The organism is Lactobacillus sp. CA30L (genome assembly GCF_059900845.1).
In genome coordinates, this window is the sequence record NZ_JBWXGB010000005.1 from 1 (window position 1) to 57,671 (window position 57,671).

49 protein-coding genes and 1 pseudogene (1 of these 50 running past the window's edge) are annotated in these 57,671 nt (G+C 49.9%); 8 read left to right on the forward strand and 42 right to left on the reverse strand.

What is annotated here, in order from left to right; translation table 11 throughout:
* Window positions 1-189 precede the first annotated feature (189 nt).
* The gene (locus AC2JF8_RS06600; protein WP_500728907.1) at window positions 190-708 is read right to left on the reverse strand and encodes a GNAT family N-acetyltransferase; all 519 of its coding nucleotides are present in this window, start codon (window positions 706-708) and stop codon (window positions 190-192) included.
* A gap of 431 nt (window positions 709-1,139) precedes the next feature.
* On the opposite strand from AC2JF8_RS06600, the gene AC2JF8_RS06605 reads away from it, so the two are divergent.
* Window positions 1,140-3,443 carry an SLAP domain-containing protein gene (locus AC2JF8_RS06605; protein ID WP_500762246.1) on the forward strand — a complete coding sequence of 768 codons (2,304 nt, stop codon included), beginning with the start codon at window positions 1,140-1,142 and terminating at the stop codon, window positions 3,441-3,443.
* Between the two features lie 163 nt (window positions 3,444-3,606).
* Here AC2JF8_RS06605 and AC2JF8_RS06610 read toward each other — a convergent pair whose 3' ends face one another.
* The 23 genes from AC2JF8_RS06610 to vprA all read right to left on the reverse strand — a co-directional run bounded on the left by AC2JF8_RS06610 (window position 3,607) and on the right by vprA (window position 32,882).
* A complete protein-coding gene (locus AC2JF8_RS06610) occupies window positions 3,607-4,134 on the reverse strand; it encodes an adenine phosphoribosyltransferase (protein ID WP_500728910.1) in 528 nt (175 codons plus the stop codon).
* 99 nt (window positions 4,135-4,233) lie between these two features.
* Window positions 4,234-6,510 (reverse strand): single-stranded-DNA-specific exonuclease RecJ, encoded by a 2,277-nt coding sequence (gene recJ / locus AC2JF8_RS06615; protein WP_500762441.1) that lies wholly within the window; start codon window positions 6,508-6,510, stop codon window positions 4,234-4,236.
* Between the two features lie 53 nt (window positions 6,511-6,563).
* Window positions 6,564-8,402, reverse strand: a complete 1,839-nt coding sequence (gene lepA, locus AC2JF8_RS06620) for a translation elongation factor 4 (RefSeq protein ID WP_500728911.1) — start codon at window positions 8,400-8,402, stop codon at window positions 6,564-6,566.
* 155 nt (window positions 8,403-8,557) lie between these two features.
* A complete protein-coding gene (dnaJ, locus tag AC2JF8_RS06625) occupies window positions 8,558-9,697 on the reverse strand; it encodes a molecular chaperone DnaJ (RefSeq protein WP_500762248.1) in 1,140 nt (379 codons plus the stop codon).
* A 74-nt stretch (window positions 9,698-9,771) separates the two neighbouring features.
* Window positions 9,772-11,637: a molecular chaperone DnaK gene (gene dnaK / locus AC2JF8_RS06630; protein WP_500728913.1), complete on the reverse strand. Its 1,866-nt coding sequence runs from the start codon at window positions 11,635-11,637 to the stop codon at window positions 9,772-9,774.
* A gap of 18 nt (window positions 11,638-11,655) precedes the next feature.
* Window positions 11,656-12,267 (reverse strand): nucleotide exchange factor GrpE, encoded by a 612-nt coding sequence (grpE, locus tag AC2JF8_RS06635; RefSeq protein ID WP_500762250.1) that lies wholly within the window; start codon window positions 12,265-12,267, stop codon window positions 11,656-11,658.
* 12 nt (window positions 12,268-12,279) lie between these two features.
* Complete coding sequence (gene hrcA, locus AC2JF8_RS06640; RefSeq protein ID WP_500728917.1) at window positions 12,280-13,329, reverse strand: heat-inducible transcriptional repressor HrcA; 1,050 nt, start codon at window positions 13,327-13,329, stop codon at window positions 12,280-12,282.
* A gap of 132 nt (window positions 13,330-13,461) precedes the next feature.
* Window positions 13,462-14,394, reverse strand: a complete 933-nt coding sequence (ribF, locus tag AC2JF8_RS06645; RefSeq protein ID WP_500728919.1) for a riboflavin biosynthesis protein RibF — start codon at window positions 14,392-14,394, stop codon at window positions 13,462-13,464.
* A 19-nt stretch (window positions 14,395-14,413) separates the two neighbouring features.
* Window positions 14,414-15,307 carry a tRNA pseudouridine(55) synthase TruB gene (truB, locus tag AC2JF8_RS06650; RefSeq protein ID WP_500762443.1) on the reverse strand — a complete coding sequence of 298 codons (894 nt, stop codon included), beginning with the start codon at window positions 15,305-15,307 and terminating at the stop codon, window positions 14,414-14,416.
* A 42-nt stretch (window positions 15,308-15,349) separates the two neighbouring features.
* Window positions 15,350-15,712, reverse strand: coding sequence for a ribosome-binding factor A (locus AC2JF8_RS06655; RefSeq protein WP_500728921.1), 363 nt, complete (start codon window positions 15,710-15,712; stop codon window positions 15,350-15,352).
* Window positions 15,713-15,730: 18 nt separating this feature from the next.
* A complete protein-coding gene (gene infB / locus AC2JF8_RS06660; protein ID WP_500762251.1) occupies window positions 15,731-18,376 on the reverse strand; it encodes a translation initiation factor IF-2 in 2,646 nt (881 codons plus the stop codon).
* A 4-nt stretch (window positions 18,377-18,380) separates the two neighbouring features.
* The gene (locus AC2JF8_RS06665) at window positions 18,381-18,692 is read right to left on the reverse strand and encodes a L7Ae/L30e/S12e/Gadd45 family ribosomal protein (protein ID WP_500728923.1); all 312 of its coding nucleotides are present in this window, start codon (window positions 18,690-18,692) and stop codon (window positions 18,381-18,383) included.
* Window positions 18,693-18,694: 2 nt separating this feature from the next.
* On the reverse strand, window positions 18,695-18,991 hold the full coding sequence (gene rnpM / locus AC2JF8_RS06670) for an RNase P modulator RnpM (RefSeq protein WP_500728924.1): 297 nt from the start codon (window positions 18,989-18,991) through the stop codon (window positions 18,695-18,697).
* A gap of 40 nt (window positions 18,992-19,031) precedes the next feature.
* Window positions 19,032-20,291: a transcription termination factor NusA gene (gene nusA / locus AC2JF8_RS06675; RefSeq protein WP_500762253.1), complete on the reverse strand. Its 1,260-nt coding sequence runs from the start codon at window positions 20,289-20,291 to the stop codon at window positions 19,032-19,034.
* Window positions 20,292-20,309: 18 nt separating this feature from the next.
* Window positions 20,310-20,783, reverse strand: coding sequence for a ribosome maturation factor RimP (gene rimP / locus AC2JF8_RS06680; protein WP_500728926.1), 474 nt, complete (start codon window positions 20,781-20,783; stop codon window positions 20,310-20,312).
* Window positions 20,784-20,888: 105 nt separating this feature from the next.
* Window positions 20,889-25,196, reverse strand: a complete 4,308-nt coding sequence (locus AC2JF8_RS06685) for a PolC-type DNA polymerase III (RefSeq protein ID WP_500762255.1) — start codon at window positions 25,194-25,196, stop codon at window positions 20,889-20,891.
* 5 nt (window positions 25,197-25,201) lie between these two features.
* Window positions 25,202-26,902, reverse strand: coding sequence for a proline--tRNA ligase (locus tag AC2JF8_RS06690; RefSeq protein ID WP_500728928.1), 1,701 nt, complete (start codon window positions 26,900-26,902; stop codon window positions 25,202-25,204).
* A 34-nt stretch (window positions 26,903-26,936) separates the two neighbouring features.
* Window positions 26,937-28,193 carry an RIP metalloprotease RseP gene (gene rseP, locus AC2JF8_RS06695; protein ID WP_500762256.1) on the reverse strand — a complete coding sequence of 419 codons (1,257 nt, stop codon included), beginning with the start codon at window positions 28,191-28,193 and terminating at the stop codon, window positions 26,937-26,939.
* Window positions 28,194-28,204: 11 nt separating this feature from the next.
* The gene (locus AC2JF8_RS06700) at window positions 28,205-29,002 is read right to left on the reverse strand and encodes a phosphatidate cytidylyltransferase (RefSeq protein ID WP_500728930.1); all 798 of its coding nucleotides are present in this window, start codon (window positions 29,000-29,002) and stop codon (window positions 28,205-28,207) included.
* Between the two features lie 8 nt (window positions 29,003-29,010).
* Window positions 29,011-29,745, reverse strand: a complete 735-nt coding sequence (gene uppS, locus AC2JF8_RS06705; protein ID WP_500728931.1) for an undecaprenyl pyrophosphate synthase — start codon at window positions 29,743-29,745, stop codon at window positions 29,011-29,013.
* A gap of 3 nt (window positions 29,746-29,748) precedes the next feature.
* Window positions 29,749-30,306 (reverse strand): ribosome recycling factor, encoded by a 558-nt coding sequence (frr, locus tag AC2JF8_RS06710; RefSeq protein WP_500728932.1) that lies wholly within the window; start codon window positions 30,304-30,306, stop codon window positions 29,749-29,751.
* Window positions 30,306-31,031, reverse strand: coding sequence for a UMP kinase (pyrH, locus tag AC2JF8_RS06715; protein WP_500728933.1), 726 nt, complete (start codon window positions 31,029-31,031; stop codon window positions 30,306-30,308). Before pyrH ends, frr begins: the two co-directional genes overlap by 1 nt.
* A 405-nt stretch (window positions 31,032-31,436) precedes the next feature.
* Window positions 31,437-32,882 (reverse strand): vinyl phenol reductase, encoded by a 1,446-nt coding sequence (gene vprA / locus AC2JF8_RS06720; protein ID WP_500762258.1) that lies wholly within the window; start codon window positions 32,880-32,882, stop codon window positions 31,437-31,439.
* A gap of 151 nt (window positions 32,883-33,033) precedes the next feature.
* On the opposite strand from vprA, the gene AC2JF8_RS06725 reads away from it, so the two are divergent.
* Window positions 33,034-33,957, forward strand: coding sequence for a LysR family transcriptional regulator (locus AC2JF8_RS06725; RefSeq protein ID WP_500762260.1), 924 nt, complete (start codon window positions 33,034-33,036; stop codon window positions 33,955-33,957).
* Window positions 33,958-33,996: 39 nt separating this feature from the next.
* Here the strand turns inward: AC2JF8_RS06725 and AC2JF8_RS06730 are convergent, their stop codons facing one another.
* The 3 genes from AC2JF8_RS06730 to AC2JF8_RS06740 form a co-directional block, all read right to left on the reverse strand.
* Window positions 33,997-34,839: a MerR family transcriptional regulator gene (locus AC2JF8_RS06730; RefSeq protein ID WP_500762262.1), complete on the reverse strand. Its 843-nt coding sequence runs from the start codon at window positions 34,837-34,839 to the stop codon at window positions 33,997-33,999.
* Window positions 34,840-34,929: 90 nt separating this feature from the next.
* Window positions 34,930-36,954 (reverse strand): FAD-dependent oxidoreductase, encoded by a 2,025-nt coding sequence (locus AC2JF8_RS06735; protein WP_500762264.1) that lies wholly within the window; start codon window positions 36,952-36,954, stop codon window positions 34,930-34,932.
* Window positions 36,955-37,236: 282 nt separating this feature from the next.
* Window positions 37,237-38,772 carry an FAD-dependent oxidoreductase gene (locus AC2JF8_RS06740; RefSeq protein ID WP_500728940.1) on the reverse strand — a complete coding sequence of 512 codons (1,536 nt, stop codon included), beginning with the start codon at window positions 38,770-38,772 and terminating at the stop codon, window positions 37,237-37,239.
* A 120-nt stretch (window positions 38,773-38,892) separates the two neighbouring features.
* On the opposite strand from AC2JF8_RS06740, the gene AC2JF8_RS06745 reads away from it, so the two are divergent.
* Entirely contained in the window at window positions 38,893-39,795 is a 903-nt protein-coding gene (locus AC2JF8_RS06745; protein WP_500762266.1) for a LysR family transcriptional regulator, read from the forward strand.
* A gap of 87 nt (window positions 39,796-39,882) precedes the next feature.
* Window positions 39,883-40,485 (forward strand): annotated as a pseudogene (locus AC2JF8_RS06750) (acyltransferase family protein); the annotation flags it as partial.
* Between the two features lie 239 nt (window positions 40,486-40,724).
* On the opposite strand, the gene AC2JF8_RS06755 reads toward AC2JF8_RS06750, so the two are convergent.
* The 6 genes from AC2JF8_RS06755 to AC2JF8_RS06780 all read right to left on the reverse strand — a co-directional run bounded on the left by AC2JF8_RS06755 (window position 40,725) and on the right by AC2JF8_RS06780 (window position 46,072).
* Window positions 40,725-41,465 (reverse strand): ABC transporter permease, encoded by a 741-nt coding sequence (locus tag AC2JF8_RS06755; protein ID WP_500728942.1) that lies wholly within the window; start codon window positions 41,463-41,465, stop codon window positions 40,725-40,727.
* On the reverse strand, window positions 41,458-42,189 hold the full coding sequence (locus tag AC2JF8_RS06760; protein WP_500762268.1) for a lantibiotic immunity ABC transporter MutE/EpiE family permease subunit: 732 nt from the start codon (window positions 42,187-42,189) through the stop codon (window positions 41,458-41,460). Before AC2JF8_RS06760 ends, AC2JF8_RS06755 begins: the two co-directional genes overlap by 8 nt.
* A complete protein-coding gene (locus tag AC2JF8_RS06765) occupies window positions 42,182-42,886 on the reverse strand; it encodes a lantibiotic protection ABC transporter ATP-binding subunit (protein WP_500728945.1) in 705 nt (234 codons plus the stop codon). The genes AC2JF8_RS06760 and AC2JF8_RS06765 overlap by 8 nt, the downstream gene beginning before the upstream one ends.
* Window positions 42,887-43,165: 279 nt before the next feature.
* Window positions 43,166-44,041: a translation elongation factor Ts gene (gene tsf / locus AC2JF8_RS06770; RefSeq protein WP_500762270.1), complete on the reverse strand. Its 876-nt coding sequence runs from the start codon at window positions 44,039-44,041 to the stop codon at window positions 43,166-43,168.
* Window positions 44,042-44,078: 37 nt separating this feature from the next.
* Window positions 44,079-44,885: a 30S ribosomal protein S2 gene (gene rpsB / locus AC2JF8_RS06775; protein WP_500762272.1), complete on the reverse strand. Its 807-nt coding sequence runs from the start codon at window positions 44,883-44,885 to the stop codon at window positions 44,079-44,081.
* A gap of 155 nt (window positions 44,886-45,040) precedes the next feature.
* Window positions 45,041-46,072 (reverse strand): GIY-YIG nuclease family protein, encoded by a 1,032-nt coding sequence (locus AC2JF8_RS06780; RefSeq protein ID WP_500728948.1) that lies wholly within the window; start codon window positions 46,070-46,072, stop codon window positions 45,041-45,043.
* 59 nt (window positions 46,073-46,131) lie between these two features.
* Between AC2JF8_RS06780 and AC2JF8_RS06785 the strand changes: the two genes are divergently transcribed.
* Together AC2JF8_RS06785 and AC2JF8_RS06790 are read left to right on the forward strand one after the other, a co-directional pair.
* Entirely contained in the window at window positions 46,132-46,746 is a 615-nt protein-coding gene (locus tag AC2JF8_RS06785; protein WP_500762275.1) for a lysophospholipid acyltransferase family protein, read from the forward strand.
* A 95-nt stretch (window positions 46,747-46,841) separates the two neighbouring features.
* Window positions 46,842-48,020 carry a class I SAM-dependent methyltransferase gene (locus AC2JF8_RS06790; protein WP_500728951.1) on the forward strand — a complete coding sequence of 393 codons (1,179 nt, stop codon included), beginning with the start codon at window positions 46,842-46,844 and terminating at the stop codon, window positions 48,018-48,020.
* 61 nt (window positions 48,021-48,081) lie between these two features.
* On the opposite strand, the gene AC2JF8_RS06795 is transcribed toward AC2JF8_RS06790, so the two are convergent.
* From AC2JF8_RS06795 to AC2JF8_RS06815, 5 genes are all read right to left on the reverse strand, one after another.
* On the reverse strand, window positions 48,082-49,482 hold the full coding sequence (locus tag AC2JF8_RS06795; protein WP_500728953.1) for an FAD-binding oxidoreductase: 1,401 nt from the start codon (window positions 49,480-49,482) through the stop codon (window positions 48,082-48,084).
* 123 nt (window positions 49,483-49,605) lie between these two features.
* Entirely contained in the window at window positions 49,606-51,396 is a 1,791-nt protein-coding gene (locus AC2JF8_RS06800; protein ID WP_500762277.1) for an ABC transporter ATP-binding protein, read from the reverse strand.
* 1 nt (window position 51,397) lies between these two features.
* Window positions 51,398-53,152: an ABC transporter ATP-binding protein gene (locus tag AC2JF8_RS06805; RefSeq protein WP_500762279.1), complete on the reverse strand. Its 1,755-nt coding sequence runs from the start codon at window positions 53,150-53,152 to the stop codon at window positions 51,398-51,400.
* Window positions 53,153-53,223: 71 nt separating this feature from the next.
* Window positions 53,224-53,439, reverse strand: coding sequence for a YneF family protein (locus tag AC2JF8_RS06810; RefSeq protein ID WP_500728957.1), 216 nt, complete (start codon window positions 53,437-53,439; stop codon window positions 53,224-53,226).
* Window positions 53,440-53,508: 69 nt separating this feature from the next.
* Window positions 53,509-53,757, reverse strand: a complete 249-nt coding sequence (locus AC2JF8_RS06815; RefSeq protein WP_500762281.1) for a DUF896 domain-containing protein — start codon at window positions 53,755-53,757, stop codon at window positions 53,509-53,511.
* Window positions 53,758-53,901: 144 nt separating this feature from the next.
* Between AC2JF8_RS06815 and lexA the strand changes: the two genes are divergently transcribed.
* On the forward strand, window positions 53,902-54,525 hold the full coding sequence (gene lexA, locus AC2JF8_RS06820; RefSeq protein ID WP_500728959.1) for a transcriptional repressor LexA: 624 nt from the start codon (window positions 53,902-53,904) through the stop codon (window positions 54,523-54,525).
* Window positions 54,526-54,753: 228 nt separating this feature from the next.
* A complete protein-coding gene (locus AC2JF8_RS06825; protein WP_500728960.1) occupies window positions 54,754-55,050 on the forward strand; it encodes a hypothetical protein in 297 nt (98 codons plus the stop codon).
* Window positions 55,051-55,288: 238 nt separating this feature from the next.
* Here the strand turns inward: AC2JF8_RS06825 and AC2JF8_RS06830 are convergent, their stop codons facing one another.
* The 4 genes from AC2JF8_RS06830 to rimM all read right to left on the reverse strand — a co-directional run.
* Window positions 55,289-56,053: a nucleoside phosphorylase gene (locus tag AC2JF8_RS06830; protein WP_500762284.1), complete on the reverse strand. Its 765-nt coding sequence runs from the start codon at window positions 56,051-56,053 to the stop codon at window positions 55,289-55,291.
* 97 nt (window positions 56,054-56,150) lie between these two features.
* Window positions 56,151-56,498 (reverse strand): 50S ribosomal protein L19, encoded by a 348-nt coding sequence (rplS, locus tag AC2JF8_RS06835; RefSeq protein ID WP_500762287.1) that lies wholly within the window; start codon window positions 56,496-56,498, stop codon window positions 56,151-56,153.
* 114 nt (window positions 56,499-56,612) lie between these two features.
* A complete protein-coding gene (gene trmD / locus AC2JF8_RS06840; RefSeq protein ID WP_500762289.1) occupies window positions 56,613-57,338 on the reverse strand; it encodes a tRNA (guanosine(37)-N1)-methyltransferase TrmD in 726 nt (241 codons plus the stop codon).
* Window positions 57,328-57,671 carry the 3' portion of a ribosome maturation factor RimM gene (gene rimM / locus AC2JF8_RS06845; protein WP_500762291.1) on the reverse strand. The gene runs 172 nt beyond the window's last position, so only the last 344 of its 516 coding nucleotides appear in the window; its start codon lies off the right edge, out of view; the stop codon is at window positions 57,328-57,330. The genes trmD and rimM overlap by 11 nt, the downstream gene beginning before the upstream one ends.

Below are 57,671 nucleotides of genomic sequence, written 5' to 3' on the forward strand. Positions count from 1 at the left end.
CAAATAAATTTGTCCCTTTTGTGTCCCTTTTAATTTTTTGATAGTTAATTTATCGTATAAAATCCCTGTATACCTAAGATTCTATAAATTCTACTTTCTACCAACCGATTATGAAAAATAGATAATTTATCAGACAAAAAAGAGCTGAACCCACCATTGAGTTCAGCCCTTTTTTTGTATCCGATATTGTTATTTTACCAGTTCATAGACGTAGGAAATTTCACTAGGCCGGTACACGCCGTGCAGCGTCCCCACTTTCGTGAAGCCCATCTTGGTAATCAAATGCTGCATTGCCTTGTTGTCTTCGTGCGTATCAATCCGGATTGAGTCCACGTCCGAGCGCTTGGCCTTGATGTCACTAATGACGGAATTCAGCAGCTGGGTGGCATAGCCCTTGCCCGCGTGCTGCGAATGGATGGCCACGCGGTGGATAACAACGTACTTATCCGTATCCATAAGCCACTGGCCGTTCAGGCTATCGTATGAATGGTCGGGCGCATCGACAATTGCAATTGCACCCACGGTTTCGTGGTCATCGGATTCGGCCAAAAAGGCCCAGCCCCGTGCGATATCTTCTTCGATTTGGCCCGTTGAGGGGTAGTCGCCTTGCCACTGGTTAACGCCGCTTTCCGCTAATTGGTTAGCGCCATCCTTTAAAATAGTGATGATCCGGTCAAAATCGGCCGTTGTTGCTTTTCTTAATTGCAAGTTACCTAACTCCTTTTTTGAAATACCGTATTATTATAAATATTTCCGCCGGGATTGTAAAAATATTTGGTTGCATCCCAAAAACTTTAAATTTATTAAAAACAAAAGCAAAGCATGCGTAGATGATAGGCTGCTTTGCCACTCCTTTACTGCACCATTGCGGCCGGAAATTTGCGGTAGGTAATCCTCACCACATTACGTTTCATGACCGCGTGTATGGTCAGCTTTTCCTTTAAAAAAACTGGTATTCAAAAAAATATTTATTTTTTTGGTCAAATTGCTAGCGCTTTCAAGCTTAAATTGGTATAATCCAATTTGAGAAAAAGTATACAAAAAGTCTATACAAATAGCTATAATTGTATAACTATTTTCTACTGTATGCTTTATTATCACTGCCACTACTCAATATTATAATGAAAGGATGAAGAATTATGAGTATCCGAAGCAATTTTGTAACCAGAAAGACCCAATTTTTAATTGGTAGCATTACCGCAGCCACCCTTGGACTGTTTGCCCTTGCCAGTCCAGAAAGTGTCGCCGCAAAAACAGCACTAAACCCCTCAGCTGTAAACAACAACAAGTCTTCCCCCACTTCCAGCCTATTAACTACGACTAAAGCACGACAAAACAAATGGGCTAAGAGCAATTTATCTGCTGCAGCCGTGACCAAGCACGTAATTTGGGGCGGCCTAACCGTAACGTTTAACAAACAAACGAGCACACTAACAATCCCTGGCACGTCAGCTGCCATCTATAATCCGCAGCCAATTAAAGAAGCCTTAAATAGTTTTTATTCGGAAATCGTTAACATCGAACTGACAGGCAAATTAACGGTTAGTGGGTCTGCGGCAAGCATGTTCAATGATCTCACAAAGCTTGAGGCGATTTCCGGCTTAAATCTGCTTGATACTTCAGCAGTCAGCGACATGAGCCAAATGTTTGCCAATACAGGCTTAAAAAGTTTAGATTTGAGTCAACTAAATACGAATAATGTTACCAATATGTGGGAAATGTTTGCTAACAGTGCCAAGCTCACACAGTTAGACCTGAGCAATTTTGATACCAGAAAAGTGACCAACATGCGGGAAATATTCGCCACCTGCGTTGGTCTTGAGGAATTAAATATTAGCAGCTTTCACATGGAGCAGCTTAATGCCCCGGACCAAAAAGCCTCTATGTTTTATAACAACCTTAAGCTGGGCAAGCTGATTCTCGGCAAGCACAATGACCTAGCCAATACTGGGATAACCATTCAAGCTAACTGGTACAATCAGGATCACCCAGCAGTTACTGGTGATAGTGGCTGGTCATCAACGGAATTAATGCAAAAGTACAACGGCTTAACTGATGCCGGCACTTATACGCTAGAAAGGCCAAAAGGCAGTGACGATAAGCCGACTGATGCAGGAGACAGCGAGGTTGGCGATTCAGACGACAGTAGCGGCAGTGATTCAAATGGTTCTGAAAGTGGCAGCGATCCCGATCATTCGAATACCGGCAGCGATTCAAATGGTTACGAAAGCGACAACGATTCTGATCACTCGAATACCGGCAGCGATTCAAATAGTTCAGAAAGCGGCAACGATCCCGATCACTCGAATGCCGACAGCAATTCAAATAGTTCAGAAAGCGGCAATGATCCCGATCATTCGAATACCGGCAGCGATTCAAATAGTTCAGAAGACGGCAACGATTCCGAGCACTCGAATGCCGGCAGCGATTCAAATAGTTCTGGAAGCGGTAGCGGTGTGAGCGACTCTGGCACCATCATTGGACCTGACGGTGAGGGTAATAACACGGGCCAAAGTTCTGGCTCAGACGGAAATACCAGCAGCTCAGGCAACAATAACTGGCAAGGAGCGGACAATTCTAGTATTACAGGCACAACATATCCCGCTAGTTCGCCTTCCACCACAAGCAATGCTGCACCAGATGCCGCAGATAAGATTAACCAGATAGTTTTATTGCACAACGCCTACCTTTATAATACCCAAGGCAACCGGGCAAATGAAGTCACGCTTAAAGCGGGGTCGGTCCTGGCAAGTTACGGCAAACAGACAATTAACGGCCGTGCCTTTTACGTTTTGGCCGGTCCCGGCAATGAGAAGAAATACTACGTAGCAGCCGGTAATGTGGATCCAACCAAAAGAAGGCTGAAGCATAACGCCAACATCTATAACCAGTACGGCAACCGGACCAAGCAAATTTGGGCCATGAGGAAAGGCAGACAGATCAATACCTATGGCGACCCGGTAACAATTCGGGGACGTAAGTACTTCATTATTGGCTTTAACCGCTTTATCAAGGCTGCTAATTTTGTCCTGCTTGCACAAACTGGCAACGGCGCCAAAGCAGGAGCGGCAGGTCCTAATGGCACGTCTCAAAAGAGACTCATGCACAGTGCTTACCTGTACAACGATCAAGGCCAGCGGGCCAACCGAGCCATTGTTGCAGCCGGCTCCTTTGTGGCAACGAACACTAAAAAGGCGATTAACGACCGGACGTATTATGTGCTGCCTGACGGATTGCATATCGCCGCGGGCAACATCGAGGGCAAGAACAGAGAATTGAAGCACAATGCTTACATCTACAACCGCTACGACAAGCGGCGCGGCCGGAAAATACTGCAAAGCGACCACCAGGTAAGAACGTATGGTGATGCGGTTTTAATCAAGAAACAGCGCTACTACATTGTCGCTAATAACTGTTTTGTGAAGGCCACTAACTTTATCTAGCCGGGCTACAAGGAGATGTTTATTGCTACTGGGGCATTTTTCATACTGATACCCGGCAGCAATACCAATATGACAAGATTTTTAATATGCAAAAAAGGGACCTAGGTCCCTTTTTGCAATTATCACTCATCTTTTGCCAACCGGGCAAGATGATGTGCTTTAGCTATGCTCCGTGGAATTGGGTTAGTGAAAACACGTCAAGTCCAGGCAGCTTTTCTTTACCCTTTAGATCAGGGAGCTCAATGTAGAAGGCAGCGCCAACCAGCTTGCCGCCTAAGTTCTCGACCAGCTGCTTGCATGCGCGCAGGGTACCGGCCGTGGCTAGCAGATCATCACAGATGACTACCCGTTGGCCCGGCTTGATTGCATCCTTGTGCATCTCCAGGCTGTTTGAACCGTATTCCAAATCGTATGATGCACGTTCAACTTCACGCGGAAGCTTGTGGGGTTTTCTCGCTGGTACAAACCCAATCCCTAATTCAGTTGCAACCGGACAACCAACAATAAAGCCACGCGCCTCAGGGCCAACGATGACGTCTGCCTGCTTGCTCTTGGCGTATGCCGCTAACTTGTGTGTAGCTGTCCTGAATAGCTCTCCGTCCTGCAGAATGGGCGTAATATCGCGAAAAATGATGCCCTCATTAGGAAAATTTTCGACACTTGCAATGTGTTCCTCAAAATCGTTTGCCATAAGAAGAAAAAACCTCCAAAACTTCAATTGCTTTCTAAAGCTTCTTTGACCTAATTATTCTAACAGACTTTTACCTTAAAAGCATTAACCACCCAGCAATTAATGCCGTTTTAATTGCTGTTCGACGTAGGCCAGCAGCTTGGTGCTGGACGCATGTCGCAGCGCCTGCACAAAGTGAATTTGCGAGCGGGCTGCCTTAAAGTAGCGCGATGAGGCAAGCGGCTGCTTTACGGGGTTAGAAACGCCAAAAATCTTCCCCTGTTCCACCTTAATGAATTTTAATTCAAAGAAGACGCGCATAATAAAGAGCAGACTATTGTAATCCATCCCCAAAAAGGCGGCCACCGGGCGGTAGTCCTCGATTGCTAGTCCCCTATGCAGGTAAACGTACCGTAAAACCTTGGCAAACTGGGATTGGGCCGGCAGACTTTGAACGGGCAGCCGGTCAATCAGAAAACGCAGGTAGAGCTGCCGGTATCCGTTCTGCAGGGCCAGATCAAGTTCCCGCTGGTTACGCGGTACGTCAAGCAAAACTGCTACTTCATCGTTGCCATCATATTCGCTAACCAGCGCGATTTTTTCTGGGTCAACCCCAAACGTGTTGACGGCTCGTGACCGGTTTTTGTCATCGAACAGCAGGTACGTGTCCGCAAACCCCATTACGTACTTCTCTTGGCGCAAATCAACGACAGGTACTGACGCACTGGTTTGCGGCGCTGCAAAAATCATCCCTTGCATCATGCCCTGCAGCTTGACCCGTCCCTGGTAACGGTTTTCCTCCAGGTGCACGAACAGCTGGTCAATATATGGCAGAAGCGCCTTAGTCAGGTACTTCTTATTGAAGCCAACAACAGCAAGACTGTCATTGCCTTTAGTAATCGTCAACTTAATATGGTTCTTGTCTTTGCCCATGTAGAAGCAGCTGCTGACCTGCGGGTGGGTAATGCTAAAGACGGGCTGCTCATTATCCGTGCCAAAGGGCCCGACCTGCTTGATTGCAGCGGTTGTATCAAGCCCTATATCAGCAAACGGCAGCTCGGCGTCATAGTGCTTTGTTACCCTGCCGTGCGTACCGTGGTAACTGGCTTCAAAGGCTGCCCTAAACGCATCGATCTTATCTTCTTTCATCGAGAGGCCGCAGGCAAAATCGTGGCCGCCAAACTTTAGCAAGAGGTCTTCCTTCAGGGGATTAAGGGCATTGAAGAGGTTGAACCCGGGAACAGAACGGCCCGATCCCTTGACAATGCCCGCATCATTCCTGGTTAAGACCACAACCGGCTTATGAACCTGTTCTGCAACCCTGTTGGCCACCAGCCCCAGGACGCCTTCGTGAAAAGTCGGATCGTAGATTACCAGCGTTTTTTTAGCTTGCCAGCCGTTAGCCTTAATTTGCCTCAGGCTGGCCTCGTTGACCTCCTTGGTGAGCTCTTTACGTTTCTCGTTAAGCTGTTCAACCTCATCGGCGATCTTCTGTGCCTTTTCTTCATCGTCACACAGAAGCAGTTCGACCACTAGCTGTGCATTGGCAAGACGGCCGACTGCATTCATCCGCGGTGCAATATCGAAGCCAATGTCGGTCTCATTAATCTGGCCCATGGTCAGCCCCGCGTTCTTGATTAAAGCGCGCAGGCCGGGGCGTTCGGTCTGATTAAGCATTGCAAGGCCCCGCTTAACGATGACGTGCCCCTCGCCCGAAACCTTGACCATATCCCCAATGGTGCCAATCATTGCTAGTTCAAGCAGCTCGGGCATCGGGTCCTGCATCAGCTGCCGACAAATCGTGAAGGCTACGCCCGCGCCGCAATAATCGTCAAAGGGGTACTTCTGCCCCGGATAATTGCTGTGCACAAGCGCATAACTGTCGGGAACCTCTTCTTGAATCTTATGGTGGTCGGTAATGATTGTGTCCACGCCTTGGCCATTAGCATAAGCAACCTCCTTAACACCCGTAACGCCGTTATCGACGGTGATAATCAGCCCGGTCCCGTCGGCCACGATGCGCTTATAGGCCTCCATATTGGGGCCGTAACCGTCACGGAAGCGGTCCGGAATAAAGTAATGCACATCCGCGCCTAAAATGCCTAGGGTCTCAACCATAATCGTCGTGGCCGTGATTCCATCGGCATCGTAGTCACCGTAGACGGTGATTTTTTCGCCGTTGTCAATCGCCTTGTTGATCCGTTCTACCGCCTTGGCCATGTCATGCATCAGCAAGGGGTCCGCCAGGTCATTTTCCGTGGCATTGAACCAGAAGTCGAGCTTTTCATGAGTATCAATCCCGCGCAAAGAAAACAACTTAGCCGCAAGCGGGCTAAGTTGGTATTCAGCGGCCAGTTCGGGTGCTAGCGCACTGCTAGTGCGCTTTTTCCATTCAATCATCTAATAGTTAAAACCCTTTTCTAAACTTTGCAGCTTCAAAATAACATCCCCTAGTTCGCATTGAGGTCATCATCGTTCATCTTCAAAACGGCCATGAAAGCATCCTGTGGAACTTCGACGCGACCGACCGCCTTCATCCTTTTTTTGCCCCGTTTCTGCTTTTCAAGCAGCTTTGCGCGCCGGTCGGGGTCCCCCGTATGAATCTTCCACGTAACGTCCTTGCGGTAGGGTTTGACCGTTGCCCGCGAAATAATTTTGGCCCCAATTGCGCCTTGAATGTCGACCTCGAAGTTCTGCCGCGGTATCAGCTTCTTGAGCATCGACGTCATTTGCCGTGCGCGTTTCTGCGCCTCATCGCGGTGGGCAATGAAGCTTAGGGCATCGATTGCCTGCTTGTTCAAGAGGATATCGATTTTGACCAGGTCGGTCGCACGGTAGCCGGTAATCTCGTAGTCAAGCGATGCGTAGCCCTTGGTCGAGGACTTGAGGTCATCGAAAAAGTCATAGATGATTTCGGCCAGTGGCATGTCATAAATGACGTTAACGCGGTACTTGTCCAGGTAATCCATCGTGACAAACTCGCCGCGCTTACGCTGGCACAGTTCCATCACCGGACCAACGAAGTCGTTTGGAACCATCACCTCGGCCTTGACGTAAGGCTCTTGGACCTCCTTGTACTCGCCCGCCGTGGGCAGGTCAGACGGATTATCGATTACATTGGTCGAGCCGTCGTTCATGATCGCATGGTAGTCAACTGACGGTGCCGTCATAATCAGGTCAAGGTCAAATTCCTGCTCCAAGCGCTCCTGAACCACGTCCATGTGCAGCAGTCCCAAAAAACCGCAGCGGAAGCCAAAGCCCAGGGCCGTTGACGTCTCCGGTTCAAACTCCAGTGCAGCGTCGTTCAGCTGCAATTTTTGCAGGGCTTCTTTCAAATCATCGTACTTGGAATTATCGACCGGATACATCCCCGAGTATACCATCGGTGGAATCTGACGGTAGCCCGGCAGCGGCTCAGCCGTCGGATTCGCAGCCGCAGTAATCGTGTCACCGACCCGCGTTTCCCGCACAGACTTGATGTTGGCCGTAACGTAGCCCACGTCTCCGGCAATGAGGATATCCTTTTTCACCGTTTGCGGGCTCAGAACGCCAACCTCGGTTACCTCGTAGTCCTTGCCCGTGTTCATGATGCGAATGCGGTCACCGGGCCTAACCGTGCCGTCTTCGATCCGCACGGACAGAACAACCCCGCGGTAGTCATCGTACTTGGAATCAAAGATCAGGGCCTTCAGGGGCGCCTCCAGGTCGCCGCGTGGTGCCGGCACGTTTTTGACGATGTATTCCAGCAGTTCGGCAATGCCCTGGCCCGTCTTGCCGGAAACCTCTGCCGCGTCCGTGGCGTCTATTCCCAGCATCTCCGTAATTTCTTCCTTGGCTTTCTCCGGGTCCGCCGACGGCAGGTCGATCTTGTTGATTACGGGCAGGATCTCCAGGTCGTTGTCAATCGCTAAATAAGTGTTGGCCAGTGTTTGGGCCTGAACGCCCTGCGAAGCATCAACCACGAGGAGCGCGCCCTCACAGGCCGCAAGCGAACGTGAAACTTCGTAGGAAAAATCCACGTGTCCCGGCGTGTCGATCAGGTGAAAAATGTAGTCCTCGCCATCCTGGGCATGGTACTTGATCTCAACTGAGTTCATCTTGATCGTGATCCCGCGCTGACGCTCAAGCGGCATGTCATCCAGCATTTGGTTCTTGAGCTGGCGTTCCGAAACCGTATCGGTCAGTTCCAGAATCCGGTCAGCAATCGTCGACTTGCCGTGGTCAATGTGGGCCACGATGGAAAAGTTGCGGATATGTTTTTGGTAGTCTTGTAGTTTTTTAATGTCCATAAATTATTTGCACCCTCTGCTAATTACATTCCATTATAACAAACTCACATCATGGATAAAATTAAATTGGCTGTTTCTTATCGTTCTCACCCAAGCGCTTATCCAAAAAAAGAACTAGCTCCGAATAATTGTTAAGAGCTAGTTCTTTTGCTTAATTACTGCAGCTTTTCCTTCAGTCGTTCAAAGAAACCCTTTTCCTGCGGCGAAATCGAACCGCCACCGGCCTTGACAAAGTCGACCAGGGCTTTCTTTTGCTCCTCGTTGATGGACTTCGGTATCTGGACGTCAACGGTTGTTATCTGGTCGCCAGAGCCGTTGCCACGTATATAGGGTACGCCCTCGCCGTGCAGGGTAAACTTCTTGTTGGGCTGGGTGCCGGCGGGGATCTTCAGCTTCTGCTCGCCGTGCACCGTCTTAACCATGATTTCATCCCCCAGCGTGGCCTGGGCAAAGGAGATCGGCACAGTAGTATAGATCGTTGTCCCGCTGCGCTCAAAGTCCTTTGACGGCTTGATGCGATAACTAATATACAAGTCACCGTAAGGACCACCATTCTTGCCGGCCTCGCCCTGACCCTCGTAGCGCAGCTGCTGACCATTATCAATACCAGCTGGGATATTAACCTCGATCGTGTTCTTGCCTTGAACTACGCCGTCGCCGTGGCAGGTCTGGCACGGGTGTTCAATGATAACGCCGCGACCATGACACTTGTCGCAGACGGTCTGCCGGCGGACAACGCCAATCAGCGACTGCTGGGTAACCGTCATGTAGCCCGTGCCGTTGCACTTGTCACAGGTGATTGGGTGCGTGCCCTTTTCGGCACCGTTGCCGCCACACGTCGGACAGGTTTCGCTGCGCGTATATGAAATCTGAGTTTTTTTGCCATTAATGGCATCCATAAATTCAATTGTCAAGGTATAGTCAAGGTCCTGCCCGCGCGTTGGGGCAGTTGGATTAGCCCGGCGCTGTGCGCCGCCTGCTGCACCACCGAAGAAGTCGTTGAAGATGTCGCCGAAGTCGCCGAAACCGCCAAAATCGCTATAGCCCTGGCCGCCTCCGCCAAAGCCCTGGCCGTTAACACCGGCTGCACCAAATTGGTCATACTGGGCCCGCTTCTTTTGGTCATGGAGCACTTCATAGGCCTCATTGATTTTTTTGTACTTTTCTTCAGCACCCGGTTCATGGTTGATGTCTGGGTGGTATTTTTTTGCTAATTTACGGTAAGCAGAGTTAATTTCTTTATCACTGGCATTGCGATCAACACCGAGCACACCATAATAATCTTCCTGTGCCATCTAAAAGCTCCTTACTTTCCAAAAGAAAAGAACTACTTTGCGGCAGTTCTTTTCTGATTTATTCAATTATAAACCTATTGCTTATCTGGGTCTACCTTATGGAACTCACCGTCGCCAGCCGCACCATTGTTTGCATCGCCGCCTTCGGTGCCCGGTTTCTGGGGACCTGCCTGCGGTCCGCCTTGACCCTGGGCACCTTGAGCGCCACCATTTGCCTGGTATAGCTTGACGGCTAGGTCCTGGGCAACCTTAGACAATTCATCCTTCTTGGTCTTCATTTCGTCCAAGTTGTTGTCCTTTTGCGCCTTCTTCAAAGCGTCAAGGGCTTCTTGAACCTTCTTGGTATCATCTTCCGATACCTTGCCCTTAACGTCCTTGAGCGTTTTTTCCGTCGAAAAGATTAACTGGTCAACTTCATTGCGCAAGTCGACTTCTTCCTTCTTCTTCTTGTCCTCTTCGGCGTGTTCTTCGGCCTCTTTTTGCATCTTCTGAATTTCTTCATCAGACAAACCGGATGAACTCTTGATCGTGATCTTCTGTTCCTTGCCTGTCCCCATGTCCTTGGCAGAAACGTTGACGATACCGTTCTTATCAATATCGAAGGTAACCTGAATTTGCGGGACGCCGCGTGGAGCAGCAGGAATATCCGTCAGTTCAAAGCGGCCCAGCGTCTTGTCGTCTGCTGCCATTGGGCGTTCACCCTGCAAAACGTGCACGTCAACGGCGGGCTGGTTGTCGGCCGCGGTCGAGAAGATTTGACTCTTAGAGGTTGGAATGGTCGTGTTCTTTTCGATTAACTTGGTGAAGACGCCGCCCATGGTTTCAATCCCCAGGGAAAGGGGCGTAACATCGAGCAGAACAACGTCTTTAACGTCGCCGGAGATAACGCCGCCCTGGATTGCCGCACCTAACGCAACGGCTTCATCAGGGTTGATAGAGTGGTCAGGCTCCTTGCCAGCCCACTTCTTAACCGCTTCTTGCACCGCTGGAATACGGGTTGAACCACCATTTAAAATCACCTTGTCAATGTCATTAACGGTGAGGTCGGCATCTTTTAGCGCATTGTCAAATGGAATCTTGGTCTTGTCGACTAAGTCAGCCGTCAATTCCTCAAACTTGGCCCGCGTTAAGTCTGCTTCTAGGTGCAGCGGTCCTGCTTCGCCAGCAGAAATAAACGGAAGTGAAATATGAGTCGACGACACGCCAGACAAGTCCTTCTTGGCCTTTTCAGCGGCATCCTTCAACCGCTGCATTGCCATCTTGTCCTTGGATAAATCAACGCTGTTTTCATCCTTGAAGTTCTTGACCAGCCAGGCAATAATCTTGTCATCAAAGTCATCACCGCCAAGGTGCGTATCACCGTTGGTAGATAAAACTTGGAAGACCCCATCGCCCAACTGCAAAACAGAAACATCGAAGGTGCCGCCGCCGAGGTCATAGACCAGAACTTTTTCATCTTCGGCATCCTTGTCAAGACCATAGGCCAGTGAAGAAGCAGTCGGCTCGTTGATGATCCGTTTAACTTCCAGGCCCGCAATCTTGCCGGCATCCTTGGTGGCCTGACGTTGCGCATCGTTGAAGTAAGCGGGAACCGTAATTACTGCCTCAGTGACCTTTTCGCCCAGGTAGTCCTCAGCAAATTTCTTGATGTACTGCAGGATCATCGCTGAAATTTCTTGCGGCGTGTAGGTCTTATCACCAAACTTAACCTTGTAATCGGTCTCGCCCATGTGGCGCTTGATTGATGAAATCGTGTTCGGATTAGTGATTGCTTGCCGCTTGGCAACTTCACCAACCTGAATTTCGCCATCTTTAAAAGCAACTACTGACGGAGTAGTCCGATTTCCTTCCGGATTGGTAATAATTTTAGGTTCTTTTCCTTCCAGAACAGCAACTGCTGAGTTGGTAGTTCCGAGGTCAATTCCGATAACTTTTGACATTGTTTAACTTCCTTTCACTTACTGTGCAACAACGACCATTGCTGGTCTTAAAGTACGATCCTTATAACGGTAGCCCTTTTGCAGGACCTGGACAACGTGATCCTTTTGATCATCATTCTCAGCCCCAACCGTTTGCACGGCCTGGTGCAGCGTCGGATCAAACTTGACGCCTTCCGCTTCAATCTCGCTGATTCCGTGGTCCTTCATGGCTTTGACAAGTGCGTCGAGCGTCATCTGAACCCCCTTCTTGAGCTGCTTTGAGGCTTCGTCATCGACCTTAGTGGCCAGTGCGCGCTCCAAGTTGTCCATTGCGGGCAAAATATCCTTTGCCAAAGACTGCGATTCATACTTGATCAGCTGCGCGCGTTCATTGTTATAACGGTTTTGCATATTTTGCATCTCAGCTTGACTGCGCAGGAACTTGTCTTCGAGGTCCCGGTTGTCAGCCTGTAGTGCAGCCAGCTTAGCGGCAGAGTCTTCTTTCTGATCCCCTGCGTCTTTCTGCTTGCCGGAATTTGCTCCGGCAGCTGATTCATTTTTGCCTGCATCTTTTTTCTTGGATGCCGCTTCAGAAGATTCGGTTTTATCCTTCTTTAGTTTTTTTTCTTTAGGAAATTTTTCCTTACTCACGGCTAACCTCCTTTATTTAAACCGACCGTAATACTCCAGCAGCTTCTTGGCCAATTCGTTTCTGAAATATTCCAGAAGGCCAATCACCTGCGAATACGGCATATTGTTCGGGCCGAGCAGCGCGATCACGCCCTTGCCGTGCGAGCCAACGCTGTATTCTGCCGTTAGCAGACTGTAATCCTTCAGCAAGTCATTGGACAATTCCGAACCCAGGCTAACCTGAACCGGATAATGGCCGATGCTTGTGCCGCTAGGTTGGTCCATTAAACTTGAGATCAAGTCGTTGTGGTCAATCAGTTCATACAGCGACCGCAGGCTCGCGACGTCGCTCATTGAAGCGGTATTCAATAGGTTGAGCTGTCCGTCAACGTACATCTGCTCGCTGGCAGCATCGTTAATCACGTCCTCAACCAGATCAAGCAGCTCGCCCGCGTGATGACTGCTGAGCTTCTTGCCCAGGCCGCGGTTAAGCAGTGCCGGCGTTACCTTGCTGAGCGTTTTGCCCACCAACTCGTCGTTAATCATTCGGACAGCCTTCTCAACCTCATCGCCGTGAACGTTGTGCGGCAGACTGTAGACCTGGTTATGGACATTGCCGTCACTTGTCACCAGAATCGCCATAATCTGCCGGCTAAACAGCGGGACAATGCGGAAGCCCGTGATGGTCAAGTTGCTGCTTTCCGGTCCCTCCGCAAAGGCCGTATAGTTGGTCAAGTCTGACAGAATCTTGGCTGCCTCCTGCACAATTTCATTTACCTGGTGAAACGGCTGGTCTAGCTGGTTCACGATTCGCTGGTAGACGGATGACGGAATCTGTAGGGGTTCAACCAGGTTATCGAGGTAATAGCGGTAACCGTCCGTTGACGGCACGCGCCCACTCGACAAGTGGGTCTTCTCAATCAGTCCCTTGTCTTCCAAAACAGCCATCTCATTGCGGACGGTTGCGCTTGAAACCTTAATCGGCAACTGCTTCATCACGGTCTTGGAGCCGACTGGATCATTGGTCTGCGTAAAATCATTAATAATTGTTTTTAAAATTAGTTCTTGACGTTCGGTCAACATAAGTATCGCCCTCACTTTTAGCACTCATTGCTGTTAGGTGCTAACAACTATTATGATACTAGCATTTAGCAGAATGTCAAGTTGAGTGCTAATTTTTTTGCAATAAAATTAACCCGCGCTGCACATAAAAAACTATTTCTGCCGGGCAAAGTAGTCCTTGATCTCGGCCTCGTCCTGCGCCATCCGTTTTTTTAATTCAGCCAGGCCCGCAAACTTAATCTCGCCGCGGGTATACTTGTACCACTTGATAATCATTTCTTGATCGTATGCCTCTTCATCAAAGCCAAAGAGGTTTGATTCAATGTAGATTTTTTTGCCATTGTGAATGGTAACGTTGTAGCCCACGCTGGTCATCGAGTCGTACCACCTGCCGCCAATCTTGGTTCTCGTGGCGTAAACCCCGACCTTGGGCACGACCTTGTTCTCGCTCCAGACCAGATTTGCGGTCGGATAGCCCAACTTGTGGCCGTTGCGCAAGCCGTGCCCGACGGTGCCCGACATCACGTAGGGTTCACCCAGAAGTTCTGCCGCCAGCGCCATGTTGCCCGCACTAATTGCCTTTTTAATTTCGGTCGAACCGATTTTCTGCCCCTCATAAGACTGTTTCGGAACATCAATAATCTTAAAGCGGCCGCGGGCAAAGCGCGGAAAGTTGGTCATGTTGGCAACGTCCCGCGGTCCGTACGTATAGTCAAAGCCCGCCACAACGGTGTCTGCGTGGAGCTTGATGATGATCTCATCGACAAATTCCTGCGCGGTCAGCCTGCTGAAACGGTCGTTAAAGTGCATCACCAGCAGGTAGTCTACCCCCAGCGCACGCATTTTGTAGGCCTTTTCTGGCAGGCTGTCAATGTAGGACACGTCGGCATTCTGGTACACCTCTTTAGGGTGCCGGTCAAAGGTCATTACCATCAGCGGCAGGCTGCTTTTTCTCGCCGCCATTTGGGCCAGCTTAATCAGCTGCTGGTGGCCGCGGTGAACGCCGTCAAAAAAGCCGAGGGCCAAAACGGTTTTGTCCGGGATTAAGTTTTCTTCTACCGGATAAGTTAAATGGATAATTTGCACGATAAAGCCTTCATTTCACCTAATTATTTTGTAAAAGCATTAAATAGGGGCGATACTGGGTATCATCTTTTTGATATATTGCCTTAACCCTTTTATTGTACCGTAATGCAACCCATTTTGCATTTGTTTCCAGGGAGATTGCCGCCCCATTTTGCACCTTGAGCCACTGGTTTTCCGGTAGGTCCACCTGCGGGTAATCCGCAAAAAAGGCATCGATGGGCTGAATAAGAGCAGCCGCCCTGCTCGGATCGCTGACAATTTCATCCAGCTTGACCGCCTGGTGAACATCAAAGCCGGCACTCGCCGTGCGCCTCAGGCTGGCCATAACGGCTGGCACGCCTAATTTTGCACCCAGATCGTTAACAAGCGAGCGCACATAGGTGCCCTTGCTGCACTCGATCTTAAAGCCAAAGGTTTCCCGGCATTCCTGCCGATCCAACGTGGGGTTCCCGCTTAAATCATAAGAAAAAACCCGCACGGTCCTTTGCGGCCGTTCAACCGCGATCCCAGCCCGGGCATACTCATACAAGTGTTTGCCGTTGACCCGCACGGCCGAATATATTGGCGGGACCTGTACGATGGAGCCGGTAAAGGCCTGCATGGCCGTCTGAATCGTGCTGGCACTAATTAGGTCCGTTATTTCCTCTTTCGCCAGCACCTTGCCGCTCAGGTCGTAGCTGTCGGTTGCTAGTCCCAGGACGCCTGTGCCCTCGTACTTCTTGTTACGCGTGTGCATAAGCTCGATCAGTTTAGTCGCCTGCCCGATTGCAATCGGCAAGACGCCCGTCACATCAGGGTCAAGTGTCCCTGCATGGCCAATTTTTTTAATGTGCAGTGCACGCCGCAGTTTGTATACGACGTCGCTGCTCGTCATGCCCTTGTCCTTATCGATTACTAAAATTCCGTTTATCATCATTGCCCCCGCCGACTAAAAAAGCGCCGTTTGGCGCTTTAACTAATTGTTTCGCTCCGTGTCCTGCTTCTTGAGGTCAGCAATCAAGCGATCAATTTTACTACCATATTTGACTGAGTTATCGCGCTTGAAAATCAGCTCGGGAACCTTGTAGACGGTCAAAACCTGTCCCAGCAGGTGGCGCATCATTCCCTTGGCTTTTTCCAAACCAGCAGCGGTTTCCTCTTCTTTTTGCGGATCTTCGGAAAGAATGCTGTAATAAATGGTCGCATAAGACAAGTCATTGGTACATTCAACCGCCGTGATTGTGACGTCATCAACGCGTGGATCACGAATATTCTTCCGCAAAATCTTAGTCAGTTCACGGAGGATCTCTCCTTCAACACGACCTATTCTGTGCTTCATCGTTTCCTCCTAGCAAAACTACTTAGGCTGAACTTCCTGCTTTTCAACGGCTTCGAGTTCGTCGCCAATCTTGATATCATTGTAGCCTTCAATCGTCAGCCCACAGTCCAAGCCCTGCTTAACCATCTTGACGTCGTCCTTGAAGCGCTTGAGTGAAGCCACCTTGCCGGTGTAAATCACGACGCCATCGCGGATGAGGTTGACTTCCGAATCACGGGAAACGTAGCCAGAGTCAACGAAGGCACCGGCAATCGTTCCGACCTTTGAAACCTTCCAGGTTTCACGGACGGTCATGTTGCCAACAACCTTATCTTCATAAGTAGGCTCGAGCATCCCCTGCATGGCGGCCTTAACGTCGTCGATGGCCTTGTAAATAATGCTGTAGAGGCGGATGTCGACGCCGTCGGACTCGGCCTGTGACCTGGCCGTTGCGGTTGGACGAACGTTGAATCCGATGATGAAACCATTAGAGGCCCCAGCAAGGGTGACGTCCGAATCATTAACCGCACCGACACCGGCGTGGACGATGTTGACCCGCACGCCCTCAACCTCAATCTTTTCAAGCGATTGCTGCAGTGCTTCGACAGAGCCCTGGACGTCAGCCTTCAAAACGATGTCGACTTCCTTCATGTTTTCCTTCTTCATCGTGTCAAACAGGTTGTCCAAGGTAACGTGCTGAACGTTCTCACGCGCGTGCACGAGGGCCTGTTCGGCTCTTTGCTCACCGATGGTACGGGCGGTCTTCTCGTCGTCGAAGACAACGAGCTTGTCGGCCGACTCCGGAACATCGTTCAATCCGGTGATTTCAACCGGCATCGATGGCGTCGCCTTCTCAATCTGGCGACCGCGGTCGTTGGTCATGACCCGGACGCGCCCGAAGCGGTTGCCGACAACAATCGGATCACCGGTATGCAGCGTGCCCTGCTGAATTAGCAGGTCGGCAACGGGACCACGTCCCCTTGACAGACGGGCCTCAATAACAGTACCGATTGCCTTTTGTTCAGGGTCAGCCCTGAGTTCCATCACGTCGGCCTGCAGCAGAATCATCTGCAGCAGCTCGTCAACATTTTCGCCCGTCTTAGCGGAGATATTGACAAAAATCGTGTCGCCACCGTAATTTTCCGGGATAAGGTTATACTTCATCAGCTGCTCGGTGACGTGTTCCGGGTTGGCACCAGGAACATCCATCTTGTTAATCGCAACAATGATTGGAACGTGCGCACTTTTGGCGTGGTCAATAGCTTCAATTGTTTGAGGCATGACCCCGTCATCAGCAGCAACAACCAGGACAACAATATCCGTGATCTCAGCTCCACGCTCACGCATGTTTGAGAACGCGGCGTGACCCGGCGTATCCAAAAAGGTGATCGGCTTGTTGTCGATTCTAACCTGGTAGGCACCAATCTTCTGCGTGATACCGCCGGCTTCGTGGGCCGAAACGTGCGTGTGACGCAGACGGTCAAGCAGCGTGGTCTTACCGTGGTCGACGTGACCCATAATCGTGACCACTGGTGGCCGCTTAACCTGCTTCTTGGATTCCTTTGAGGCTCCCATGCGCTTGTCGTACAGGTTGTCAATGTCGGACAGGTCCTCGTGGACCTTTTCTTCAGCATTGATGCCGTATTCCGCCGCAATCAGTTCAATCGCATCCTTGTCCAGCGATTGGTTCTGGTTCGTCATCACGCCCAGCATGAAGAGTTTCTTAACGATTTCAGCCGGTTCACGGTGCAGCAGCTTGCCGAGGTCCTGCGCGTTCATCCCCACTTCATAAACCAGGGTCTCTGGCAACGGACGCTCTTTTCTCTGTGTTGGCTGCTTCTTAGGAGCCTGCTCAAATTGATGCTTCTTGTTCTTCCGCTTGCGCTTGGGATAATTATTGTTGCCGCCATACGTTTGGTTTCTGCCCTTGCGGCCAGGCTTGCCCGAATTGCGGGTATAGCCGTTGCCCCGGCGTTTTTCTTCCTTAGCCGGTTCAGGTCCGCCCGCAGCTTTCACGCCCTGTGGCTTGCCCGTGTGCGCAGCAGTCGAGCCCTGGTTCTGCTTCAACCGGGCCGGTGACGGCTTGATAATCTTGGGACCGGCCACTTGGGAGGCTGTGCTTTCAGTCCTGGCAACCTTCTTAACGGTATTTGGTGCGGGTGCTTTTTTAACGTTCTCCGCTTCTTTGCCGGCTTGAGGTTTTGCCACATCCTTGCTTAAGTTCTTGGCGGGCACTTCAGCCTGACGAATCGCCGTATGTTCTTCAACGCGCTGCTTCTGCTTCAACTGCTTAAGCAAGTCTTGCGTAGCCGGCTTGGGCGTACTCTTTCGTGAACCTTGGTTAGCGCGGCGGCCCGAATGGTCCTGGCTCTGCGAGCGGTTGTTTATGCGCCGGTTCCTGCGGCGACCGTTATTTTTGCTGCCGGAAGCATCCTCCCGCTTTTTCTCGTTTTTCCGGATTGAGTTGACGGAAATTTTGATTTTTCCGCCTTTTTTTGCGGAACTTTCTTGTTTTTGGGCAGGAGCGGGGCTGCTAAAACTTCCCTTTAGCTGATTCACTTGTGAATCTTCTAGTGATGACATATGGTTCTTAACATCGAACCCAAGATCTTTCGCCTTGGTGACCACAACTTTATTTTCGATGCCTAACTCTTTTGCGATTTCATAAATTCTTTTCTTAGCCATCCAATCACACTCCTTCATTAACCTTTTGTACTAATGCTTTGCAAAAGCCGGCATCGGTAATACCCAACACCTTGCGCTTTTTGCCAACTGCATGCGAAATTTCGCTGCCGCTAAAGGCGGAAATGACCGTAATATCATTCTGCTCAGCAACTCTTGCGACTTTTTCACGTGTATCCGCGTGACTGTCATTAGCCAAAACAACTACCTTAACTTTTTGTGCCTTGAGGCCGATAAGGACCGTCTCAAGCCCCGTAACCAGCTTCCCGGCCCGCTGGGCAAGTCCCAGCAGATTCAAAGCTTTCTGTCTATTTTGCAAATCTATTTATCACCAAATAATTCTTTCCTTGCCTTTTGATGGTCGACGTAGGCATATAATTCCTCGTAAAAACTTGCGGGGATATTTGCGCCCAGGCTCCGTTCAAGCACGCCTTTTTTCTGGGCCTGCTTTATTTTGTCCGGGTCAAGTGAAACATATGCGCCGCGCCCGGGCTTTTTGCCCGTAGAATCAACGGCAACATTCTTTTCCTTGTCGACCACAATGCGAACCAATTCCTTCTTCGGCTGCATGGTATCAGTCAACAGGTCTTTCCGCATTGGAATTTTTCTTTTTTTCAAAAGAACTCACCCCTTGCCACATTCTTCGTCAGTGCTTACGCTATTCAACTGTCTCTTCACCGTCGGTACTCCCAACATCTTCCGCTTCGGCCGCAGCATCATCGCCAGCAGCTTCTCCGTTTTCTTCAGCGACCAGGTCCGAATCTTCCTCTTCCACAGAAGACTCATTCGAATCATCCGCAGCGGTTTCCGCGTCTATTTCCGCGCTCTGAATGGCCTCTTCATTTTCCTCATCGGCTTCATCGGCGCCCTCGTTAACAAATTCAACTTCAGACTCCGGCCTGATATCAATCTTGTAGCCGGTCAGGCGCGCCGCCAGACGAACATTCTGGCCCTTCTTGCCGATCGCCAGCGACAGCTGGTAATCCGGAACAATCACCAGGGCACTCTTTTCGTCCTCCTCGTCACCGAACTGAACGGCAATGACCTCTGCGGGATTGAGCGCATTGGCAATGAAGTCCGACGGGTCTTCTTCATATTTAACAACGTCGATGTTTTCGCCGTCAAGTTCGTTGACCACATTCTGCACGCGCGCACCGCGTTGACCCACACAAGTACCGACCGGATCAATGTTCGGGTCGTTTGACTTAACCGCAATCTTCGTCCGGTCACCGGCCTCGCGTGCGATTGAGACGATCTCGACCGTCCCGTCGTAAATCTCCGGCACTTCCTGCTCAAACAGGCGCTTAACCATGTCCGGGGCGGTTCGTGACACCGTGATCTGCGCACCCTTGGCGTCAGAACCAACGTGCGTCACAATCACGCGGATTTGGTCCTGCGGGTTGTAGTTTTCGTGCGGCATCTGGTCATTACGCGGCATTACCGCTTCAACATTACCAATTTTAACATAAACGAAGCGATTATCGCGCCTCTCAACCGTCCCGGTAATCAGTTCGTCCTCATATTGCGAATATTCATCGATAATATGATTCCGTTCTGCTTCCCGCAAGTGCTGCATGATGACCTGCTTGGCGGTCTGGGCGGCAATGCGCCCAAAATTCTTCGGTGCCACGTCAAAGCGGATCTTGTCGCCCAGCTCGTAAGCCTTGTTGATGGCAAGAGCATCCTTCAGGCTTATTTCCAAGCGGTCATCGTGGACCTCCTCGACGACAACCTTTTCGCTCATCATCTTGAAGTTGCCCCTGCGTTCGTCGAATTCAACCACAACGTTCGTTGCCTGGTTGTAATTCTTTTTATAAGCAGCAATAAGTGCAGCCTCAATCGCTTCTACGATCACATCTTGCTTGATACCCTTAGTTTCTTCTAAAGTCGCAAACGCCTCTAGCATTTCTTTCGACATAACTTTTAATCGGCCTTTCTAAAATTCAATTGCAAAACGAATGTTTGCAACCAGTTTACGGGGAATAGTTATTACCTTCCGCCTTGTTTTGATCTTGATTTCCAACGAAATTTCGTCTTCGTCGTACGCTTTGAGCGTCCCCTCGAATTCCTTTTCACCCGCAACTTTTTGGTAAAGGCCGACGTGAACGTAATTGTTCAGCGCCTTCTGCCAATCCTTCGCGGTCTTAACCGGGCGTTCGACACCGGGCGAGGAAACCTCAAGAACGTAGGGGGTCGGAAACGGATCCGGTTCGATTTCGTCGAGCTTGGTCGAAATCAATTCGCTTAAACCCGCAATCTCATCCATATCAATCCCGTTTTCACGGTCTACGTATATCCTTAAATAGTCCTGCCCCTTTTCCTTTACGTATTCAATATCCACCAATTCGTCGTTGCGCGACGCAATAATTGGCTTAATCTCTGCAAGAACAAAATCTTTAACTTTCGCCAAGTACTTTCCTCCGTAATAAAAAGAGTGAGCAGAAATTGCTCACTCCGAATCATTATTCGAACTTATATATGAAGTATACCACAATTATATTAATACTGCAAAATTTTAAAAGAGCGAAAGTTGGTTCTGGTCGGGCATCCCCGTCAAAACCTCGTTTTCCTCGAGGTAATTCATAATTGTCTGCGACACCTTGCCCCTGTTTGCCAGGTCCTCTTTCGACAAGAATTTTTGCTCGGTCCGGGCGGCCACAATCTGCTTGGCCGCGTTGATACCAAGCCCGGGGACAGCGTTGAAGGGCGCCAAAATGGTGTGCTGGTCAATAATCTTGAAGTTAGTGGCCTCGGAGTTATTGAGATCAACCATCTTGATCTTGATGCCGCGTTCAAGACACTCGTTGGCAATTTCCAGAACCGTCAGCAGGCCCTTGTCCTTGGCGGAAGCATCGTTACCCTTGTTTTGGATGTCTGCCATCGCCTTTTTGACCGTGTTCTTGCCGTGGCTCATTGCCACCAGGTCAAAGAGGTCGGCACGCACGGAAAAATACGCGGCGTAGTAGATTTCCGGGTAATAAACCTTGAACCAGGCGATACGCAGGGCCATGAGAATGTAGGCCGTCGCGTGGGCCTTCGGGAACATGTACTTGATCTTGAGACAGGACGGAATGTACCAGTCGGGAATCTTATCGTTCTTTTTCAGCTCCGCCATGTCATCGTCGCTGATGCCGCGACCGTGCCGCACGGACTCCATTGTTGAGAACGCGACCTCCGGCTTCACGCCCCAATGGATAAGGTCCATCATAATGTTGTCCCGGCAGCCAATCACGTCCTTCAGCTTGCAGGTGCCGTTATCGATCAGTTCCTCGGCATTGCCCAGCCACACGTCCGTTCCGTGGGAAAGACCGGAGATCTGGAGCAGTTCCGAAAAGGTCGTTGGCTTCGTCTCCTCGAGCATCCCGCGCACAAACCTGGTGCCAAATTCGGGCACGCCCAACGTGCCCGTCTTGGACTGGATCTGGTCGGGCGTTACGCCCAGTATTTTAGGGCTGGAAAAAAGCGACATGACGCCCGGATCATCGGGCGGAATTGTCAGCGGGTCAACGCCAGAGAGGTCCTGCAGCATCCTGATCATGGTCGGATCATCGTGCCCCAGAATATCAAACTTCAGGATATTATCGTGAATGGAGTGGAAGTCGAAGTGCGTGGTCAGCCAGGCCGCATTAACGTCATCGGCGGGGTACTGCACGGGCGTGAAATCGTAGATGTCCATGTCGTCCGGCACAACCACGATCCCGGCCGGGTGCTGCCCCGTTGTCCGTTTGACGCCACTAACGCCGGCCGCCAGACGGTCGAGCTCAGCCCGACGCAGCTTCAATTCCTTTTCCTCATCGTAATGCTTAGCGTAGCCGTAGGCCGTCTTGTCGGCAACCGTGGCAATCGTGCCGGCACGGTAAGAATTGTCCGGTCCAAACATTACCCGAATGAAGTTGTGGGCTACCGGTTGGTAGTCGCCCGAGAAGTTCAAATCGATATCGGGGACCTTGTCGCCGTGAAAGCCCAAAAACGTTGCAAACGGGATATCCTGTCCGTCCTTCACCAGGTCAGTTCCACACTTAGGACACTTCTCGTCTGGCAGATCATAGCCCGAGCCGTATTCGCCGTTTTCAAAAAAATGGGAATACTTGCACTCGGGGCAGCGGTAGTGCGGGGCCAGCGGGTTGACCTCGGTGATCCCGGACATCGTGGCAACCAGGCTGGAGCCGACAGAACCCCGCGAGCCAACCAAATAGCCGTCCTTGTTGGACTTGGCCACGAGGCGCTGCGAGATCAGGTAGATGACCGCATAGCCGTTGGAAATGATCGATTTAAGCTCCATGTCCAGGCGCTCCTGCACGATCTGGGGCAGCGGATCGCCATACAATTCGTGTGCCTTATTGTAGGTCAGTTCTTTCATTTCCTCATCGGCGTTTTCAATGTGGGGCGGGTAGAGTCCGTCCCTGATCGGGGCGATCTCTTCCGTCCCCTCCGCAATCTTATTCGGATTGGCAATGACAATCTCCCTGGCCGCATCTTCACCCAAGAAACCGAATGCATCAAGCATTTCCTGTGTGGTGTACAGGTGCATATCCGGCTGCTTCTTGTTCCGGTTCGGATTGCTTCTTTGCGCAGAAACCAGAATTTGCCGGTAGATGGCATCGTGCTCTTCGACATAGTGGGCGTCGCTCGTCGCCACCACTGGTTTGCCCAATTCCTTGCCCAGCTTGTAAATATTGGTCAAGATTTCCTCTAATTCCGCTTCATCCGCAATCAGGTGGTCGGCAATCAATTCCCTGTAGCTAGCCGGGGGCTGAACTTCCAAGTAGTCGTAGAACCGGGCCTTTGCGCGGGCCTCATCATAGCCCTTCTGCATCATCGCAATAAAAACCTCACCCTCCTGGCAGCCCGACCCAAAGAGCAAACCATCGTGGTTCTTGGTTAGGTCCGACTTGGGCGTCCGCGGTATCCGGTAAAAATACTTGGTGCTGGCCAGCGAAACCAGCCGGTAGAGGTTTTTGAGTCCCGCCTGCGTCTTGGCCAAAATCGTCATGTGCTGCGGGCGCGCCCGCTTAAAGACCTGGCCCCGCGCTGCGTAGTCGTTCATCTTGCCCAGGTCGTCTTCACCGTACTTCTTGGTAAAAGCCGCAAGCAGCTTGAACATCAGGTAGCCCGTTGCTTCCGCATCCTGGTTAGCCCGGTGGTGGTGTTCGAGCACGACGTTGTACTTCTTAGCCAGCGAATCAAGCGTGTGCCGGGTCTGCTCCGGGTGCAGCAGGCGCGACACCTCCAGCGTGTCGACGACGGGCTGGGTGATTTTGGACAGGCCAGCCCGCTTGAGCGCCGCGTTGACAAAGCCAACATCAAACTGGACGTTGTGCCCGCAAAGGGGCCGCTCACCGTAGAAATCCTGGAACTGTTTGATAACAACGGCCTCATCGTCGGCCGCACCGACCATCTCATCGGTAATCGAGGTCAGATTAATCGTCTGCTCACTCAGGGGGTGGTGAGGATTGATGAACTTGTCGAAGCGTTCGATCACCTCGCCGTTTTTCATTTTAACCGCACCGATCTCGATGATTGTGTCATAAACGGAGGAGAGTCCGGTCGTCTCGACGTCAAAAATCACAAATTCACGGTCCTCATAGATCATGGGGGCCGGATTGAGAACAAGCAGGGCATGGTCATCGATCATGTTGGCCTCAAGGCCATAAACAATCTTGACGCCATTCTTTTTGCCGGCGCTGTAAGCTTCGGGGAAGGCCTGGACGTCAGCGTGATCGGTAATTGCGAGCGCCTTCTGGCCAAACTTCTTGGCGGCCAAGACAAAGTCGGTTGCGGTATTGGTGGCATCAAGCTGACTCATATTGGTATGCAGGTGGAGTTCCACCCGCTTTTCCGCACCTTCGTATTCTTCTTGGCGGCCCACGTGTTCAATGATCTCAAAACTGGAAATATTGAAGACGGTGTCGTGGTCCCACTGGTCCTCGGACGCGGACCCCTGCATCTTGGCCCACGTGCCGGGCTTCAACTCACCGATACTCTTTTTCTGGTCGTCATCGGACACAAATTTTTTAAACGTAATCGAATCAGTATAGTCGGTAATTTCGCCGGTAAAAATAGTTGCGCCGGTTTTCAATTCGCGCCGGTCGATGTTGAAGATGTTGCCCTCAATCACAACGTTGCGCGTGCCGTCCACTACCTCCTTGATCTGCGTCACCGGCAGGCTCTCATCGAGCTTGCGGCTGCCGTAGCGGGTTTTCCTGGTCGGGTAGCTCTGCTGCTTTGGGCGTTCCTTAGGCGGTGCGGCATTGTACGCTTCCTGCATGGTCTGCTCGTGCTGCTCCTGGAGCTGCTGGAGGCTGGCCAAGTTGCTCTGTGAATTGGCCTCGTCGACTTCCGTCACAAACTTCAGGTTGAAAAAGCCATAGTCCCGCATCTCTTCGGCCAGCTGGTCCAACATTTTCTGCTCAATCAGACCGTCCACTATCAGGTTATCCACCGGAATGATCCAGCGACCATCCTCCTTTTGGGGCTGGTGACTGGAAATAAATTCACGTGCCACCGGCTGCAGTATCTGCGAATTCTGGACCGCATAGTGCCAGTAGTCCGGCAAATAATCATCGGCACCGTCCTTCGTGCGTACAATCAAGCGCGTGTCCACGAAGGAAGAAAAATTAGCCCCGATGGACTTGTTTAGGGCATCATACGTTTCAAACTTTAGCGGTGTAGTAAAAAGAACATGGATATCCCACCTATGTTCCTTAGCGTACACATCCACGTTCTCAATTTCGCCTTTTTGCACCAGGTCATCATCCGCGAACTGTTCCGGAAAGTGAACCTGCTGCAGAAGGCGTAAGAAAAGTTTATTTTTATCAGCCACAAAAATTATCCTAACTCTTTATTGATAAAACTGTCTAATTCTGCGACGGTTACCTCAACCGCCTTTTCATCTGTTGGGCGTTTAACCTCAACGATACCGTCAGCGGCCTTTTTGCCAATAGTAATGCGGATCGGTGCACCGAGCAAATCCGCATCTGCAAACTTGACGCCGGCACGCTCATTGCGGTCATCGTACAAGACGTCGCAGTGCGCGCTGTACTTCTGCTCGAGCTGCTCTGCTAGCTGCGTTTGCGTGTCGTCCTTCATCTTCATCTGAACGATGTGAACGGCAAACGGCGCAATTTCCTTGGGCCAGGCAATTCCGTTCTTAGTCAGGTGCTGCTCAATCACAGCAGACAAAACCCGGGTGACGCCAATCCCGTATGAACCCATAATGACGGGCTGGGCCTTGCCGTTCTGGTCCAGGAAGCTGGCGCCCATGGTCTTCGTGTAGTATGTGCCCAGCTTGAAGATGTGCCCCACCTCAATCGAAGTGGTGAACTGCAGCGGCAGGTGGTCTACCGGATCTGGCTCGCCTTCGTTGGCAACGCGGACATCGCCAAAAATATCAGCATTAAAATCACGGCCCAGGTTGGCATTCTTAATCTGACAATTGTCCTTGCCCGCACCAACAATCACATTGAAGAGGTTCTTGACGGTATCATCCGCAATGATGCGGTCCGCCCAGTCGGCGTTCACCGGTCCCAGGCCGCCCTTGCCCACACCGGCAACCGCACGCAGCTCCTCGTCTGTCGCTACTCGCAGCGCATCAGCGTCCAGCAGGTGCGTGAGCTTGACCTCGTTAACCTGCTTGTCGCCCCGAATCAGAACCAAAACGTGCTCCTTCTCGTTAAGCACATACAAAACGCTCTTAACGATTCTCGTGACCGGCACCTGCAGGAAGTCAGCCAGGTCCGCAATCGTCTCCTGCCCCGGCGTAGCAACCTCTTCTACCGGACGCAGCTCTTCCTTATCCTGCTTGAAGGTGTCGACGCTGACCGCCATCTCCAAGTTGGCGGAATACGTGCCGCTCTCATTGGTTGCAATCGTGTCCTCACCGATTGCGGCAGGTGCCTGAAATTCAGTGGAATTCTTGCCGCCCATCGTGCCCGAGTCGGCAATTACGGGTGTGACCTTGACGCCGCAGCGGCGGTAGATGGCTTCGAATGCACGCTTCTCATCGTCAAACTGCTCGTCCAGCTGCTTGGTTGTTGCAGCAAAGCTATACGCATCAAGCATGACAAATTCACGCGTGCGCAGAAGCCCGAAGCGGGGCCGGTTTTCGTCGCGGAACTTATTTTGAATCTGGTAGAGGGCAATCGGCATCTGCTTGTAACTCTTCAGGTTCTTGGCCACAATCTCGGTGAAAGTTTCCTCGTGGGTTGGACCAAGCATGCTGGGCCGGCCGTGACGGTCCTTAAGCTTAAACATCTCGGGCCCGTACTTCTGCCAGCGTCCGGATTCTTCCCAAAGCGTGGATGGCAACAGTTCCGGCATGAGCATTTCCGGCACGTTGATTTTAGCCATTTCCTCACGCATGATTTTTTCAGCCTTGCTTAAAACGCGGAAGCCCAGCGGCAGGTAGGCGTACACGCCGGCCGTGACCTGGCGCACATAGCCGCCCCGGAGCATGAGCTTGTGACTCGCTACAACCGCATCCGACGGCGCCTCTTTTAAAGTTGGCATAAACAATTTGGATTGACGCATTAAATTTCCCCCAAGAAAAACAATTTTTAATATTCTATTTAATAAAGTAGCGGTAAATGTCGTTGCCGGTAACCGCAATAATCAAGAGCAGCAACAGGCCAAAACCAACCAGCTCAACCATCGCTTCGTGGTCCTCGGAAATAGGCTTGCCCCGCAGTATCTCAATGATGTTCAGCAGGAACTTCCCCCCGTCAAGGCCGGGAATCGGAATCAGGTTCACAATGCCCAGGTTGATTGAGATCATGGCTAAAAAGGCCAGGAGGTAGGAGAAGCCCATCCGCGAAACCTGCGACGTCTGTGAATAAATACCGACGGGCCCAGACAACTTATTCAGACTAAAGTGCCTGAACAGGTTGCCCACGGCACTGAAAATCATCCCCGTGGTTGAGACGGCGGTATCCCAGCCGCGGCGCAACTTAGGCCCAAAGCGTTCGTCGCTTTTGGCCTGAATGCCGATCTGATATACCGTCTGCTTTTGTACCTTGACGGCCTTGGGCTGCACCTTAACCGTCTTGACCGTGCCATTTCTAACCAGCTCAACGGTTAACGCCTTCCCCTTGCTGTGGTCAATTTGCCGGGAAATGTCCTCAAACGTGACGGTTTTGCGCCCATTGATGGCACGTATCCTGGACTCCGGCTCAATCCGCGCAGACGCGGCCGGCGAACCCGCAACCACCCTGCTGATCGTCGTTGTCGCCGGACCGGGAACGGTAAACGTCCACATCAAAAAGACGACAAAGCCTAAAAGGATATTCATTAAGGGGCCGGCCGCATTGGTCGCCAGCTTCTGCCACACATTGGCTTCCTGAAACTGCGTATCGCGCGGCGCAATAATCAGTTCCGTTTTGGTCTGGTCAATAATTGTTGCATCATGATCCACGTGATACGTAACTTGTTTATCCTCGTCGCCATTTTCATAGCCGGTGATAAGCAGGTCGTCAACTAAGTCGGCCTTGGTTATCAGCACGGGAATACCCTCGATGGGCAGGTCTGCTTCCGACGCATCGATCCTAACCACCTGGTCGTGGTCGTTTAACTGCAGGATAACGGTCATGCCCGGCTCAAGGGCCGGCCCGTCATCCTTGCTTGCCAAGCGCACATAGCCGCCCAGGGGCAGCCAGCGGATGGTGTAGGTGGTCTTGGTGCGACGCACCTGGAAAAGCTTGGGCCCCATGCCAATCGAAAATTCGCGCACCAAAACGCCGCACTTCTTGGCGACGATAAAATGCCCGAACTCATGGACAAAGACCAAGAGACCGAATACAACTAAAAAAATCAGTATACCCTTCAATTAGAATTCTCCTAATGCACGATTCCTAGTAGCGCGGCAAAAACGGGCAGGACAAAAAGCATGCTGTCGAAGCGGTCCAGGATGCCGCCGTGGCCCGGCAAGATTTTGCCGGAATCCTTCACGCCGTAGTAGCGCTTATAAGCGGATTCGACGAGGTCGCCCATCTGGCCAACAATTGACAGGGCAAAGGCGATGATAATCATCTGCCCCTGCGGGTAACCCGTGTTGACAAAGTAAACATAAATTGCGGCACATACAACGGCACACAGTGTGCCGCCAATCGACCCCTCCCAGGTTTTGTTGGGGCTGATCACGGGCCATAACTTATGTTTGCCAATCTTGCGCCCGATCATGTACGCGCCGGTATCGGTGAGCCAAACAACCACAAAAACGTAGCACAAAAGCGCGAGGCCATTGGTGCTGTTCCTGACGCCGGCCATGTAGTGAAAGCCGGTGCCAATGTATAAAGAGCCCAGGGTGTAAACACTGACGTCGTCAAAGGTGGTCTTGTTTTTGGACAGAACCGTCCATGAAAGCATCAGCATGATGAGCGCAAAGTACACCCCGTACTTTGTCCAGTTGAAGGGCGCACCGTTGAAAAAGCTGTTAGGCACAGCCCACGTAATGGTTGCCAACAGTGCTAGCAGGAAGTTGACCGAGACCAAGATCTGCTTTTTCATCAGGAAAATTTCACTGATGCCGACTGCTGCAAAGGCCACCGTGAGCCAGTCGATCCACGCCCCGCCCGCTAGGACAATCGGAATAAATAATATTAAAGCAATAACTGCTGTAATTACACGTTGTTTCATATCTCTACCTAACTATCTGATTCATCGACCCGACCGAAGCGGCGGTGCCGACCTTGAAACTCATTGACAAATTTTTCCAAGTCTGCGGCGGTAAAATCAGGCCAATTTTTGGGACTAAAGGCAAGCTCGGAATAAGCCAATTGCCAGAGCATAAAGTTGGAGATTCGCTGTTCGCCCGATGTCCGGATGAGCAGATCGGGATCGCTGTATTCACCCAGCTTGGCCGTCATCAGCCGTGCCGAGATCATGTCTTCGTCAATCTGCTCGCTGCCGATCGCCCCCGTCTCAACCAACGCGGCCAGCTCCTTCACGGCGGTGGTAAGCTCGCTGCGGGAACCGTAATTAAAGGCAAAATTCAGCACTAATCCCGTATTAGCTGCCGTCTGTGCCATGGCCCGCTGCACGACGTCGTGCGTCTTACGCGGCAATTCGTCCAGGTAGCCCATAATATTGACCTTGACGTTATTTTCCATCAAAGTCGGCATAAACCTGTCAAAAAAGCGCACTGGCAGATTCATCAAGTAGGCCACTTCTTCCTTGGGTCGGGCCCAATTTTCCGTCGAAAAGGCATAGAGCGACAACACCTTGATGCCCATCTGCGCAGCGGCCAGGGTAATGCGTTCAACGTTGTTCATGCCCTCATAGTGACCCGCAACGCGCGGCTTGCCCTGCCTGCGGGCCCACCGGCCGTTGCCATCCATGATGATCGCCAGGTGGTTGAGCTGGTTCTTCTTGTCTGCCATTATTTAGCCTTGCGTGATTTCTTTACGCTTCTGGTCGGCAAGCTGGTCAATCTTCTTAGTGGCATCGTCCGTCGCTTTTTGCACCCGCTTTTCCAAACTGCGCTGCTCATCTTCGGTAATATCGTCATCCTTCAATTGCTTCTTGAGGCTGTTCATCGCATCGCGACGGACGTTCCTAACCGCAATCTTGCCTTCTTCAGCCAGTTGGTTGACCTGCTTGGCGATTTCCCGGCGCCGCTCACCGGTTAGCTGCGGGATCACCAGTCGGATGACCTTGCCGTCGTTTGCGGGGGTCAGGCCCAAATTGGATGCAAGCAGCGCGTGTTCAATGTTGTCGAGACTGCCTTGGTCATAGGGCGTAATCAAGAGGACGCGTGGTTCCGGAATCGTGATGCTCGACAATTGGGTTAGGGGCGTTGGTGCACCGTAGTAGTCAACCTGAATTCCATCCAAGATTGCCGCATTGGCTACGCCAGCACGGATGGAACGCAGATTTTTGGCAAAAACAGTGATGGATTTGTCCATGTTTTCCTGCGCTTTTTTAATAGTATCGTTGTTCATTATTTTCCTCCTTCAATTACTGTGCCGATATGTTCTCCCATGACAACCTTCTTAATGTTGCCCGCGGTGTTAACGTTAAATACGATCAACGGGATGTTTGTGTCCATTGAGAGTGAACTTGCGGTCCGGTCCATGACCTTTAAGCCCTTGGAGATTACGTCAAGCTGAGTTAATTCACTGTATTTTTGGGCGTTGGGGTCAATCTTGGGATCGGCCGTATATACACCGTCGACGCCGTTCTTGGCCATCAGGATTACGTCTGCGTTGATCTCAGCAGCCCGCAGCGCCGCAGTGGTATCGGTCGAGAAGTAAGGGTTGCCTGTACCCCCGCCCATAATTACCACGCGGCCCTTTTGCAAGTGCCGAATCGCTTTGCGCCTGATGTAAGGTTCGGCAACTTGCCTCATCTCAATTGAAGTCTGCAGACGAGTCGGCACACCAACGTGCTCTAGGCCGTCCTGAAGCGCCAAGCCGTTCATGATTGTGGCGAGCATGCCCATATAATCAGCCTGTGAGCGTTCCATTCCGAGCTTGGCGCCCGTTTCACCGCGCCACATGTTGCCACCGCCGCAGACGATGCCGATATCGACCCCAAGGTCATGGACCGACTTGATCTCTTGGGCCAAGTGGCTAATAACGGTTGGACTAATTCCGGTTCCCTCTTTACCAGCTAAAGCTTCACCAGATATTTTCAAAACAATGCGATGATATTTGACTTCAGTCATGACAACCTCCTCTATTAACTTAAATTATTCTACCATAGAAAACGGGCAAATGTGGATAGCAAAACGAAAGCCGGCCACTTTTTGTTAAAGCAAAAGGCACTTGTGCGCGTGCGTGGTTTTGCGCGCAAGGGCTGATCGACAGAACGTGCACGATTCCCAAAAACCCCTAGCTGGGTCATTAAGTTTTTATAAAGTGGCTGCTCCCAAAGGCGGCCATTTGGAGGCGAGTGCAATTTGCGGCTACCTTAACGCAAAACTGCTATAATTGGATGTGAGATAATAAGATACTTTTTCCTTACGAACAAAGCCACCCGGCACTTTACCATGCCGGGCGGCTTTTTGCATGCAAAAAGAGGGAAAATCATCCGGTCAAAATGATTCCTCCCCTTTTTGGCATATTTTTAATTATCTTTTGGCGGCTTCAGCGGCGGCAACCCGGCCCGAGTAGATGCAGTAGCCGGCCTCTGACCCGGGAACGTTGACCCCGTAAGTGTCACCGACGAGAACCGCAGACGCGTCTGCACCGACCGCATACAAGCCAGGGATTTTCCGCCCCTGCTTATCCAAAACTTCGTTCTTGCGGTTCACGCGCAGTCCGCCCATCGTGCAATAGGCACCAACACCAATTTCAAAGGCGTAGAAGGGACCAGTCTTTACATGGTAAAGGTAATCTGCTGGTTTTTCAAAGTCGTCATCGCGGCCGCGGTCAACCTGCTGGTTGTAGCGTTCAACGGTTGCAGGCAAGTCGGGCAGGTCAAGTCGGGCCGCCAAGTCCGCAATTGAATCGGCAACGGTAAGGAAAGATAAGTTTTGCGCTTTAGCGGATTCAATCATGGCCTTCAACTGGTCAAGCCTGGTCCGGTCAGACAACGGCTTAAGGCTGCGCGGCAGCTTATTGTCTGCGAATTCATCTACCGCTTTTTGGTCCAATATTGCAAAGACCTTCTCCTGTCTGATAAGCGCATTTCCGGCGTGGGCCCATATTCTAAACACGCTCTCATCCACAAAGCGATTGCCGCTTTCGTTGACCCACAAAGGTGCCATCTCGCAGCTGGCTATTCCAATGTCGGTCTTCCAGAACTTAAACGACGGTACCGTATCTTCCATGATCTGTCCGCCAAACATCATTGCCATGCCCAGGCCGTACTTCTTCGCGCCGACCTTCCACGCCATCTGCAGGCCCGCGCCGGTGCTTTTGCCGGAATTCATCGGCACAATGCGGTTGGAATTGGAATTAAAGTACTCCGTCAACATCGCGCGGTTGTTTAAGTAGCCACCGGTTGCCAGGATGACCGTCTTGGCCTTGATGTCTGTCCGTTCTTTGCCGTCAAAATCTTCAATCGTGAGGCCCGTTATCCTGCCGGTGTCATCTTGCTGCAAGTCGGTGACCGCCGCGGAAGTAATAAACTCAACGCCCCTTTGCTCTGAATGGGGCTGCATCCCATCGTGAATGGCATGATTGCCCAGGCCACTAAACATGTGCCAGGTGTTCAGACCCGCGCCCAGGGTTGCAACGCCCTTAAACTTCACACCGAGTTGCTCCAGCCAGTCGACGTTGGCAGCTGACTGGGCAATGTAGTCCTTCCAGATCATGGTGTCTGCTTCAAAGTGCGAGAATTCCTGCTCGTCGTGCAGCAGTTTTTCTGCGGAAAGATCGATTCCCTGTTCCTTCTGCATCTGGCTCCCAATGGCAAACACGCCCTCAACGTAGTTGCCCGAGCCACCGGTGGTTCTGCCCTGCTCAACTACAAGCGTCTTTAGCTTCCTACTTGCGGCCTCGGCTGCAGCGGCTTGACCGGATAAACCGGAACCAACAATCACCAGGTCATACTGATTATTTTGTGCTAACATGTTTTTCTCCCTCATTATTGAAATCTTACTATTAAATGATATTTCTAAATACCGCTTACAATGCTAATATAAGTTATGAAATCACCAATGTAAAATAAATATTTTGAATTCTGATCATTGTGAAACTGCAATAATAGTGAGGCAAGATGCTATGGATGAAAAACTTTTACACCAAATTCTCCTAACCGTGAACGAGGTCAAGACGGTCAGTGAACTGGCCAATCTGCTGTACTTGAGTCAGCCCTACGTCAGCCAGATTATTACCAAGGCGGAGGGCCACTACCACGTCCGCCTGGTCAACCGCAACCGGGTGCCAATCTCCTTGACCCCAGCCGGTGCCGAGTTAGCCAGGGGGCTAGAAAAAATTATCGGCGACCGCATCCAACTTGAACACGAGTTGGAGCACTATTCACCCAACCAAAAACCATTAATTAAAGTTGCGCTTGCGCCACTCTGGACCGCTAGAACAACCACAGCGGTCATTAGTGAGTTGCAAGGTGCATTTCCCAATTTTCAATTTGAAATTCAGCACCTTTTCACTTCGAATGAGTCGCTTAAGATGCTCGAAAACCACAACGTTGACGTCTTTTGGGGTGCCCTGCTGCACGGGCCGGAATTCAACTCGCGCTACCTGTACCGTTCCCGGGCGAGCATAATCATTCCCCGCAACCACGCCCTCTTTCAAAAAGGCAGGCGCAAAGTGGCATTTTCACCGGCATTATTCCACCAGTTAAACAATAGTGCCCTCGTCTCACTGACCGATAACTCCGTTTTTCAAAAGATTGCCGATCACTTATTCGCAGACGACGGCATCAGGGTCCATAAAACAATCAAGGTGAACGACTTTATTGGCGCCTGCCAGCTTGCAATCAAGGGGTTAGGCATCACGGTTACGCTAAACGACACGCTGGATTACCTGAATGCCAGCAGGTACGAATTTAACGTCATGGAGATTCCACGCACGATGTTCAACCTGGACGTCGGTGTAACTACTAATAGAAGTGCTTCGCCCCAAGTGAACGAAGTCGCGCAAAAGTTGTGTAGGGTAGTTAATTCAGCACACAAAAAACTTTGAATATCAATCAGAATTTAAATTGGTGTACACAATAAGATATTATCTGTCTGAAATCGGAATCCACGCTTCGTCAAAGCGAATTTCCGCCTCGGGATTGCTCAAGACCAGCAGAAGTGAAGTAATAATATCGCCGTTAAGCAGCAAATCGTTCTTTTTCAAGTAGCGCCTTACCTCGTCAAGCCATTTTTTACTGTCAATGTCTTGTGCGTTTCCCATAACCACTGTATGCAAACAGGTTTGAGTAGGAATTGTGCGTACCCTGTCACTGGCTTTCAACCCAAAACGCTTAAAATTATCTTCGCTGATAATCATTTCGATTTCGGGCTCAATTACCGATGTTTTTTGTAAGACCTCCTGCTTGCGGTATCTTATGGACGCATTTGTAATCGGCATCAGTTCGTTCCACTGCCGGTATTCTTCAGTCTGCTCCTCATTACTCTGGTGCGGACCGCCCATTTCCCTTAAGAACAGCTGCTTAAAAGCCGGTGATTCTTCCACTTGAAAAAACGGCTGCCCTTCATCAACACTGTTTAGAAGGTTGTAATTATATTTCATAATAGCGAGTGTTACACTTAATCGCAAACTTTCTTTTTCTAGCTTATCAATTTGCGGCTTTACGTGCTCTAAAGCAACTTCTTTACTGGGAGAGTTCAGAATACCCAGTGTTTCATTTAGTGAGAAGCCCGCTTGACTCAGGTAGCGTGCCATGAATATTCGATACGAGTCGTTTAGGTTGAAGCGGCGCTGCTTATTATTGCCAACCCGTTGCGGCGATATTAATTTTTTCTTTTCATAATATTCAATGCCCTTGATTGAGATGCCAAAAAACTTTCCCAGTTGCGAAGATGTATAAATATACGGGTACTTTACTTCTCTTTTCATAGTCATTTATCTCTTTCTGCTTTCACACAGCTATATTAAAGCAGAAAAAAAGCCCCATTTCAGAAAAATTAGGGCCCTTTAACAATTTATTTAATTATGGATCTTTGAGACTGCATCCTTAGCGGCTGCACGGCCGAAAACGCCGCAGTTAAGCAGGGACATTCCGTCACCAAAGTAGTCGATTCCCATGACGCCACTGTCGGCACATGAACCAGCAGCGTACAAACCAGGAATGGGCGTTCCGTTCGCGCTCAAAACCTGGCCGTGCTCATCAATCTTTGCCCCCGTGTAGCCGTCAGTACATACCTGCGGCATTCTTAAGATATAGTAGGGCGCCGTTATCTTGACCATGTGAGCAGGATTTTTGTGAAAATCTTCATCCACGCCCTTGTCGCACAACTCGTTGTACCGCTCAATCGTTTTCTGCAAGGTCTTTGCATCGATGTTAACGTCTTTCGCCAATTTTTCGATGCTGTCTTCTTTATAGCCAAAATTCCTATCATGTGCGGTCTTCTTCGTGAGGCCCAGTTCGGTCATGATCGGATATTTTTCTGCCGTCTTTTGGCCGTAAACCGCGTACCCTTCGTCATAGCCGTTGTACCAGCAGCGCTTGGTAAATTCGAAGGTAAAATCATCTTCGGAAACCAGCCTCTTGCCGCTGCCGTCTACCGAAAGAACGTCATAGTTGGGCAGCGTTGGCGATTCCGGAATTGCCTCAGGGAACTTATCGCCAAACGAGGCACCGTAGAAATAATACATAAATTGCAGGTACGGCACGTTAACAATTTTAGCGTTTACCTGGTCAAAAAATTTGAGTGCTGACCCGTCACCGTTGCCAACAACAACTTCAATATTGGTCATCTTCGTGTTGTATTTTTTAATTAGCGTGGGGTCTGCCGTGTATGAACCGGTCCCGACGATAACGGCCGCCGAATGAATTGTTAGCCTAGCGCCCTCAACGGTCGTAGCTTCAACCCCCTTTACTTGCCCGTCTTCGACAATAAGTTCGTCAACCTTCACCCCTAAACGCAGGTCGACGCCCTTGTCGCGGGCTGCCTTGACCAGCGTATTCATTAGTGTTGTTCCCATGCCCTTGATGGTGTGTGCACGCTTGGTCAGACGCGGCGCTTTAGGCGCAATGTTGACGACCTTGTCCCATTTCAGTCCCTGATCCTCCAGAAACCTGATGTAATCAGCTGATTCATTTGCCAGTTTGCGTAGCAAATCTGGTTCGATATTAGGCTCGTCGCCGTATACCGCCATGAGGTCATTATAAAAACTTTCCGCGCTGTCGCTAATCCCACGCCGCTTCTGCTCGTCGGTGTCCGCACCCATGATAAAACCCTGCGCACGGGTCGTGGAACTGCTGTAGGTTTGTCCGGCCTCAAGGAGCATCACGCTTGCACCCTCCTGGGCGGCTTCCAAGGCGGCACTGAAACCGGTTAGACCTGCACCAATGGCAATAATGTCCGTGTGCAGCTCCTCGTGCTTGGGTTCCGGTTTTGCAATCTTGCGGTTGGCAAAAGCACGTGAATCCCCACCGGCATCGTCTATAGCCTTGGCCACGCCCGCTAAGTAGCCCGTGGATGAAACCGTTGCACTCGAAATGGCATCGACGGCGGTTGACTGATTCTCAATTATCTGCTTCCTTAAAAGTTCAAAGGCCATGCCACCAATCACCGGCGTATCCGAATATTTAAGAACCTTTATATCCTTTATCTGGTTGTCCTGAAAGGTAACCTCTAAAGTTGCTCTCCCCGTTCCGGGCAAACCCTCGTTTTCGGCAAAAGACGCAATGTCTTCCCGGTAAACGCCGTCTTTTATATTGGTGTCAGTCGAAATTTCAATGCCTTCCAATTGATCCTTAATATTCTGAAGCGCCTCATTAAAGCCCCTTGAAGTATAGGAAGCACCAGAAACTGCGTCAGCCGCAAACCTGTTTGTTTTGTTCACCTGTGCAACTAGCTTGGGCAGCGCTAACTCGCCAATATTCTCAGTGTCATTGCTCGAAACAACCTTAACGTTTTTCAGTTGCTCACCGGCAACTTCGCCTTCTACAATAATGGTGCTTTTGAAGCCCTTGCCTTTTCCGGTATAAACGGCTTTGTCTGTCATTTTTATCTCTCCTTTTTAAACGCTTACGTATTTAGTGTAAGTGATGAAGGAGGTTCACCGTCAACTATATAATGAATTTTTTCACTAAGTTTACAAGGCGGTATTTTTGCAAGCGCAGCTTTTAACAGCGGTTAATCGGCCCAGTAAATTTTGCCTCTTAAGTAAAAAACACAAACGTCCCTTGCGCTGCGCCAACCGCTTTGGTGAAACGTGTTTTAAAGGACTACGTTTGTGCTTTCAAACCTGATATTTTTAACCAGGGCCGGATGACCTATTCATTAATCAATTTTCCGCAGCATTTTTGCCTGCTAACCGGCCAAAGGTCTGGGCGTGACTCGAAGCCAGACCCGGCACCCGGTCATTATATGAGCCCCAGAAGAAGCCGCCGGAATCATTTCCGCCCGCATACAAGTGCTTGATTGGCTGGTAGTTCGTGTCAAGCACCTCCATCTTGGTATTAACCCTCAGACCATCAAAAGTACACAGGATGCGGCCACCCAGAATGCAGCCGTAGTACGGGGCCTTGTTAACCGGCGTTATTCTGTAGGCTTCCTTGCCGAACTCCCGGTCGCTGTGGGCAATGACGGACTGGTTATTATTGGCCACGGCTTGCTTTAAATTATCAGCCGGCAAGTGGAGCTTTGCGGCCAATTCCTCGACCGTATTGGCCTTCGCAATAAGACCCTTTTTGATGTAGTTCTCGGTGTCATCGATAAATGCCTGCTTGCCACTCATATAACCTGGGAAACCATAGCGTGCACATCCCAACATGTGCATCTTTTCAAGTTGTTCGGCATAATTATCATCCCAAACCATTGCGTATAGGTATCCGGGCTCTTTGCTTGCGGCATTGACAATGAACTGGTACGGAACAGATTCATTAGCAAATCTTTTCCCGCGCAGGTTAACCTTTAAGAATGGATATGATCCAATCCAGAGCCAGTTATCATACGTGGCAGTTTGGTAGTACATATCTTCTGTTTTAGTTCCCACAGGAACAAGTCCACGATCGAAAATACTCTCGGCCGGCTCTTCGTCACGCATAGCACCCACATTTAAAGCTGCTGTAATCCCTGCTCCGTTCGACCGGGGAGAATCGTTATAAACATTTTTCTTGAGAGACAAAGAATTCCACTGTTGTAATAAATCCGTATTTGCAGAGTAGCCACCCGTTGCGATGATTACACCCTTTGATGCATCTATTTCATAAAATTCATCTTTAGCAAGGTCCTTGACAATAGCACCCGTCACTGTATCTTTTTCCTTAAGCAATTTAACTAAAGAGGTTTGGTAACGCATATCAACATTATGATTTTCTTGATACTTAACAAACCAGTCTCCGTAAGATACAAAAGACTGATCATCCGTCGTTGGATCGTTTTCAGTTGGAAAACCTTGATAGGCTTTTCCTGTTACCATTGCATCCGGCTCTGACTTAAAGTGCGCACCATTCGGTCTTAAAACATTGTCTTCCAACCAATTAACGCTTTCGGCACTGTTATCTGCCCATGTTTTTAGCAAGCGTTCATCAACATTGTGCTGTGCAAACGAAGCCATTGATTCAACTAGGTCTAGCTTGTTGATTACCGTTCCTGCCCGTTTCTGAGCATTACTGTCAACACTGGCTATACCTACTCTCATTAGATTTATTGTTTTTTCTTTTTCAATCAAAATAACATGTACGCCCTTTTCGTTAGCAGCCGCGGCAGCCATCATGCCGGCATTACCACCCCCAACTACTAAAACGTCAGTTTTAATTATTTTAGCGGGAACCACTTTGTCTAAATCGTAACCGTCTACATTTTGATATTGATTCATAATCATATTCTCCTTTTGCTTTTGTTTAATAGCGCTTTCAGATATAATAATATCATCTTTAAAAAGTAATGATTATTAACTTTATTATTACTAATAAGCATCTTTTATCAGGAGACTATTATGAACTTAGATCATTTAGAAATTTTTGTTGATTTGGCAGAAACGCTAAACTTCAGGAAAACGGCTTACCGTAGAAATATTTCTCAACCAGCCGTGTCTCAAGCACTAAACTCTATAGAGAATGAAATTGGTGTAAAATTATTCAAAAGATCAAGAAGAGGAGTTGAGATTTTGCCTAAAGGGCAATTGCTTTATGAAAACATCAAGCCACTTCTAAATACATATTTCAAATCAATTCAAGAAGTACAGCAAACCTATAAAGAAAAATTTGCCTTAACTATAGGTATAACAAATTCTCCGTACGAAGAAGAATTCATCCCACAACTAATACCTAGATTTCGGCATCAGTTCCCCAGTATAAAAATTTTTCTCCAAAACTATGATCATACACAACTCAAAAGGCAACTTTTAAATGGCGACTGTGATTTAATTCTAACCACTAAAGATGACGTAGCGGAGCTTAAAGATGCAAAGTATGATGAAATTATTACCGGAAATTTCTGTGCAACGGTCCCACGCTCAAACTCTTTATCCGCTAAAAGTTTTTTTATTAGTCAGGATTTTAAGGATCAAAGTATAATTCTTTTGGATAATAATTGGTGTCCACCAGAACAACTCAGACTTCAGGAAATTATTCGCAAAGAAAATATTGCTAAAGCCATAGCATACGTAAATAACGTTAACACTGCCAACATCATGAGTAGGTCTGGACTTGGCATTACATTTAGCCCAGACTTTATATGTGGCAAAGACAACAAATACGTAAAGTCCATTCCAATTAAGTACGATATCGAACTAAGTTACGGGGTTGCTTCTCTGACTAGTAATAAGAAAACAAGTATTACTCAATTTACTGATTTTCTCAAAGATCAATTGCAAATAAAGCAACAAAACAAGGATTAATATAATATTTAAAATTGCCGAAACTAAAATATATACTGATTTTAACTTTAAATCTTTTATACGTAGTAACAAAGAAAGGATCGTTCAATGACGCAACGCCGTTCACCAATGCTTAACATTGCCGATATCGGCGATTACTTAAAAGTATTTGCCTGCACCGCTGTCATGTCGCAGCCAATTATGTCCATGATCCTCGGCGTGGGGCAGCCCACCCAGACGCAGGATGTTTTTGGCCTTCTTTATAACCTGGTAAAATATACCGCACCTGCCTTTATCTTTGGCATTCTTTATTCGACGATCCGTACCAATGATTTGGCGGGGGCGTTTTCTTACCAAAAGCACATGAGGGCTAGTTGGTCCAACCTGTTTGTACCCACATTTTGGTGGACGCTGGTCTACCTGCTGGGCATGCCGTGGCTGCAGCAGGTCAACCATTTTACTAACTTTGGTTCTTTTTGTTGGCAATTCGTTAATGGCAACGCCGCCCCGCACCTCTGGTACAACACCGTGATGCTGCAATTTATTATTCTAATGCCGCTTTTTTGGGCCATTAGCTGCTATGTGGGACAAAACACCAAGTGTGGTACTCTTGTGGCACTGGTTGCCGCTGCTTTGTACTTTGCCTGGCTTTATTTTTACGTCTTTCACGGCGTACACGAACGGGACTGGTACCTGCTTGACCACTTCTTTGGCGCCTGGCTATTGACCTGGCTTTTATCCTTTGCCTCGGCCTACCTCCTTCACTGCGGATGGAGCAGCGTGAAACAGGTTGCCATTGGCAAAAGCGAATAACAAAAGCAGCATTCCTGCTAGTAGCGGGATGCTGCTTTTTTGTTATTAAGTCATTTAATTCTGCAGAGGCCGGCGTTTATATCCCCTAACCCGCGACTTCTAAATCATAAACCAGAATTTGAAAACATTATTCACCATTATTCTGCCTTTTCTTGCCAATGGTTAAAGTAGCGTATAATCATCCAACTTAAGATGATGGTTAACAAAACTGGTACAACATAAGTCAATGCAGATACTTTTTGGTAAGCAAGCGGAATGTTAGGCAGCCAAAAGACGGTCAAACGGCTTTGCCATGCCCAAGGAATAACCGGCCAAATAAAATCAAGCAAGGAGGTTATGCCTAACATCGCAACTACCGCGCCAAAGAAGCCTAAAACTAAACTACCACCAACATTCCACTTCATTGCAGCCACTTCAGCAAGCTCATACTGCAAAAAGCCCAAAAGCGCCATGGCAATGCTAGTAAGCAATAATTTAATAAAAGAAATGCCCACCACGTTGAAACCAAAAGTCAAGATGAGGTAATAAATTAAATTCGTGCCGATGATTTCAATTACATACAGCAGCCAGTAATAAAACAATTGCCCCACTATTATTTTGCCCCTGCTGATCGGTTCGGTTAGCCAATTTTTAAAGTCCCCGGCCTTTTTTTCCCGGTCATAGACTAAGCACACTACAATACTTATGGCTAGTGGCGAAGCAAGTGCCAAAAGATCATTAAACGTATTGATCATATTTGCTGCACTAGAGAGGGCTTTTCGACTGCCGTAATAATAACCAAAGATAACGGGGAGGACAATTAAGGCGATTAAATGTAGGTAGAGCAGCATGCTGCGCCGTAGTTTGACATTTTCCGCACCAAAAATTTGTTTAAGCATTTTGGGTCACCTGCCTTTGAAATGAAGCAGCCGTCAAGCAGCTGAAAATAACGAATAAGCCCATCGAAGCCAGAATGGTCCAGGAAGCGTTGGGTACAACTTCACCAGCCTTTAATGGAAAACCATTAATATGCAATTTAATTAGTGCAACGGGAAAGAGGTTGGACCAACCATACGGCAAAACCGGGCCCCAAGAAAAGGTGGTTACACAAAATATGCCAATAATAGAGCCAATAAAGGCTAGTCCAACAGTAACGTAGAGGTTAGATATTCTGCTTAACCACGTGTACAGGGGAATTTCCCACAATGTCGTTAAAAAAAGTCCCCCGACTGCTGTTAGGCAGGGCATAATTCCGACCCTAACCGGACTAACCAGACTGGTTAACAGCAGAAAAATGGCTAAAACCAGACTGACAGCAAACGACAGCAGCACACCGTGCAGAATTCTTCCTAATTCATAAGTAAATAAATTAGTGGGAGAACTTAAAATTGTTTTATACTCCGTACTATTTTTTTCATGACGATCAATCAGGCCAATAATTAGGGCCAAATATAAATTAAGCCAGAGAAAGCCCCACTGGTTAATTGTGCTTTCAAGCACGTAACCCGTAGAATTAAAGAAAAGACCAGTGAAGACAACAACCAAAAAGGGAAAAAGCACCGTTAGCGGTCTGATAATCGTTCTCTTGACTTTAAAAAGCTCATTTGCTAAAACGCTAAGCATATAAAACACCGGCCTTCTCTAGGGTAGAATTAAAGAGTTTTTCCAAATCGGTTTCGTGGTCATAAGGCTGCTCCAAAAGAAGCTTGCCCCCACCAATAATGCCAATGTTATCGGCCAGGTGTTCCACTTCTGAGAGCATGTGGCTAGAAATAATGATCGTGATGTCTCTCTGCTTGAATTCAGCGATCAAATTGCGCAGCTGCTGGATGCCTACCGGATCCAAACCATTGGTGGGTTCATCCAAAATCAGCAGCTTGGGGTGTCCAACTAGTGCTAGCCCGATGCCCAACCGTTCCTTCATTCCCAGGGAAAAGTTCTTGGTTAGTTTTTTCCCCGTGCTGCCCAGACCGACGGTTTGCAAGATACCTGGAATTTCGCTTTCGCTTGTTCCCCGCAAACGACAGATCACCTGCAGGTTTTCTTCGGCAGTCAGATTGCCGTATAAAGGAGCATTCTCAATCAGCGAACCAATATCAGCCAGGTCAGACCTTGTCCATTCATGGCCGGCAAATTTGACTTTGCCACTCGAAGCCGCAATCATTCCCGTTAAAATCTTCATTAACGTAGTTTTACCAGCGCCATTGGGTCCTAAAAGACAATAAACTTTATTTTCAGGAACATGCAAATTTATTCCATCTAAAACCAGTTGGTCCTTAAACTTTTTAACAATATTTTTCGTTTCAAGCAAATTAGTCATGTTCACAATCTCCCGCATAAACTTTCATGCCTTATCTATAATTTTCTATCTGTATATTATTGTTAATAAATACATCATCTAATATATCATATTATTAAAATTAATGGAATTTATTTTTAAGTTTGCTTGTACTAGGCCAGCACATTTTATATCCCCAGTCCCATAAAAACCAGTCATTAAGTCGGACTACAGATGAAAAGGCGTTGAACTTCTTGTTCAACGCCTCTTTAGTTGGTGTGGAAAAACTAATCCCCACACTCTTTTTGAGTTAATCAAAAATTACTTCATTTGTTCTTGAACTTCAGCAGCAAAGTCTTCCTGCTTCTTTTCGATGCCCTCGCCTACTTCGTAGCGGGTGAAGCCGGCAACTTCGCAGCCTTGCGACTTAGCGTATTCTGCAACGGTCATGTCGCCATCCTTGACGTAAGGTTGGTCAACCAGGCAGATTTCGCTCAGGTACTTGTTGACCCGACCCTCAACAATCTTAGGAATGATGTTGGCAGGCTTGCCTTCATTCTCGGTTTCCTTGGTGAAAACTTCCTTTTGCCGGTCAAAGTCGGCCTTAGGAACGGATTCCTTGTTCAGGTACTCGGGGTTGATTGCTGCAACGTGCATGGCGATGTTCTTTGCGACTTCTTCGCTGTTGCCCTTAAGGGTAACGAGGGCAACAATTGCGCCACCGTTGTGCTTGTATGCACCGAACACTTCGTCGTCGCTCTTGGAAATCAGGTCAAACCTTCTGAGCGTGATCTTTTCGCCGATAACAGCGGTCAGGTTGGTGATGGCGTCGCCGACAGTAGAACCATCCATTGGTGCCTTCAAGGCCTCATCAACGCTAGCAGGTTTCGCAGCCAAGATTGCCTTAGTTACATCATCAACCAGCTTGATAAACTTGTCGTTTGATGATACGAAGTCGGTCTCTGAGTTGACTTCAACCAGGGCTGCCGTGTTGCCGCTGAATGCAAACTCAGCAAGACCCTCGGCAGCGATGCGGCCACTCTTCTTAGCAGCCTTGGCAACGCCGTTTTCCCTTAAAATGTCAATTGCCTTTTCAATGTCTCCATCGGCCTTAACCAAAGCCTTTTTAGAGTCCATCATTCCGGCACCAGTACGATCACGTAGCTCTTTAACTTGTTTAGCAGTAATATTTGCCATTAATGTATCCTTCCAAATAAAAGCTTAACAATAAAAATTAGTCTTTGTCTGCGTCGTCTTCGGTTGCAGCTTCATCAGCCTTGGCAGCTTCTTCCGTGCCTTCTGCTTCAGCATCCGCGCCGTCCTTGGTCATTTCAGCTTCTGCGCTTTCGCCTTCGTCAGCGCCCTGCTTGCCTTCGATTACGGCATCGGCCATTGCGCCGGAAATCAGGCGGATAGCACGGATAGCGTCATCGTTTGAAGGAATGACAACGTCAATAGGATCTGGGTCAGTGTTAGTGTCGACCATGGCTACAACCGGGATGCCCAGGATGTTGGCTTCGTGAACGGCAATCTTTTCCTTTTTCGGATCAACTACGAACAAAACGTCAGGGATTCTTGGCATGTCTTCGATACCGCCCAAGAATCTTTCCAGCTTGTCCATTTCTTTAGTCAAAAGCGAGGCTTCCTTCTTTGGCAATACATCAAAGGTACCGTCTTCTGACATCTTCTTTAAATCTTTTAATCTTTGTACCCGACTCTGGATGGTCTTCCAGTTAGTCAAAGTACCACCAAGCCAACGTTGGTTAATAAAGTATTGACCAGCACGGGTGGCTTCTTCAGCGATGGAATCTTGGGCCTGCTTCTTTGTACCAACAAAGAGAATTACGCCGCCATCTTGAGCAACAGCTCTGACAAAGGCGTAAGCATCGTCCAACATATTAATGGTCTTTTGCAAGTCGATGATGTAGATGCCGTTTCTTTGGGTAAAGATGTACGGCGCCATCTTCGGATCCCATCTTCTTGTCTGGTGACCAAAGTGGACACCAGCTTCAAGTAATTGTTTCATTGAAACTACTGACATAATAACTTCCTCCTATGGTTTTAAACCTCTCAAGCGGTCACCTCAACGTCTCACCATTGTCTGGCACCAAAACGTTGATCGCCCCTGATGTTTTATACATGCATGCCATTTGGCATACCTTAAAATGATACTAGATTTAGGCCTAAGTTGCAAGGCTAAAAATCAACTCCCCGGGTGCGCAAAAAGTTTTCCTTCCACGTCCGCGAATGATGCTTGAACCAGTATTCACGCTTCAGTGCCAATTTTTTGTCCGAAAACTGCTCGTGATAAATCATCTTGACCGGCCGGCGGGCCTTGGTATACTTGGCCCCCTTGCCGCTGTTATGCGCCGCCAAGCGCTTGGCGAGATCATCGGTAAAGCCCCCGTAAAAACTGCCGTCGCGGCACAAGAGGACATAAAAATAATACGATTTTTGTTCACGGCGCTTCGCCCTGTTCTCCGGCGTTTCGCGAATAATCCGCTGAATCTGCGGTAGGTAGCTGCCGTCTTCACCGTGGACCACAAGCGCATCCCTGAGAACCAGGCCGTCGCTGGCCGTGTGTTTCACCGCCTCGACGACAACCAGGTTGCTGTCCTCGCCGCGGTGGGCAACGTAGGGCTGCACCACTTTGACGCTCAGATCGTGATTGATGCACAGATAAGCAATCTCACCCAGCCGTTCCGGCCGGTGCACCATGAAGAATTTGCCCTTCATCTTCAATAATCCGCTGGCAACGCTGATAATTTCTTCCAGGTTGATTAGGAGCTCGTGGCGAGCGATGGCCTTTTCGCGGTCGGGGTTAACCTTGTGCTCGGGGCTGACCTTGAAGTACGGCGGGTTGACTACAACGACGTCATACGAATCTTTGCGCAAAAAGGCGGCGGCGTCCTGCACGTTTTTTTGAAAAACCGTGATGCGGTTCTCCATCTGGTTTAGCTCAACAGACCGCCGTGCCTGCGATGCGATGTCTTCTTGTATCTCCACCGCATCATACCTGGCCCGGTTGAAATACGCCATGTACATGGTAGCGGCGCAGTTGCCCGCGCACAGATCCGCGACCTTTGAATTGTCCCGGATTGCCTCCTTGGCAGCAGCTGCCAGCAGCAGCGTGTCCAGTGAAAAACTGAAGGATTCCTTGCTCTGGATGATTTTGAGCTCATCGCTGTACATGTAATCAATCCGTTCATTCTTGTGCAAATTGTCCATAAAAATTTTATCCTCTCCTCAGGCTCTGTTATAATATTTTACAACAATTGGAGGAGATTATGTTTTACCACTTTATTCGCCCGGTTGCCCGCTTCATCGTGTGGCTAATCAACGGGCACCTGCACGTTAATCACCGCGAGCGCATCCCTGACGGCAACTATATCCTGGCGGCACCGCACCGCACGTGGTGGGAGCCCATCCTGTTTGCCCTCGCTGGCAGTCCCAAGGAATTCATGTTCATGGCCAAAGTCGAATTGTTTAAGAATCCACTGCTGCGCTTTATCCTGAGGCATGCACACGCCTTCCCCGTGGACCGTGCACATCCCGGTCCATCAGCGTTGAAAATTCCCATCAGCGGTTTGAAGAAGGGGAATTATTCGCTGATTATCTTTCCTTCCGGGACCCGGCACTCTGAGGAATTAAAGGGCGGCACCATCGCGATTGCCAAGCTTTCCGGCAAGCCAATCGTGCCGGTTGTCTACCAGGGGCCACTGACCTTCACGGGGCTCTTAAAGAGGAGACCGCTTGAAGTCTGTTTCGGCGAGCCCATCCGCGTTGACCGCAAAATGAAGCTGACCCATGACAACGAAGAAGTGGTTGACCAGCAGATGAAGGAGGCCTGGGCCCGACTTGATCAGGAACAAAATCCGGCCTTTCACTACCATGCCCAATAAAGGATTAAACGAGATTGAAGCCCCATAGGCTGCAATCTTTTTTTCTGGTGTTAGAATAACTAATATTCATTATTTATTATGGAGGGGTTAGTCAATTGTTAGAGAAGACTTTTTATAAACGGATGTTGAGCAACTCGTTCCCTTTCCCCGTGAGGGTAACCTACTGGGATGGCAAGAGCGAGGTATACGGAAACGGCAGCCCCAACATCGAAATCATTTTTAACGAGAAGATACCGATTGCGTCCATTCTGAACAATGCAGCGCTGACACTAGGCGAGGCCTACATGGACAAGCGCATTGAGGTCAAGGGCAGCTTGCAGCGGTTGATTTGCGGTGCCTACGAAAGCAGCAGCAGCTTTTTGCGTTCCAAAAAGTTCCGCAGGTTCCTGCCGCACGACAAGCACACCGAAAAGCAGAGTGAGCAGGACGTGCAGAGCCACTATGACATCGGCAACGACTTTTATAAATTATGGCTTGACCCTACCCTCACCTATTCCTGCGCGTATTTTGCCGATGACAACCACGATGACCTGGAAAAGGCGCAGCACGCCAAGATTCACCACATACTCGATAAGCTGCACCCGCAAAAGGGCAAGACGCTGCTTGACATCGGCTGCGGCTGGGGCACGCTGATGCTGACTGCCGCCAAGGAATACGGCCTCAGGGTGACCGGCGTGACCCTGAGCGAGGAGCAGTACAAGCTGGTGCAAAAGAAAATCTACGATCAAAACCTGCAGGATGTAGCCGAGGTAAAGCTTGAGGACTACCGCGAACTGGGTGAAGACGAGTGGGACTACATCACTTCGGTCGGCATGTTTGAACACGTCGGCAAGGAGAACCTGGGCCAATACTTCCAAGACGTTGCCAGGTACCTCAAAAAAGACGGTATTGCACTAATCCACGGCATTACCCGCCAGCAGGGCGGCGCCACCAACGCCTGGCTCGACAAGTACATCTTCCCGGGCGGCTACATCCCGGGATTAAGCGAAAACATCGAGCACATCGTAGCCAGCAGCCTCCAGGTAGACGACGTGGAGATGCTGCGGCGCCACTACCAACGGACGATTGAAATCTGGGACCAAAACTTTATCCGGGCCCGGTCCACGATTCAAAAGAAGATGGGTGAACGGTTCACGCGCATGTGGGACCTCTACCTGCAGGCGTGCGCCGCATCCTTTGAATCGGGCAACATCGACGTTGTCCAGTACCTTTTGAGCAAGGGTCCGTCGGGCCAAAACCTGCCGCTGACCAGAAACTACATGGTTACTAACTAGTCTTGATTAAACAAAAAAAGAGCATGAAGCCAATTCATGCTCTTTTTGGTTAGAAGCAAACTTATTTCTTAAAAATCTTGTCCGGGTTGAGTATGTAGTTTGGATCAAACAGCTTCTTGACGCTCCTAAGCAGCTCGGTGTAGTCGTGACCATAGAAGTCCTCGTAGTAGTTTGCGCGGGCGTAGCCAATGCCGTGTTCACCCGACATGTTGCCGTTCAGATTCTTGGCGGTCTTGTACAATTCAGAAATAACTTTGTCGCTGGTCTTGGCATATTCTTCATCGCTCATGTCGTCCGAGCAGAGGTAAATGTGCAGGTTCCCGTCACCGGCGTGGCCGAAGTTAGGGATTCTGATGTTCAGTTCCTTCTCCAGTTCTTCAATCCGATCCAGGACTACCGGAATGTGATTAATCGGCACGCACACGTCGATTTCGTCCATCTTTGGCGTCGAACTCTGGATTGCCAATAGCAGCTCTTCGCGACACTTCCAGACCGTCTTGGCCTCTTCCGAGTCGGCACTCATGACGATTGCCTTGCCGGCCTTAAACTTTTTAACGGCTTCAAGCGTCTGCTCCAGTTCAGCGCGCCACTCGTCCTCAGTGAAGGAGTCGATGCCGATAATGATGAAGCCGTTGCCGGCTTTGATCGGGAATTCGGTTTTGGCGAATTTTTCCCACAAGTCAATGACCTTGCGTCCCATGAATTCAACGGTCGTCGGCACCACCCCGGAAGCCAAAATTGCCGGGACGGAGCGGATGGCATCATTCAGCGTCGGGAATGGAATAACCGCATTGATTGACTTGCGCGGTTTGGGGTAAAGCCGGATGGTGATTTCGGTAATGACGCCAAGGGTACCTTCAGCACCAACAACGAGGTCCCTGAGCGAGTAGCCTGAGGACGACTTAACGGCCTTTGAACCGAATTTGTACATCTTGCCGTTAGTCAAAACAACCTTCACTTCACGGATGTGCTCACGCGTAACGCCATACTTGATTGCCTTTAGCCCACCGGCGTTCGTTGCCGTGTTGCCGCCAATCGTTGCCCAGTGCATGGCAGGAGCGGGCATGTAAGCAAACGGCTTGTCTTCCAGGTATGCGTCAAGGTCGTTGAGTCTCATGCCGGCCTGAATGGTCATGGTCAGGCTTTCCGGACTATATTCCAAAACCTTGTTCATCTTAATCATATCAAGTGAAATACCCCCCTCAACGGTCAGGTTCGCACCCATCAACCCGGTTGAGTTGCCGCGCGGCACCAGCGGAATATGATTGTCACTTGCGTACTTAACGACGTGCATTACCTCTTCGTTAGTGATCGGTTGAATAACCAAATCCGGCATTGCCTTAAAAGTTCCAAATTGATCGTGGTCCCAGTGCGCATTAGGGGAAGTAACAAAGCGCTCCGGATCGGAAATAAATTTCCGCAAATTGTCACGGTCGGTTTGATTAATCTTATGGTATTCCATAGTAGTCTCCTTCTTATTTATCAAAATTCACAAATTCAGACAAAACTATATTTATAATCTACTACTTTATGTAACCGTTATCAATAGCGCTTTCAAAAAATACTTTTCACAAATTGTCAAAGACTACTTCTGGCCGTTTTGCAGAGTATACAGGTTATAGTAATAACTCTTATGGTTTAACAGTTCTTCGTGCGTGCCCCGCTCAACGATGCGCCCGTTGTCGAGGACGATAATTTGGTCAGCATCAACGATGGTCGATAAACGGTGAGCAATCGCCAGGGTCGTCCGCCCCTGACGCAGGCGCCTTAAGCCCTGCTGGATCAACGTTTCGGTCTCGGTGTCCACGCTTGCGGTGGCCTCATCCAAAACCAAAATCTTGGGATCAGTAACCAGTGTTCGGGCAAACGAAATCAGCTGCCGCTGGCCCTGACTAAATTCGCTGCCCCCCTCGCCGACCTGGGCGTGGTATTTGCCCGGCAAGTTGGCAATGAAGCGATCGGCCTGAACCGTTTTAGCAGCATCTTCAATCTGCTCATCGGAAATATTTTGGTTATAGAGCCTAATGTTAGAGTTGATGTCACCGTAAAACATGAACGGTTCCTGCAGCACCAGCCCCATTTTTTTGCGCAATTCGGCCTTCGGGTATTTTTTAATGTCAACGCCGTCGATTAAAACCTGCCCCTGGTAGAACTCGTAAAAGCGCATCATCACGTTGATGATTGAGCTCTTGCCCGAGCCCGTATGACCAACAATTCCAAGCGTTTCACCCGGGTTGACGGTAAAGGAGATGTCGTGCAGAATCTCGTTTTGGCCGTCATACGAGAAGCTGACGTGCTTAAACTCGATCTTGCCCCGGGCAATCGTTAGTCCCTTCTGGGCATCCTGTGCGGGTTCATAGTCGGTGTTGTCCAGTATCCGGAAGATGCGCTTGCCCGCAACAATGCCGTCCTGGAAGAACGTCATCTGGTCCATCATGTTGGAAATGGGGTTAAAAAACTGTGAAATATACTGCGAAAAGGCGTAAACGACGCCGGCGGGCACGAACGTTGAGCGCAGCGGAAAGCCGAAGTACATCAGCGTCAGGGCCAGGGCCAGCGAATAAAGCAGGCTGGTCAGCGGCGACAGCAAAAGCGAGTTCAGGTTGATCATGTTGAAGCGGGTCTTCATCAGGGCCGAGTTTTCCCGCTCAAAGTTGCCGGTCATGCGCTCTTCCTGCTTGAACTGCTGGATCAGGGAAACGCCCTCAATTGATTCGTTCAGGTTCGTGTTGATCCGGCTGAGCCGCTCCCGGTAGTTGCGGTAGAGCTTAGAGGAGCGCCTTGAATATGCCCAGATAATGAGCAGGAGAAACGGCAGAAAGGCCAGCACGATTACCCCGGCCCAGAAGTTGGTCGTAAACATTGCGACCATCGCCGAGATGATAGAAAAGAAGGATATAACGACACTGGATAAAACCGTTAGAAAGTTGCTCAGGGTCATCGTGTCATTGGTCACCCGCGACACGATTGAACCGGCCGGCGTCTGGTCAAAGTAGCGCATGCCCAGCGTGTGCAGCTTCTCATAGAGCGCGGCCCGCAGGCCCTCCAGCGATTTTTCCGAACCCAGGGCAAAGAAGTACTCGTACGTGAACTGTAAAACGCCCTTGATCACTGAACCCAGCGCGTAAAGCAGCCCCGCAAATATGATTACCTGCGTAGTCACATCGGCCTTGACAAGATAATTATCCAGGAAGTACTGCAAACCGTAAGGCAGCAGCATGTTAATGACACTGACTAAAAAGGCGCCAATGCCCGCAACAATCATCTCGTTTTTGAAGTGCAGCACAAAACCCAAAAGGCGCTTAAAGATGCCGAGCTGCTCTTTGACCGGGATTTCTTGGGACCAAACGGATTGGTTCATGTTCTGTTCATCCATATTATTCGCCCACCTTTTCTTCTATTTCCTGTCTCTGCCACATGTCGGCATACCAGCCCCGTTCAAGCAGCAGCTGGTCGTGGGTCCCGCGCTCAACAATGCGGCCGTTTTTCAGCACCAGTATCAGGTCGGCGTTCATCACCGACGTCAGCCTGTGCGTTGCAATCAGCGTGGTCTTGCCCGCACGCTCTCTACGCAGCGAGTGCAGGATTGCCTGCTCTGTTCTAGCGTCAACCGCCGACAACGCATCGTCTAAAACCAGTATCTGACTGCTCTTCAGCAGGGCGCGCGCAATCGACATCCGCTGTTTTTGGCCACCGGACAGCGAGACGCCGTTCTCCCCGACTAGCGTGTTGTAGCCGCCCGGCATTTGCAGGATGTCATTGTGCAGGTCGCTCTTTTTAGCGGCCGCAACAATTGCGTCCGTACCCGTGTTGGCATCGGCGAACGCAATGTTCTTTTGAATGCTGGTTGAAAACAGGTAGTTGTCCTGCGGCACGTATGCAATCTGGCGCAGCAGCACGTTCAGCGGGATCTCGCGGATGTCATGGCCATTCAGCGTTATTTGGCCGTCGTAGCAGTCAAACTCACGCAGAAGCAGCTGAATTATCGTGGTCTTGCCCGCTCCCACCTTGCCGACAAGCCCAAGCGTTTGCCCCGTTTTCAGCGTAAAGTCAACGTTTTTCAGGACCGTAATCTGCGGCTCATCGGGGTAGGCAAATGACTTAACCTGAAACTTCAGGTCGCCCGCAATGTCGCCGGCACCTAAACTTTCGTCGGCATTTTGATCGGTAATTGCCGGCTTCTCGTCGAGCAGCTTTTCAATACGGTCGTAGCTGGCGCTGCCCCGCTCCAAAATGTTAAAGAGGTAGCCAATCGCAAACATCGGCCACACCATGTTGCCGATGTAGGCAATAAAGGAAACCAGCTGGCCAATTGTTAGAACCTTGCTGCTGACGAGCAGACCACCGTAAATAATCGTGATTGTGTAGGTCAGACCGATGAGAATCGTTCCCAGCGGGTCAAATAGCGCATCCCACTTGAAGACGCGCTTGTTGATCGTGATCGTATCATCGATCATCTTATCGAAGGCTGCAGTGTCGTCTTGACCCTGGCCAAAAGTCTTGAGCACCTTAATCCCCGAAACGGATTCCTGCGTCTTGTTGTTCAGACGCGAAAAGGCTGCCTGCGACTTGTCGAAGGCATCATGGAGCTGGTCGCCCAGTTTCCACGCCCCCCAGGCCAGAAACGGCAGCGGCAAAAGCGCCACGACCGTCAGGCGCCAGTCGACAAAGATAATCATGGCAACCATCGTCGAGACGCTCATGATCAGCGAGTCAACCAGGGTCAAAACACCCTCACCGGCAACTTCTTGAACGGCGGAAACGTCATTGGTTGCATGGGCCATGAGGTCCCCGGTCCGGTGCCGCTGGTAAAAGGTGCGGTCCATTTCCATAAAGTGGGCAAACAATTTCGAGCGCAACTGCAATTCCAGTTCCGCGGAACCGCCCCAGATCTGCCGGCGCCAAAAGTAACGGAAGCCATAGAGCAGGAGCGCCGCCAGGATTATTGCCAGGATCAACAGGCCATACTCCTGCCAGCTGATGTGGCCCAGTTCCAACTGGTCGGCCATTAGCCCCAGAATGCGGGGCGGCACCAGGTTGACTACCGAGGTCAAGGCCAAAAAGGCAATGCCAATCAGGTAGCGCTTCTTTTCTTTTTTAAAAAACCAGCCTAGTTTAAAAAATATTTTCATAGCTCATCTATCTTCCATAAATAAAAAGGCGGAGACAATCCTCCGCCTTTATTCTCAATCGTGCAAGACCATTATTTTTGGTGCTTCATCATGTTCATCACCTGGTTAACCTTCTTGGCCGAAGGTTTTTGGCCCATCTGTGACATCATGGCAACAATCATGTCTTCATTGATTGGTGGATTATCCTTAAAATACTTCTTCATGTATGCTCTTGCACCGTAAAAACCGCCAATTAGGCCCAGCAACAGTGCTATTACAATTAAAAAGACTGCTAATCCCATATTCATAAAATGTTCACCTCAATTTGTCCAATAGTTATATCTTACCTAAAAATTAAGTAAAATTAAAGATAAACGTTAATCTTTTCTTAAACCTTTTTCCCGTTGGGCCCGTTTGGCCTTTTCAGACGTTACCTCACGTCCGTTTTTATCAATCAGAACCAGGTTTTCAACGTCCCGCTTAAAGCCCGCGCGGAAGTTCTTGATGAACTTTTGGTGTAACTCTTTACGCTCATCTTCCTCCTCAACGCTCAGTCCGACGGTCTTTTTCTTATGGTACAGTTCGTTGATGCGGTTGATCAACTTTTTTTCTTCGTCTTCAGTCATTATTTACACCCCTTATCCTAAAAAGTCTACCTTATTTCGTCCAATAAAAAAAGTTTAATTTCTTAGAACGTTTGTTTGCGCTTATGCCAGATATTTGCTAAAATATGCTTATCAACAGTTTGTCAAGTGCAAGGGAGCAAAATTATGACCAACATTCAGGATAATAAGCAAGTGCAAATTCTACGCTACATCTATGATACCGTCCAAAAGCGGGGGTTCCCGCCCACCGTCCGCGAAATCTGCCACGCGGTTGACTTGTCGTCCACTTCGACCGTTCACGGCCACCTCTCCCGAATGGAACGCAAGGGCCTGATCATTAAGGACGCAACGAAACCGCGCGCACTGGAAATAACCGACGAGGGCAAGAAGCTGCTTGGGCTCAAGCCAACCGAAATTCCCGTTGTCGGGGTCGTCACGGCCGGTCAGCCCATTTTGGCGGTGGAGGACATTGAAGACTACTTCCCGCTGCCGCCCGACCTTGCCAACGATGCGGGCGACCTGTTCATGCTGCGGGTACACGGCGAGAGCATGATCAATGCCGGTATTCTGAACGGCGACAATGTTATCGTACGCAAGCAGAGCACCGCGACCAACGGTGAAATTGTTGTCGCCATGACCGATGAGAACGAGGCCACCGTCAAGCGTTTCTACAGGGAAAAGGATCACTTCCGCCTGCAGCCGGAAAACGACACGATGGCACCGATCATTCTGGAGAACGTGCAGATTCTGGGCAAGGTAGTCGGCCTTTACCGCAGCAATATTTTCTAGCTGCTACTGCCCGAGTTGTTTCTCCCAATCTATTCGGGCAAACGGGCTCTTGCCCTTCAATACAGCCGTTTTGCCAACTCATGAATTCCACAATTCAGGGGTTGGCCGGACGGCTTTTTTGTTGCAGAAGAAATCGTGCGCTGCCCCCTCTTGCCTGTCCGTTAGCGGCGGCGCCGCCTTGACGTCGGGGTGCAGCTGGTGCTTTAATTTTGCAAAGGAGAAAAATCAATGAATTACTTAACCTGTTTCTTAACCATTTTATACGGCGGCATCATGGGTTTGGCGGCGCTGGCAGCCCACAAAACTTTGCCCGTCTGGCTCGTTGCAGCCAATTTTCTGCTGGGCGCTGGCGTCGTCCTTGCCGGGCTAACGGACCGGCCCACAATCGTTACGGGTTTCCTGCTCGCCCTTTTAATTGTCGCCGCGGTCAACGGCATGGCACTCCACCATCGGGTTGACTGGAGCCACTGGCTCGTCCGCTTCTTCCTGACCATCCTGCTGATTGGGCTCAACCTCAATTTTTAGTTGATTTAAAGGACGCAAGAAACGCATGCGGGACGGCTGATGAAGGGGCAGGCGCCGCCTACCACCTGCCAAAAGCGGGATGCGGGACTTTCCACATCTACTGTATAATCACGCTTCACAAATACTGGGCCTGGTTTAAAACAATAAAGCCTGTCAAACCAGCATTATTGTTTTTGCTTGTGAAATTTCCATCCGTTCCACGGTCGTTTCATGGCTGCTGCTTTTCACAAAGTTGGGACTAGGGGTTATCCAGAATCTGGGCTGCAAGGTCAAGTGCCTCTTCGTGTGCGTCCCTGCCCCAGCCCCGTCCTGCATGCTGGTCCAGGTCACTGAGCGAGTCCGCCGTAAACAAAACCTGGGCAAAATCAACGCCGCGGAATTGTGCACAAGCCGCCAGTGCCGCGCATTCCATCTCCACGCAGGACGCGCCCAGGGCCTTAAACTGCTGGGCCTTTTGCGGCGTTTCCCGGAAGAAGCCATCGGTAGTCCAGGTCGTGACCTCCTTGACCCGCACTCCGTTCGTACCCATCAATTTTTCCACGCGCGTCAAAAAGGACGACCGCAGGTCAATGAAATTCTGCGCTGGCGCATAGTGCATGGACGTCCCCTCGTCGCGAATTGCCCTCGTTGGCACCAAGAAGTAGTTTTCGGGCAGGTCGACCAAAACGCCGGCCGATCCGATTGCCAGTACCTGCCTAACGCCGTAGCCAACCAGCCAGTCCAAAAGCTGTACGGCTGCCGGGGCGCCCAATTTAGCCTGGCAGAACGTGACCGTTTCGTTTGGCAAGTCAACCGCGTAGATTGGCGTCAAGCCCTCAAAGCAGTCGAACTGGCCGAGGACGCGGTGCGGGTGCTGGGCCAAAAAAGCGTCAATGGCATCGCTTGTGATAAAGGCAAACAGCAACTTGGCCGGAAAGTGGTAGTGCGTTTCGGCCTTTTCGTGGTCGGGTTCGATGACGGCGCGCGGGCTAGCATCAAAGTCCGCCAAAAACAAGTTTTCCATAGTAGTTTCCTCCACAAATTATATTGCTATCGATTTTACCATAGCCAAAAAAAGAGAACCACCCCGCAACAGGATGGTTCTCTTTAATTTAAGCGGATTAACGGCGCTTTTCTGCAATTCTAGCAGCCTTGCCGTGACGATCACGCAGGTAGTAGAGCTTGGCACGACGTACACGACCGTGACGCATCACCTCAACCTTCGCTACACGCGGGTCGTTAACCGGGAAGGTACGCTCAACGCCAACACCGGAGGCCATCTTACGAACAGTGTAAGTAGCACCAATACCGGCACCCTTCTTCTTGATAACAACGCCTTCATACATCTGAATACGCTCGTGCGTTCCTTCAACAACGCGGACGTGAACACGAACAGTGTCACCGGCGCGGAAATCAGGAATGTCATCACGCAATTGTTCTTTGGTCAATTCTTGAATTAATGGATCCATTTTTTTCTCCTTCTACGGCATTCATGGGCGCTCTTTAGCCCCAGCGGAACACCCCTAATTATTAGTGCAAACAAAATTGCACCTTGATTATTCTAGCAAACAAATCCGCTGAAATCAAGCGCGGTCCTCCTCACGCTTGACCTCTTCCAGCATCTTCTTCTCCGCGCTCGACAATTCATACTTTGCCAATAGGTCAGGGCGGTGCAGGTAGGTTGCACGCAGCGCCTCCTTGTGGCGCCACGCGGCAATCTTCTGGTGGTTGCCGGACAAGAGCACCGCCGGCACCTTCATCCCGTCCAGGTCTTCCGGTCTGGTGTACTGGGGGTACTCGAGCAGGCCGTGGGCAAAGCTTTCCTCAACGGGCGACGCGGCGTTGCCCAGGATGCCGGGAAGAAGACGCACCGTTGCGTCAATCATGCTCATGGTCGGCAGTTCACCACCGGTCAGGACGTAGTCGCCAATCGAAACAACCTCATCGGCCAGGTCGTACACCCGCTGGTCAAAGCCCTCGTAGTGTCCGCAAATGAAGGTCAGGTTTTCTTCCTGCGACCACTCCTGGGCCATCTTCTGGTTGAAGGTTTGCCCCTGCGGCGCGGTGATGATCACCTTGCCCTTAACGGCCACCGTGTCAAGGGCCTTCTTGATTGGCATGACCTGCAAAACCATGCCGGCACCGCCGCCATACGGCGAATCATCCACGTGGTGGTGCACGTCGGTGGTGAAGTCACGGAAGTTGATCAGGTTGAGCTGCCACTTGCCGTCTTCCAGGCCCCGCCCCAGCATCGACGTGGTCAGGGGCGTAAACATGTCCGGAAAGAGAGTCAAAACGTTAATCTTCATCGCGCAAACCCTCCAGTAGTTCAACGTAGACCTTCTTATTGGCAACGTCAATTTTTTTCACGACCTGGTCGATATAGGGAATCAGGTACGTGCGGCCGGATTCCTCGGTAACTTCCCAGACGTCGTTGGCTCCGGGAGACTCGATGCTGGTGATCGTGCCAAAAAAATGCCCCGTCTGGTTGTCAATCACCGTGCAGCCAATGATATCGCGGTAGTAATACGCCCCCGCGGGCAATTCGTGCTGGTCCTCTTCACTAACGACCAGGATCTTGCCCCTGATGCGCTCGGCTTCATTAATGTCAGTGATTTGGGCAAACTGCACCAGCCAAAACT

Bases quoted from the DNA above. Each gene is read 5' to 3' on its own strand.
- AC2JF8_RS06605 (WP_500762246.1), top strand. From the start codon at position 1,140: ATGAGTATCCGAAGCAATTTTGTAACCAGAAAGACCCAATTTTTAATT.
- AC2JF8_RS06610 (WP_500728910.1), bottom strand. From the start codon at position 4,134: ATGGCAAACGATTTTGAGGAACACATTGCAAGTGTCGAAAATTTTCCT.
- lepA (WP_500728911.1), bottom strand. From the start codon at position 8,402: ATGGACATTAAAAAACTACAAGACTACCAAAAACATATCCGCAACTTT.
- dnaJ (WP_500762248.1), bottom strand. From the start codon at position 9,697: ATGGCACAGGAAGATTATTATGGTGTGCTCGGTGTTGATCGCAATGCC.
- dnaK (WP_500728913.1), bottom strand. From the start codon at position 11,637: ATGTCAAAAGTTATCGGAATTGACCTCGGAACTACCAACTCAGCAGTT.
- hrcA (WP_500728917.1), bottom strand. From the start codon at position 13,329: ATGTTGACCGAACGTCAAGAACTAATTTTAAAAACAATTATTAATGAT.
- truB (WP_500762443.1), bottom strand. From the start codon at position 15,307: ATGATAAACGGAATTTTAGTAATCGATAAGGACAAGGGCATGACGAGC.
- AC2JF8_RS06655 (WP_500728921.1), bottom strand. From the start codon at position 15,712: ATGAAGCACAGAATAGGTCGTGTTGAAGGAGAGATCCTCCGTGAACTG.
- infB (WP_500762251.1), bottom strand. From the start codon at position 18,376: ATGGCTAAGAAAAGAATTTATGAAATCGCAAAAGAGTTAGGCATCGAA.
- nusA (WP_500762253.1), bottom strand. From the start codon at position 20,291: ATGTCGAAAGAAATGCTAGAGGCGTTTGCGACTTTAGAAGAAACTAAG.
- AC2JF8_RS06690 (WP_500728928.1), bottom strand. From the start codon at position 26,902: ATGCGTCAATCCAAATTGTTTATGCCAACTTTAAAAGAGGCGCCGTCG.
- AC2JF8_RS06700 (WP_500728930.1), bottom strand. From the start codon at position 29,002: ATGAAACAACGTGTAATTACAGCAGTTATTGCTTTAATATTATTTATT.
- uppS (WP_500728931.1), bottom strand. From the start codon at position 29,745: ATGGCAGACAAGAAGAACCAGCTCAACCACCTGGCGATCATCATGGAT.
- frr (WP_500728932.1), bottom strand. From the start codon at position 30,306: ATGAACAACGATACTATTAAAAAAGCGCAGGAAAACATGGACAAATCC.
- pyrH (WP_500728933.1), bottom strand. From the start codon at position 31,031: ATGACTGAAGTCAAATATCATCGCATTGTTTTGAAAATATCTGGTGAA.
- vprA (WP_500762258.1), bottom strand. From the start codon at position 32,882: ATGTTAGCACAAAATAATCAGTATGACCTGGTGATTGTTGGTTCCGGT.
- AC2JF8_RS06725 (WP_500762260.1), top strand. From the start codon at position 33,034: ATGGATGAAAAACTTTTACACCAAATTCTCCTAACCGTGAACGAGGTC.
- AC2JF8_RS06730 (WP_500762262.1), bottom strand. From the start codon at position 34,839: ATGAAAAGAGAAGTAAAGTACCCGTATATTTATACATCTTCGCAACTG.
- AC2JF8_RS06735 (WP_500762264.1), bottom strand. From the start codon at position 36,954: ATGACAGACAAAGCCGTTTATACCGGAAAAGGCAAGGGCTTCAAAAGC.
- AC2JF8_RS06740 (WP_500728940.1), bottom strand. From the start codon at position 38,772: ATGAATCAATATCAAAATGTAGACGGTTACGATTTAGACAAAGTGGTT.
- AC2JF8_RS06745 (WP_500762266.1), top strand. From the start codon at position 38,893: ATGAACTTAGATCATTTAGAAATTTTTGTTGATTTGGCAGAAACGCTA.
- AC2JF8_RS06755 (WP_500728942.1), bottom strand. From the start codon at position 41,465: ATGCTTAAACAAATTTTTGGTGCGGAAAATGTCAAACTACGGCGCAGC.
- AC2JF8_RS06760 (WP_500762268.1), bottom strand. From the start codon at position 42,189: ATGCTTAGCGTTTTAGCAAATGAGCTTTTTAAAGTCAAGAGAACGATT.
- AC2JF8_RS06765 (WP_500728945.1), bottom strand. From the start codon at position 42,886: ATGACTAATTTGCTTGAAACGAAAAATATTGTTAAAAAGTTTAAGGAC.
- tsf (WP_500762270.1), bottom strand. From the start codon at position 44,041: ATGGCAAATATTACTGCTAAACAAGTTAAAGAGCTACGTGATCGTACT.
- rpsB (WP_500762272.1), bottom strand. From the start codon at position 44,885: ATGTCAGTAGTTTCAATGAAACAATTACTTGAAGCTGGTGTCCACTTT.
- AC2JF8_RS06780 (WP_500728948.1), bottom strand. From the start codon at position 46,072: ATGGACAATTTGCACAAGAATGAACGGATTGATTACATGTACAGCGAT.
- AC2JF8_RS06785 (WP_500762275.1), top strand. From the start codon at position 46,132: ATGTTTTACCACTTTATTCGCCCGGTTGCCCGCTTCATCGTGTGGCTA.
- AC2JF8_RS06795 (WP_500728953.1), bottom strand. From the start codon at position 49,482: ATGGAATACCATAAGATTAATCAAACCGACCGTGACAATTTGCGGAAA.
- AC2JF8_RS06800 (WP_500762277.1), bottom strand. From the start codon at position 51,396: ATGGATGAACAGAACATGAACCAATCCGTTTGGTCCCAAGAAATCCCG.
- AC2JF8_RS06805 (WP_500762279.1), bottom strand. From the start codon at position 53,152: ATGAAAATATTTTTTAAACTAGGCTGGTTTTTTAAAAAAGAAAAGAAG.
- AC2JF8_RS06810 (WP_500728957.1), bottom strand. From the start codon at position 53,439: ATGAATATGGGATTAGCAGTCTTTTTAATTGTAATAGCACTGTTGCTG.
- AC2JF8_RS06815 (WP_500762281.1), bottom strand. From the start codon at position 53,757: ATGACTGAAGACGAAGAAAAAAAGTTGATCAACCGCATCAACGAACTG.
- lexA (WP_500728959.1), top strand. From the start codon at position 53,902: ATGACCAACATTCAGGATAATAAGCAAGTGCAAATTCTACGCTACATC.
- AC2JF8_RS06825 (WP_500728960.1), top strand. From the start codon at position 54,754: ATGAATTACTTAACCTGTTTCTTAACCATTTTATACGGCGGCATCATG.
- AC2JF8_RS06830 (WP_500762284.1), bottom strand. From the start codon at position 56,053: ATGGAAAACTTGTTTTTGGCGGACTTTGATGCTAGCCCGCGCGCCGTC.
- rplS (WP_500762287.1), bottom strand. From the start codon at position 56,498: ATGGATCCATTAATTCAAGAATTGACCAAAGAACAATTGCGTGATGAC.
- trmD (WP_500762289.1), bottom strand. From the start codon at position 57,338: ATGAAGATTAACGTTTTGACTCTCTTTCCGGACATGTTTACGCCCCTG.